Below are 44363 nucleotides of genomic sequence, written 5' to 3'. Positions count from 1 at the left end.
GTGAAACGGCAACAGGCCCTAACTGTGTAAATGCCATTTAGGGTTTACTGGTAATTCATTAGTTGTAAAACTCCAGACCTGATCTGACAGTTACCGATTTTCAGAAGGTGTCTGTCAGGTTCGGTTTAGTTCACAAACTTTTCCTTCCAGATCGATTTCCCATCGACAAGTGTCTGCATGGGAGTTCTACCACAACAACGTTTCCCCTGATGGGTGCGTTCATTATTGTAGTAATTCAGCCAGTCGTCCAGATCCTTTTGCAGCTCCTCAACAGGCTGGTAAATCTTTCTTCGTAATGCCGGACGATAAAACTCATCCAGGATAGTGCGGTGGAAGCGCTCACAGATACCATTGGTTTGCGGATGCCTCGCCTTAGTACGGGTGTGCTCAATATTGTCAATGCCATATAGAGCTGATAATCGTGATGGTCTGCTCTTCCACAATACTCGGTTCCCCGATCTGTCAGAATGCGTAATACAGGTAAGTCTTCCTCACTGTAAAAAGGCAGTACTCTGTCATTTAGCAGGTCAGCTGCAGTAATCGGCGTTTTCGTTGTGTAGAGTTTGCACTGGGCCATGCTTGAGTAGGTGTCTACATAAGTTTGCTGGTAAACACGTCCCACACCTTTAAAGGTGCCAACATAAAAGGTGTCTTGTGACCCCAGATAGCCCGGATGAGCCGTCTCAATCTCTCCACAAGCCTCATCATCATGCTTTTTGCGCTCCAGCGCCTGTACTTGTGATTCGGTTAAAATAATACCATCTTCAGCGACTTTGGCTTCCAGTGCTTTCAGGCGTTGTTTAAAGTTGCCCAGATCATGCCGCAACCAAATACTACGCACACCGTTGGCTGATACAAACACGCCTTATTTACGCAGTTCATTAGAGACACGTGCCTGACCATGAGACGGCTCCGCGATAGCATAATCCAGAACGGCTGACTCAACGTTTGGATCAACACGATTTTCAGATTAGGAATACGACGGGGTTTGTCGAGTAATGCTTCAACACCACCGTCTTCCACCGCTTCTTTGTAACGGTAAAAAGTATCATGGGATAGCCCCATCATCTTGCAGGCTTTCGATACATTCCCTAATTCTTCAGCCAAATTCAGAAGACCGACTTTGTGTTTGATGATTCGTTCGTTACTATTCAACATGAGGGTTACCTCTTAGGTTTGATTTCAGGTTTCGTCACCTTCCATCAAATACGGTAACCCTCCTTGTTTCAAGAGGATGTGTCAGATTAGATCGGGGTTTATACATATGATTTTACCTAGCTAGTACCTTTATCTGTATCTTTGTATAGGCTCACATCCTTGGCAGTTATCCAATAATAGGATGTCATGGGCTGTTATCTTTCATTATTCATAATTCTAAGCGCCGGCTCTTCGTCTTTTGGGAAACTTATATTCGATTAGTCCTGTACTTATTAAGGGTCGCTACTTTCAATTATAGAATGCTTATGATGCGTACCCTTGAAATACGCTTAACTTGTAATCTCCTCAGAAAACAAATCCCAAAACGCAATAACCTCAACCCCATCAGCCACACCCTCAGACTGATTATAGGTCACTAACAACTTCCGACCAGTTTTCAACTTCAGCTTCTCAAGCCCACTAAACTCCCTCGGACGATTCTGCGGCGTAAGCTCATAACAAACCTGTACAGCAAGCAACTGCTCGCCTTTCTTACAGATAAAATCACACTCAAAGTCTTTATTATGAAAGTAGACCTCATAACCACGCTTGTTAAACTCGGTATAAACCAAGTTTTCAAAGGTCTGCCCATAGTTCTGTGAAAACTTAAACGATGTCTGCGACAAGAAGCCATTATCGTTAATGTAGACTTTTTTCTTAGAGCGAATTTGCTCTTTCAGTGAAAATGCGTATTGCTTAATTTCCTGACAGATATAACTATCTTCAAGCACATGAATATACTCCTTCACAGTACCATCATTGACGCCCAGCGCCTTTGAAACCGAGGTGTAAGAATACAAGCTCGCGCTGTTAGTAATCATGAAGTGGGCAACTTCTTTAAAGGTCTTGGCATCTCGTAAATTGTTATTCGCAATGCAGTCCTTAAATACGATCGTATCGTAGTAGCTTAGGATAATGTCACGCTTATGCTCTTGTGCGTCCAGTACTTCAAAGAAAGAACCAAACTCCATCATTTCATCAACAAGTCGAAGTGCTTCCGCTTTACGATCTATCAGCTCGAAACGACTCTTAATGCCACGTACATTCAACACTTCTGAAAATGTTGGAGCATGAATTTCAGTTTCGATATAGCGCCCGCTGAGTAGCTTTGCGTACTCACCTTCAAGAAGTGATGAGTTAGAGCCTGTCACGAAAATCTTTTTCACAACCTCATTGTCGTAGATCGCTTTGACAAACTTCTCCCAAGCGTCGACGTTTTGTACTTCATCCAGAAACAAATACTGGACTGGTATACCCGTCACTTTTTCGCTGAGTTCCAACAAGGAGTAGAGGCTTTTACTACTGTTGTAAAGGTCAGAGAAGTAAGGGTCATCCAAATTCACATACAGAATACTCCTAGGATCAACTGTTTCCGATAAGTGATTTATCAACAGCCTAAATAATGTTGTTTTACCAGAACGACGAATCCCCTTGAGCACCTGAATTTGCTTCAAGGAAATTAAATCAATTAACTTTAAGTACACACTACGCTGGTACAGCCCGTCATATGGTTTCTTCCAGTGTTTGTTATGGGTAATTAATGCTTTTTCCATAGTATGATTCTGAAAATATTGTAATTACCCCAGTGTACTGGCCATTATTACACTAAGCAAATAAGTAATGTCACCTGTACAGGCTACACTTTTAGTTGGCCTTCCATCGGCCAATCACCAACTCACCTGCCTGAGCATAATAATGTGGTGGGATTTTCAAAGTTCGGCTACCACCAATTTGTCTTCCGGTAAGATCAAAGCGATTGCCACTACAAGTATCTTTGAAACTATCACCATCGAAAAATAGTGGGCAATGCCCCGAGTCGCCTTTGTCCATATATACAAAGTAACTCACATCAATGGATCGCCAGGGATGTTGTTCAACGGAGTTAGCACTCGCTGAAGGAGATTTGCTGGTCGCCTGAATCAGCTGCATTTGCTGAGCGCCATCACGCTTAATCACAGCAACTCGTTGGTTATTCCACACCACATTCGTCGGCTCAGTACTCGTCACCATCGCCAATTTCAGACTGATTATTTCATCAGGCATGACTTCCACCTCTTCAGTTTCCAAGCCACTATTAAACGTTGCATTTAAAAACACGAATAGTAGTGCAATAATGCCTGAAACCGCCATCAGCTTTATGATGACGCGGTACAACAATCGTTTATCCGTCATGAGGGTTCTTTGTGCCTGAATTTAAAAAGTTTTTGATATTTGGTGCCGCACTGGCCGCACTGAGTGTCATATTCGGTGCATTTGGTGCGCACAGTCTTGAGAAGCATCTGCAGGATGTAAAACTGCTTGCAACCTTCGAAACCGCCGCACGCTACCAATTCTACCACGCACTCGGGCTAATCTCGGTGTTCCTGCTATCCAAATATGGTTTATCGCTTAAATGGTTAACTATAAGTGGTTGGTCAATGCTACTGGGGACTCTGTTATTTTCCGGCAGTCTGTATTGCTATGTGCTCACAAACATTAAGACCTTCGCAATGATCACCCCCGTGGGTGGTCTATTTATGATATTAGCATGGCTGGCAATGCTAATCGCAGCGGTAAAACAATCATGAAAACAGCCCCTCTGTTTCCCCTTAAGACGACTATTAGTCTATTCGTATTATTGCTTGTCATGTGGCTGTCAGGCGTCAATGAGCCATTGTTTACATTTCTAAACAAAACGCTACAACTACTACCGCAAGGTTTTTGGCAATTTATAACCACACTTGCTGATCCATGGGTAGTACCATTGTTAACGTTTGTTATTTTGTTTAGGCAGGTGAATTTTGTTCGTGCACTGTTAATTTGCTCGGTCATTGCCGTTATTGCTAACTACAGTTTAAAACATGGTTTTGATATCCCACGACCCAATAATGTCCTGCCACCAAAGGATTTCTTTCTGATAGGACCTGATGTTCAATCCCCTAGCTTTCCTTCTGGTCACACCATCACGATTTTTGCCATGATGGGGGTCATTAGTTTTTGGAACCAAGTGAACTTAACCAGCCGTTTGTTATTTACGCTGGCCGCATTCATTGCACTCAGCCGCATTGCTGTGGGTGTGCATTGGCCTATGGATCTCGTGTTTGGTGCGCTAATAGGATGGCTAGTGGCGTGGTTGGCAGTCTCACTCAACAGTCGTCTTGAGTCAAATATGCAGCCGTACGTACAAATGGCACTGTATGGCATCGTTCTGCTCGGTGCCATATGGGCAGTCATCAACAAAACACCCTACCCACAAGCGCAATGGTTGAGCACGGCAATCTCCCTGTTTGCAATCGCCTACAGCTTGAGAAGTTTGACAGAGTTAATGCACCGTCAGAAAGGTTGACGAGGTTTAAGTCTTATTGCCAGAGCGTTTTGCCCGACTGCTTAACAATTGCTTCCATACGCTCATTATGTGCTTGCAGCTCATCTGCATTAGCACTGATGACTCGTAGCGCATCGGTTGGTAATGAAATACTTCCAACCACTTCTGATTCTTCAGTCTCAGTTGTTTTCGCAGCTTTAGTATCCAGGCTCAGCGTGACCTGTCCACCTGTCATCGCCAGATAAACATCACCGAGTATCTCAGAGTCAAGGAGTGCGCCATGCAACTCACGGTGCGAGTTATTAATGTCAAAACGCTTACACAGTGCATCCAGACTATTTCGCTGACTAGGGAACATATCGCGCGCCATCACCAAAGAATCAATTATGGTACAAATATCTTCAATCTTCCCCCAGGAAGCATCCACTAAACTCAGCTCATGATTCAAAAAACCAATATCAAATGGGGCGTTGTGAATAATGAGTTCAGCACCTTTGATGTAGTCAATAAAGTCAGCAACCACCTCATGAAAGCGTGGCTTGTCCGCTAAGAATTCCGTCGTAATTCCGTGGACTTTTAATGCGCCCTCTTCACTGTCACGATCTGCATTGAGATATTGGTGATAGTTATGTCCGGTAAATTTACGATCAATCATCTCAACACAACCGATTTCAATGATCTTATTGCCTGCTTTTATTTCGATACCAGTTGTTTCAGTATCCATAATGATCTGTCTAGCCATGCTCTTTGTCCTTACCGCTTCTCTAAAGAATACCGATTACTCAGCAATTTCCTGACTTTTCGTCCATGGCCTTATTCGCCAACTCATCGACACGCTCATTTTCCGCATGTCCACTGTGCCCCTTCACCCAGTGCCATTCCACGGTGTGTTTTTCGCAGGCGGCATCCAGCCTCTGCCAAAGGTCTTTATTTTTCACCGGCTTCTTTGCCGCTGTTTTCCAACCCTTAGCTTTCCAATTAGTGATCCAGCTGGTAATTCCTTGTCGTACATACTGGGAGTCGGTTGTCAGGCTGACTTTACACGGCGTGTTAAGCGTTTCAAGCCCTGCTATTGCCGCCATTAACTCCATACGATTGTTAGTTGTTTCAGGCTCATAGCCATAGAGCTCTTTTTCGTGCTCACCGAATCGCAGTAGAGCACCCCAGCCGCCCGGACCAGGATTTCCACGGCAGCCGCCGTCCGTAAACAGTTCAACTGTTTTCATTGTTGTCATAGTATTTGAGTGTTCCGTGGGTGTATTAACCCGAGAAGTTTTCTTTCCGTACCCGCTGTGCTGTACGGTTTAATGCGACTTTACCACCTGATAACAGCACCGGCGCTTTCCACACTTTCTTGTAAGGCCTTCTGGCTATCACTTGCTTCTTCGCATGAATAACATATAAGTTACTAAATAAAGGCATCGCAACTTTACCGAAGGACTCCATCCAGGACAATCGCTGGTAGAGTTTTTCATTTTGCAATGCCGGACGAAACCCCAGATATTGAACATCCATCATTTCAAAACCAAGTAAGGCAAACCAGTCACGAACGCGCGACATGACGGGTAAATCACCTTTCTTACGTAACTGTCTACCAGACCTCATGAGAGACCATGGGTTAAAACCAATCAGTATCAGTTGCCCTTCCGGAACCAGAATCCGGTCGATTTCACGAAGCACCTGATGTGGATCATAACTAGACTCCAACACATGACTAGCAAGTACCAAATCAATATTATCCGTTTCGATAGGCAGTTGTTCCGGCGTTGCAATCACATCATTGGTCGCGGGATCCATGCCTAAGGAGGTACTAAAAGCAACACGTGAATGTTCTGCAAAATGGGTGTGGCCACTGAGCGCTCCCATTTCAAGTGCGTAGTAGCCAAAGATTTCTGACATATAACTTGCACAGAGTGCATCCAGCTCCGATAAAGCCTGTTTACCCGCTAAAGACTCGTACCAGTTTTTACATAAGGCCAGATTGGCGTCACTTGTTTGCATAATATTGCTCTCCACACTTTTAAATCCTACTAGAATCCCATCCAAGTGTGTAGGGATTATTTGACCACCTCATCAATGAATAATACCAGACCAAGTGTAATTGTCTGGCTGTTAAGCTTATGCTAAGTCAACCCCACTTAAGATCAGCTCAGAATATCAAAACACAAACCGCAAGAATAATAATAATCCGCCCGGATCAAAGGGGGTGGAAAGGGTATAAAAATGGGCCAGCAAAGAAATTTAGCGTTTGCTATCGCAGCGACTATCTCCATGTCCGCTATCACGGGGTGTAGTGTCGGAACAAACAGAATCAAGTCTATTCCCACTCAGGCTGCAGCGAGTTCACCGACGATTGTACAAGAGGAAGTTGCCTTTCTTAGTGGCACACGGACTCGTAATTATCAGTATCAAAACAGACAACTGACAAGACAAGTCGCTCGTCCGGTCGCTCAAGCTCAAGCACTTAACTTTCCTGCGCCACGTTCAGTGCCACGCCCTGCACCTAAACACAATGATAATGATCTGATTTATGCAGCAAGTATCCTGCTAAACAACTCTGATTACAGCCAGCCACAACAGCCTAGGCAAACAATCGCAGCAAAGCGCTCAGTGTATGTTTCACCTAAATCAGCAGCATCACGCGTTGTTGCACCCAGAGCTGTTCAGAAACAATACCAGCCGGCTCGCGCTAACAGATCACAAGCTTACAAAGTTAGCCATCAGCCTGATTCCATACTGAATAACCCTGCATATGAGCAAGTCCTGCTTGAGTTAGCAGGTATGGCACCTAAAAAACAGCGCGCACCTGCAGTTCAAAGAACTGCAGCTTTCAGACAAGTTTCTGCTCCACCACGTTTTGTACCCGCTGCTGCCGCAAGCAAAAGTAAGGTAGCCAGACAACTACCTCATGCACCGCATGAAGACATGTGGAATCACATTAAAGCGGGTTACCAAATGCCTCACTATGCAAACCATAGTCAGGTAAAAAAGTTTATCCGTGACTACGGTAAGAATCCGGAGCGTTTACAGCGTATTGCAAACCGCGCTAGCGACTATCTGCATATCGTTGTTAATGAGCTAAAACGCCGTCGGATGCCAACTGAGCTTGCACTACTTCCATTTGTTGAGAGTGCCTACGTCAATACTGCTCATTCACATGCTGGTGCAGCGGGTATGTGGCAGTTCATTCCTTCTACCGGAAAACTGTACGGACTGAAGCAGAACCGTGGATTTGATGGTCGAATGGACGCATTAGAATCAACACGAGCTGCACTGGATTACCTACAAAAACTACATCGTCAGTTTAAAGGTGATTGGTTCCTTGCATTGGCAGCATATAACGCCGGTGAAGGTCGCGTTAGCAGAGCGATTCGTTACAACCGTGCTCGTGGTCGTAAAACAGACTACTGGAGTATAAGACTGCCTCGTGAGACGCGTGAGTACGTGCCACGTCTCCTAGCATACAAGCAAATTATTTCGCGTCCTCATGTATTCGGATTCCGCTTACCAAGAACACCAAATATGCCGAAGCTGGTTGAGATTAATGTAAATAAGCCGGTTAACCTTCGCAAAGCTGCAATGCATGCGGGCTTGCCGTCAGACACTTTAACGAGTCTGAATCCGAACTTCCTAAAGGGTGTAACTACCCCAAGAGTCAGCGGACGCATTCTGCTACCAAGAAGTCAGGCAGGTCGCCTGGCGCATGTTATCCACCAACTTCCTGCGGAGCGTCCGGTCAGTATTCGGGCGACTAGTACTCGCTATAAAAAGAAGTACAAGAAAAGCACCAAAAGGAAGTCACGTTACCGCACACATCGCGTGAAGCGTGGTGAGACTTTATATCGCATCGCAATGCGCCACGGCCTTACCGTGAATAAACTGAAGCGTCTTAACCGGATGCGCTCTAATACAATTAGAGTTGGAACACGCCTTCGCTTAATTTAGTCAGTGTCTTGAATAATGAATCACAATTAGTCTCATGGCCTCATTCCGGTTTTGGAATAGAGGCCATTTTTATAGGTGGTATTGTTTTATATCCTGTCGCAAGATAGCGAAAACAAGAGGTAAGCCACCTATGAGTCATCAGTCTGAAATCAGAAAACGTATTCAAACCAAGCGTCAATCACTAACAAAGCAACAACAAACCAATTACTCCGCACAAATCTGTCAGCAAATTGTGAACAGTGGTGTACTCGACAACGCAGGTCACATAGCGTTTTACTTGCCTGTCAGGGGTGAGGCTGACCCTACCCCATTACAACTAATCGATGCATATCAGGACAAGCATTTCTATCTGCCAATTCTATCTGAACATAAAGAAAATCATTTAGCTTTCGCCCGCTATGATGAGAACACACAGATGGTTTTAAACCGGTTTCGGATTCCTGAGCCTGATGTCGCGACAGCATCGCTTCTACATGACCCCAGTCAACTAGATGTCGTTATTGCACCATTAGTTGGTGTCGACTCTCGGGGGAACCGTATAGGCATGGGCGGTGGATTTTATGACAGAACCTTTGCTTTCAAAAAAGATGAAAACAGCTCACCATTACTGATAGGATTTGCTTACGATTTTCAATTAATTGAACCACAAACACCCCAAGACTGGGATGTTGCGGTCGATCAGATTGCCTTACAAAGTCAGTACCTGAGCACAGACGATCTATAAACAATTATTGACTAAATCCGTTGCCCTTCCGGCACTTGCTGAGGTGTAGGCGTTATATCATTAAAAGGAGATTTTTCTAACTCTTTGCGGAGTTCTTCAGTACCCTTTTCCAGCGCCTTGCCAACCTCTTCCATCGTGTCGGAGAGCTGCTTGTCAAAGCCTTTCATTGATTCAGACAACTGCTTATCCAGCCCTTTCAGTCCATCCTGCATTAAATTATTGAGCTGATCAAAAACAGTGCCAACAGTTTCTTTGACCGTACTTCCAATGGTCTCTTTAAGATCAACCCGCCAGCCATGCTCCGTACTAAGCAAGACAGTACGACCCGGTATTTTTACGCTTGCCTGACCTTGTGGCTGGGAATAAAGCATTGTTTCGATGGTAGCGGTGCGATCACCTTTCAACACTTCACCCAATTCATAACGCTCAGGTTTCAGCTGCCCTGAACGAATATATTTTAGGTAATCGACACTATCCCAGCTTGCCAGTGACTTGGCTTGCTCCATGTCTTGATCAATTACTGCCTGCCAAAATTCAGCTGCCACAGATTCCGGCGTTTGAGTTTTGGCGTTACAGCCTGTTAAGAACATCACCATCAAAAATAAACTTAAAAAGGTGAAGCTTCTTTTTGTCATCATTCTACTATTCCTGTCAGAGACTGGTTCTCGGCATTGTATGCACTCAGCCGAGTATCTACGATGCGGTTCTCTAATAAGACCGTATTACTGACAGAAGTTTCAACTTTCATGAAGTTAGGCGTGTAACCAGAATACTTTGCCTTACCGCCTTCTATGCGTTGGCGCTCCCATAAGACAGGTACAGATTGCCCTAGCTGACTGCTAGCAAAGTCCTGCTTCAAACGCTCAGCCAACTGATGCATTTCAAGACTGCGCATTTTTTTGACTGCCTCTTCAACCGAATTACTGAGGCGAGCTGCTTTAGTGCCTTCTCTCGCGGAGTAAGAGAAAATATGCAGATGACCAAAACCTACTGACTCCACATACTCCATGGTTTGTCGCCATTCTTCCTCCGTTTCACCCGGAAATCCAACAATAATGTCACTAGTCACATTAAAACCGGGCACGCTTTGTCTGGCCTGCTCCACGAGGTGCCGGAAGGAGTCTGTTTTACAGCGACGTGACATTCTTCTGAGTACTGTGTCCGACCCACTTTGTAATGGCAGATGCATATGAGGCAGTAAACGATTGTTTTCGAATAATGCAAAAAACTCATCCGGAAGATCCCAAGGCTCAACAGAGGCAAACCGAATGCGTGGGATATCTGTTTCACTTAGAATAGCCTTAACCAGTTCGTATAGTGATGTATCCAAATCACTACCGTAACCACCAACATGCACTCCTGTGAGTACAATCTCTTGAATACCCTGCTCCTGCAGACGCTGCACTTCAGCAATAATATCAGCCAATGTACGGCTTTTCTCTTCGCCGCGTGCCACTGTGACAATGCAAAAAGTACAACGATAACGACAACCATCCTGAATCTTTATAAATGCTCGCTGGCGTCCTCGTGCAAATAAACTGCTCTCACCTGGCTCCATCGCTACTAATGGCATTACATTGCCAGCGAATTTATCCATAACAAGTTCGGGAAGTTTATCTTTTTGCGGGTTTGGCACCACCAAATCGACACCCATGTGTTCAGCGACCTTGTCTGCCTCAAGTGTTGCATAGCAACCACTGACAACAAGTTTTGATTCTGGATTCTCACGATATAAGCGATTCATCAGCTTACGTGATTTTTTACCCGCATCAGCTGTTACTGCACAGGTATTCAGCACCACAATATCAGCATCCTCGTGGTCAGGAACCATCGCGTGTCCCTTTGCACGAAAATCATGCGACCACTGCTCTAATTCTGCTTCATTCAGGCGACAGCCCAAGGCTTTTAGATGAACTTTCATTACTACTCACTTGATACAAAAAAGCCTCCTTAATGCATCGCACTAAAGAGGCCTGATAAGTTTACTTATTAAATCATTCCAATGCAGAAGGATTGATCTCAACCTCTGCTTGTTCACGCATTGCTTTTAACAACGCATCCTGCTCACGACGTGAAATCTCAGACTGGAAACTCGCTAAGCTACCCTTGCTAACCTCAGTATCGCCATCGACTACTTTACTCAGTCCGACGATCACATAGTCTCCGTTTGGCAGTATAGTATTAGAAAAACTAACTTTTCCTTCCTCAGCCGCCTGCATTTTAAAGACTTCCTGAACCACCTGTGGGGTGGTTTTACGGTCGTTTCGCTTCAGCTTATCAAATTGCACAACGTCTTCGGGCACTAACTCAGCAACTGTCTCTAATGCTGACCAATCGTTAGTCTCGTTCATTTTAGCCAGTAAAGCCTCACCAGCTGCAACGGTCAATTTACGAGACTCAGAATCGATATAAGCGTCTGTTACTTCTTTTTCAACTTCTGCAAAAGGTTTAACTGCAGCCTCTTCATGCGTATTTAGTCTAACTACAATTGCACGTGTTGGTGTAATTTCCAGCATATCCGAGTTAAAGCGGTTATTTAAAACTGCCTCAGAAAATGCAGCTTCACGTACTTTTGACGACTCACCGATGCCTTCACCACTAGTACGAGTGATCCAGTCGCTCGTTACGATTTCCGCGCCTAATGCTTCAGCAGCCGGATCAAGACTACCGTCATTCTCAAACGCTTGTGTACGAAGTTGGTCGACCTGTGAGAAGAATACATCTGCAGCTGAAGCATCTCTGTATGCAGAATCAACCCGATCCTTTACAGCATCAAACGTTTCTAACTCTTCTGCTTTGATATCAGTCACTTTGACAATTTCGTAGCCGGATGAGGTCAATACCGGAGCAGAAACTTCACCCACCTTCAAGGCTGAAGCCGCTTTAGCAAATTCAGGATCCATGTCGTTAACATTTAAGTAACCCATGTCACCCGCCTGTTCAGCAGCAAATGTGTCATCAGAAGCGGTCTTAGCAAGCGTCTCAAAGTCACTAGTGCCAGATGTAATCTGTTCATACAATTCGTTGGCACGCTTTTCAGCTGCTTCTTTGTCCTGCTTAGCGAGTGATACCAGAATGTGTGAGACTTTGCGCTGCTCTGGCTTACGGTACATATCCGCGTTTTCGTCGAAATATGCTTTCAACTGCTCTTCATTAACGTCCAAACCCTTAGCGATCTCAGCTTGGTCAACAACCAGGTAATCCAGCTTTACACGTTCATCACTCATGAAACGCGAAGTGTTTGATTCGTAAAATGCTTTCACGCTATCTGCATCTGGTGTCACCTTCGCTTTGTATGCGTCAGCACGAAGTGTGTAAGTCTGGCCGGAACGCTCTTGATTAACCAATGACTGATACAAGGCGGCTTGCTGTTTAGGTACAAACCCCGTGGATGATACGGCAGAAGTAAGCTGCTGTAAGGTGATGTCATCACGAGTCTGTTGTTCAAACGTGCCTCTGGTGAGACGGTTTGCAGTCAGTAGTTGCTCATAGGTAGTCTCATCAAACTGACCATCTTTTTGGAATGTTGGCATTCCACGAATAGCGTCACCGACTTCCTGATCACTGGCGCGATATCCATACTCTGCAACAGATTGCTTTAAAAGCTCTCTGGTCACTAAGTCATCAAGAACTTGTTCTTTGATTGTTTTATCGTCTAACTGAGGTGGCAATGTGCCGTAAATAGACGTCAGACGCTGCTTCTGTTGAAGAGTCGCAGTCGTAACAGCCGAAATATCAATATCTTCACCATTTACAGTTGCTGCAACAACCTTTTCACCACCATCCAGGTATGAACCAATACCGAACAGCATAAAAGGAATACTGATGAAAATAACGATTGCGTATGCAATCCACCCTTTCGCTTTATCATTAATTGTTTGAAGCATGATATCTCTATTTTCGTTGATGTTTTTATCGCTGCTGATGATACCTGATTGCACTAAGGCATACCAATAAAATCAGTACTCTGACGCAAGGTAGCATCAAATTTTAAGCAAAAAAAAAGGATACCTATTAGGTATCCTTTTTCTCTAAAACTGGCGGAGCGGACGGGATTCGAACCCGCGACCCCCTGCGTGACAGGCAGGTATTCTAACCAGCTGAACTACCGCTCCGTGGTGGGTGATAAGAGACTTGAACTCCTGACATCTGCCTTGTAAGGGCAGCGCTCTACCAACTGAGCTAATCACCCGATGTCGAAGAAGGCGTATTATGCCGACTTTTTTTTCTACTGCAAGTGTTTTTTTACACTTTTTTTACTGGCGGAGCGGACGGGATTCGAACCCGCGACCCCCTGCGTGACAGGCAGGTATTCTAACCAGCTGAACTACCGCTCCGAAGTAAAAAATTGGTGGGTGATAAGAGACTTGAACTCCTGACATCTGCCTTGTAAGGGCAGCGCTCTACCAACTGAGCTAATCACCCTCAAGTAGAAAGCGCGCTAGTTTACTGCATCTTTGATAGCTTTACCAGCTTTAAATACAGGATTTTTTGAAGCTTTAATTTGGATCTCTTCGCCAGTGCGTGGGTTGCGTCCAGTACGTGCTGCGCGCTCGCGAACAGTGAATGTACCAAAACCAATTAGAGTAACAGTTTCTTCTTTTTTCAGTGCGCCAGTCACTGTATCTACGAATGCCTGATATGCAGCATCTGCATCAGTTTTACTCAGCCCAGATGCTTCCGCCATTGCTGCGACTAATTCAGTTTTATTCATGATTGTTATCCTTTATTAAATGGTGTGATGATGGTTGTACCCATTTGTTGTATCCCAGCCTGCCCCAAAACTAACAGCCTTATTGGAGATACGCTGATTACGCCGCACAGTTATACCAGTCACTTCACAATTGTTCAACAAAATTAAGGACGCAGAACAACGACACCATTAAATTTGTCATTATTCATGCATCCAATGTAATGAAGCCTGATATTTTGAGGTATTTAGTGGGCGCGAACCTCTCCCTCTGATGAAGAATCTGAAACGCCTGATGAGTCTATTGAATCATCATTATCTTCATACTCTTCTTCACTTAACGCGGTAGGCGCTGACTCTAGTGCAATCTCCAGCACTTCATCAATCCACTTGACCGGCTTAATCGTTAGTCCCTTAGTGACATTCTCAGGCACTTCAGCAAGATCCTTTTCATTATCCTTAGGTATAACAACCGTCGTGATGCCACCTCGATGTGCCGCTAGTAGCTTCTCTTTAAGCCCACCGATCGGTAACACTTCACCACGAAGTGTGATCTCACCTGTCATTGCCACCTCGGCTTTGACCGGAATACCCGTCATTGAAGACACAATTGCGGTGACCATCCCGATACCGGCACTTGGTCCATCTTTTGGTGTAGCACCTTCCGGTACATGAATATGCACATTGTGCGATTTCATAAACTTCTGAGAAATACCCAGCACGCGTGCCCTACTCTTCACGACAGTCTCAGCAGCCTGAATAGACTCCTGCATAACCTTACCCAGGCTACCAGTACTCTTAATGCTACCATTTCCGCTCAACTTCACGCTTTCTATGGTCAGTAATACTCCTCCAACCGATGTCCAAGCAAGCCCCGTAACCTGACCAATTTGATTCTCTTTATCCGCTCTACCGAAGTCAAAACGCTGGACACCGAGATATTTTTCAAGATTTCGCTGGCTAACTGAGGTCTTCGCTTTGTTTTCAAGCAGGTGATCACGCACCACTTTTCTACAAACTTTTGAGATCTCACGTTCAAGATTACGAACACCTGCTTCACGCGTGTAATGACGAACGATGGCTAGTAAAGCAGAGTCACTAAAAGTGATCTCTCCTTTCTTCAATCCATTCGCCTTGATTTGCTTAGGCGCCAGATAGTTTTTTGCGATATTCAGCTTTTCATCTTCGGTGTAACCAGGAATACGTATAATTTCCATACGATCCAATAAAGGACCCGGAATATTCATACTGTTAGAGGTTGCAACGAACATGACATCTGACAAATCAAAATCTACTTCAAGATAATGATCGGCAAATGTGTGATTCTGCTCCGGATCAAGCACCTCAAGCATTGCCGAGGCAGGATCACCTCGGAAATCTGTCGCCATCTTGTCAATTTCATCCAACAAGAACAATGGGTTTCTGGTACCTACACGACTCAGATTCTGCACGATCTTACCCGGCAAAGCACCGATGTAAGTCCGACGATGGCCTCGAATCTCAGCCTCATCTCGCACACCACCCAGCGCCATGCGTGTATACTTACGCCCGGTAGCTCGTGCAATTGAACGTCCTAAAGACGTTTTACCCACACCCGGAGGACCAACTAGGCACATGATCGGTCCTTTTAGCTTTTTAACACGCTGCTGAACCGCCAGATATTCAACGATTCGCTCTTTGACTTTATCAAGACCATAGTGATCTTCGTCCAATGTTGCCTGAGCTTTTGCAAGGTTAGAGACAATGCGAGACTTCTTCTTCCAGGGAAGACCAACCAACCAGTCGATATAGTTACGAACAACGGTCGCTTCGGCTGACATCGGAGACATCATCTTAAGCTTGTTCATTTCAGCAGTGGCTTTCTCCAATGCTTCTTTAGGCATTCCTGCCTTCTCAATCTTTTGCGCCAGCTCGTCATTTTCGTTAGGTGCTTCATCCATATCACCTAACTCTTTTTGAATCGCCTTCATCTGCTCATTCAAATAGTATTCGCGCTGGCTACGCTCCATCTGATGCTTGACGCGACCACGGATACGTTTCTCAACCTGAAGCAGATCAATCTCGCCTTCAACCAATTCAACCAGCTGCTCTAAACGATCTTTAACGCCAACAACTTCTAATATCTCTTGCTTAGCGGCGACTTTTAGTCCTAAGTGAGCTGCAACGGTGTCAGCTAATCGTGCAGGATCATCAATTCCGCTTAGTGAAGACAGTATTTCTGGTGGAATCTTTTTATTGAGTTTGACGTATTTATCAAACAAATTGAGCAACATGCGAGAGAGTAAGTCGACTTTACGCTCATCATAATCATCTGATACCGGAATAACCGTGATATCAGCTGAGAAGTGATTATCGTCTTCGTTGATCTTTTTAATTAACGCACGCTCACCACCTTCAACCAAAACCTTTAAGGTTCCATCAGGGAGTTTCAGTAGTTGCAGAATAGTTGCTAATGTTCCGATTTCGTAAACATCTTCAGCACTTGGGTCATCAACTTCGGCACTGCGCTGTGCGACCAGCAATACCTGCTTGTCACTTTCCATTGCTTCATCAAGTGCAAGAATAGACTTCTCACGACCAACAAATAATGGAATAACCATGTGTGGATAAACGACTACGTCGCGTAGCGTTAGGACAGGTACATTTTTTATCGTTTTAGCTCTTGCCATTTTAACCTCTTTAGCCTAATTGCTTTAGCTGTTAGCATCACATGGATATTGGGATAGTTTTCCGCAATCTCAACGGCTGCTTCTTATTATTGAAAATAAAAAAGCCCCGTGCAGTTAAGCATGGGGCTTGGTTATCTAGCTTAATCCGCTGAAGAAACTTTTCGCTCCGGCTCTGCGTCCTGACTTTCATAAATCAGATAAGGCTTACTGTCACCAATAACCACAGACTCATCCACAACCACTTTTGTGACATCGTCTTCCGATGGTAAGTCATACATTGTATCGAGCAATATTCGCTCTAAGATACTTCTCAAGCCACGTGCGCCGGTCTTACGCTCCATCGCTTTGCGTGCAATTGCGTGCAAGGCGTCATCACGGATATCCAGCTCACTTCCTTCCATATCAAACAATTTGGTGTATTGTTTAGTGAGTGCGTTCTTCGGCTCAGTCAGAATTCGAACCAGCGACTCCTCTTCCAACTCCTGAAGCGTCGCCACAACGGGTAAGCGACCTACGAATTCAGGAATCAAACCATATCGAACCAAATCTTCTGCTTCGATACCCTGAATAACATCACCAAACGTCTTCTTGCCGTCAGCTTCTTTGACCTGTGCCGAGAAACCGATACTGCCTTTTTCGGTACGATCCAGAATGACCTTATCCAATCCGGCGAAAGCACCACCACAGATGAATAGAATATTTTTTGTATCAACCTGAAGGAATTCTTGCTGAGGATGCTTACGTCCACCTTGAGGTGGTACAGAAGCAATTGTACCTTCAATCAATTTCAATAACGCTTGCTGAACACCTTCACCAGACACATCACGAGTGATTGACGGGTTGTCAGACTTACGAGAAATCTTGTCAATCTCATCAATATAGACAATACCCGTTTGAGCCTTCTCTACATCATAATCACATTTTTGCAGCAACTTCTGAATGATATTCTCAACGTCTTCACCCACATAGCCGGCTTCAGTCAACGTTGTTGCATCAGCCATGGTAAATGGCACATTCAACGTACGAGCCAGAGTTTCTGCTAATAATGTTTTACCACTACCAGTCGGACCAACTAACAAAATATTACTTTTCGACAGCTCAATACCGTCATCACCGGCCGAATACTCCATACGCTTGTAATGGTTATAAACGGCAACAGACAGCACTTTTTTCGCAGCATCCTGACCGATTACATAATCGTCCAGGAATTTATTTATTTCGCGAGGAGTAGGCAATGAATCCTGAGTCTCTTCCTCTTTGTCCTGCATTTCTTCACGGATGATGTCATTACACAAATCAACACATTCATCACAAACAAAAACAGACGGCCCGGCGATCAGTTTTCTAACTTCATGCTGGCTCTTGCCGCAAAACGAGCAATACAGCAATTTACCATTATCCTGATCGTCTTTTTTGTCTTTACTCATTACAGAGAATTCCTCATTTCTATATTGAAGCCCATGCCCCAACTTAATCAACTTCTTGATGAAAGTACAGTAATAACAGATAGGCCTAGGGGCTTTCCCCAGCTTTTTGTGCTATCGAGATACTTACACTATGGAGACGCCACTGCTTATATCCAAGCCAAAACATCCACAACAATTATTCGTTTAGACTAAGCATAATCCTCTGAAGCCAAAATCACAAAAGGCCCGTCATTTGACAGGCCCTTAATCTTCAGAAGAATTATAGCAATTAGCGCTCGCTTAATACTTCATCCACCAATCCGTACTTCACTGCTGTTTCAGCATCCATGAAGTTATCACGGTCAGTGTCTTTAGCAATCTGATCTAAACTCTGACCAGTATGGTGAGCCAATACACGATTCAGTTCATCACGAATTTTCAGAATCTCGCGAGCATGAATATCAATATCCGTCGCTTGACCTTGGAAACCACCCAGCGGCTGGTGAATCATCACACGTGAATGAGGTAAAGCGTAACGCTTACCTTTAGCACCACCGGCTAACAATACCGCGCCCATGCTTGCCGCCTGACCAATACAAATTGTACTAACCTCTGGCTTGATGAACTGCATAGTATCGTAGATACCCATGCCTGCGGTCACAACACCACCCGGAGAGTTGATATATAGATGTATATCTTTTTCCGGATTTTCTGACTCAAGAAACAGTAACTGAGCAACGATTAGGTTTGCCATGTGATCTTCAACCGGACCAACCACAAAAATAACGCGCTCCTTCAACAAACGTGAGTAGATGTCGTAAGAACGCTCACCCCGTGAAGTTTGCTCTACTACCATTGGGATTAAACCCAATGCTTTCGTGTCTAATGCATTACTCATCAGCATTGACTCCTTTTATAATTATGCTGCGGCTTGCTGTTGCTGAGGATTCATCAAGTCAGAGAAAGCAACCTCTTCATCAACTACCTTAGCCTGACCCATAACCCACTCAACAATCATCTCTTCCATGACAGCTGCCTGGATAGTTTGCATTGCCTGTGGATTGCCTTTGTAGTATTCGATTAACTGCTGTGGCTCTTCATAAGTAGAGGCCAATGTATTCAGCATTTCATCAACTTTTTCAGGGTCGCTTTGTAGTTCGTTCTTAGTAACAATTTCACCAACAATCAAACCTAACTTAACGCGACGTGATGCTTGCTCAGAAAACAGCTCATCAGGTAGTGAAGACATATCTGCCCCACCTGCATTTTCTGCCATCTCGTTACGAACGTAACCAATTTCCTGAGTCACAAGCGCCTTAGGCAAATCGATTTCGTGTAAGTCTGATAGACCATCCATGACTGACTGCTTAACGCGGTTCTTGATAGCTTGCTCAAGTTCACGCTGCATGTTCTGGCGAATCTCTGCACGGAAAGAATCCATATCACCCGCGTCAACACCAAACTTTTCGATGAATGCTGCATCAACTTCCGGCAATGTCGCTTCCTGTACCTTGTTCACAGTTAATTTAAACTGAGCAGCTTTACCTTTCAGGTTTTCAGCCGGGTAGTCTTCCGGGAAGTTAACCGTAATTTCTTTCTCTTCGCCTTTTGACATGCCCACCAGACCTTCTTCAAAGTCTTTAAGCATTCTGCCAGCGCCTAGCTCTACATTGAAGTCCTGAGCTGATCCACCTTCAAACAATTCACCATCAACAGAACCTTCAAAGTCGATATTAACTGTATCGCCATCAGCACAAGCACGCTCAATATCAGTCCACTCTTTTTGTTGAGTGCGAAGATTCTCGATCATCTTGTCGATATCATCTTCGTTGATTTCAGCAACTGGGCGTTTGATCTCTAAACCTTCCATTGAAGCGATTTCAAATTCAGGATAGATATCAACAGTCGCAACGTAAGTCAGATCTTTACCACGCTCAAGCGCTTCCGGCTCGATCTCTGGCTGACCAGCAACGCGCAAACTTTCTTGTGCAACTGCTTCTGTAAATGTTTTTTGGAATGTTTCGCCAAGAACTTCCTGGTAGACAGAGTCGCCATATTGCTGACTAACTACACTTAATGGCACTTTACCCGGACGGAAACCATCTAGCTTTACACGTCCACGCATGGACTTCAAACGCGATTCAACTTCGCCATCAATATGGTCAGCGGGAACGGTAATCGTCAGTTTGCGTTCGATATTACCAGTGGATTCAACTGAAACTTGCATGCACAAAACCTCATGTACCACCGCTAGCAAGCGGTGAGATGATATATAATCTATAGATCGTAAAATTCCCCAGGACAGGGTTGGATTAAGTCAAATTGGTGCGAGAGGAGAGACTCGAACTCTCACGCCCTAGGACACTGGTACCTAAAACCAGCGCGTCTACCAATTCCGCCACTCTCGCACTTTGACTTACACCACTCTGCCTTGTGAGCTAAGAGCGGGGATTATACATTGCTAATTAGCACTTGTGTATAACCTCTTTAGATAAATTTTGATAAAATCATGATTATGACCTCATCGTGCACTAAGTAATTGGGGTGGATGATGGGGCTCGAACCCACGACCACCGGAATCACAATCCGGGGCTCTACCAACTGAGCTACACCCACCATCATACTTAATGGCTTCCAACCGAACAAATGGCGCGTCCGGCAGGACTCGAACCTGCTACCCTCGGCTTAGAAGGCCGATGCTCTATCCAGATGAGCTACGGACGCATGCTCGAAAAACGTGGTCGGGGTAGAGAGATTCGAACTCCCGACATCCTGCACCCAAAGCAGGCGCGCTACCAGACTGCGCTATACCCCGTTTCCAAGTTACTTCAGATCAGCTAAGTAACGCTGCTGCCCCGAAGAAGCGCGAATAATACGCGCGATATTTAATAGCGTCAAGCATATTTATTCAATTTTCTGCGACTAATTTTCAAGAGCTTTAGCGCAGGTGATATAGCCTTTTGAATTTTAAAGCATTGCCTGTAATATGCCACGATTCAAATAGTTTACGAAGTTGTTTTTATGTCACATTTACAGTTCGATCTACTTAAAAGCAAAGACCAAAGTCGACGTGGTCGACTCACATTTCCTCGCGGCACAATTGAAACGCCCGCATTCATGCCTGTAGGGACTTATGGCACTGTAAAGGCGATGACACCGGAACAGCTCGAAGGCATCGGTGCTGAAATTATTCTGGGCAACACCTTTCACTTAATGTTACGCCCGGGCACCGAAGTTATTAAGACACATGGTGACCTGCATGACTTTATGAACTGGCAAAAACCTATTCTGACTGACTCTGGTGGCTTCCAGGTATTCTCATTGGCACAAATGAGGAAGATCACAGAAGAAGGTGCTCACTTCCAGTCACCAGTCAATGGAGACAAAGTTCTGCTAACACCGGAATATTCCATGCAGATTCAGCGCGACCTTGGCTCGGACATCGTCATGATTTTCGATGAATGCACCCCCTACCCTGCAACAATCGACCAAGCCAGAGACTCTATGTCCCTGTCGCTAAGATGGGCTAAACGAAGCAAGAAGGCCCACGAAGAGAACCCGTCAGCACTCTTCGGAATCGTCCAGGGCGGCATGTATGGTGACCTGAGAAAGACCTCAGCAGAAGGACTAAAAGAAATCGGCTTTGACGGCTATGCAATTGGCGGATTATCCGTTGGCGAGCCCATGGACGAACGCAATGAAGTATTAGAGGCCACCACTCCACATCTGCCTACAGATAAACCACGCTATTTAATGGGTGTTGGTAAACCTGAAGACATTGTGGAGTCAGTAAAACGTGGCGTGGATATGTTTGACTGCGTCATCCCTACCCGTAACGCTCGCAACGGTTTCTTATTTACCCGCTATGGCACTTTGAAGATTCGCAACCAAAAGCATCAGTTCGATACCAGCCCCATCGATGACAAATGCGGCTGCTATACCTGCCAGAACTACTCGCGCTCTTACCTACGCCATCTTGATAAGTGTAAAGAGATTCTGGGCGCACACCTAAACACCATTCACAACCTGTACTACTATCAGGAATTAATGCGTGGCATACGTGAAGCATTGGATGATGATCGCTTTGATGAGTTTTATACTGAGTTTTATGCGCTAAGAGAACAAGGCGACAATCTTTAATCCCGCGGCGTCGTTATACCTCTCCGGCCCCTTTAACAGACCAGCCTTAATTTATTCACACTCTATATCAATATTTTAATCACTGACTCATTAAGATCCATCAGACACAAAAAAGGCCACTCAATGAGTGACCTTTTCGTATCAGATTAAGCAATCAGCTTACATGATACCCATCTTCTCTAGCATCTGAATAGTCAGACCACCTGTTGGCAAGTCATTGTCTTTCTGATACTTCTCAACTGATGCCAATGTACCACGACCGATACTTCCGTCGATTGGACCATTGTAGTAACCAGCATCCTTCAATACTTGCTGAATCTTCTTGTTAGTGTCACGAGTCATGTTTGTTTCACACAAAACACGTCTCCACTCCAAACGCTCACTAGACTTCTTCTCTTCTCTCTCAACAGTATCGAATACTGCAGGAATGATCGTACGCTTTTCTTCAGCTTCTGCAGAAACATTCTTCACCTGAACAGTTTTGTACTCAGCTGGAACCTTCTCTTCTCTTACTGTCGCTGGTGTATCGATCACTTGCTTCTTCACGCTTGTGAATACCGCAGGAATCTCTTTTAGACAGATAGTGTTACCAGTCGCAGTACCTTCACCAGCAACTTCAGCATTTCTCCAGATGAACGCAGCATCAGCAACTTTGTTAGTTACTTCAACTTTACTGAACTCAGCAGGAAGCGTTGTGCGGTCCGCAGTAGAATCACTGACTAAGCGACTAACAGGAACAACAATTGACTCAGCAGGCACTTCAACTTCCTGAATCGCTGCAGCTGATTTCAGAACAGTTTTCTTGATGGTCTTGTATTTAGCAGGAATCTGAACCAAACACATGATATCGCCAGTACTGTTATCGATACGTGTGATCGGACCAGTACCCTTCTTCCAGACTGCCTTAGCAGGCTCTACCATAACCTGCTCTTCGATGACTTCATACTCAGCTTCTGTCAGAACTTTATCCTTAGTAGAAGCTTTAACCATGACAGTTTCTTCTGTCTGTTCATACTGAGCTTCTGCTACAGTGATCTGCTCAGCTTCTTCTTTAACGAGTACTTCTTTCTCAGTAGTCTCGAACTTTGCAGGAATGTAAAACTCACTGAAACATTGATTTGGCTGTGCAACGTCAAGATCAACACCGTTGGTCTTCGCTGCTGCTAATAGCGCAGGACTTGCCGGAATACCGCGGCGATCCAGACGGGTCACCCACTCGTTACGAGCTGGTGATACTTCAACTTCTTCTGTTTCTGTACGGTAAACCGCAGGTACAGCAACTAATTTTGTGTATGCTTCTTTAACAAGTACTTCTTTTTCCTGAACATCGAACGTTGCAGGAATGATTTCAACAGTACTTGTCTCAGGCTTAACCAGAACTTCTTCCGTTACTGTCTCAAACACTGCAGGTACGATTACTTTTGAGTAGCACTCACCCGGCTTAGCATCTGGTAATGTGTCAGTAGCGTCAACACGATCAGTATCTGCTGCTTGCGACACAGGTATTAGCAAAGAAAGAATGGCGGCTGAGGCATAGCTCTTGTTCAGCATTTGGAACTCCTAAAATAGACTACTTAATTTTGATTTGTAGTGACTGAGTGGGCACTTCTATGGAGCAAGGCTCCTGTGATTATTTTCTGTATTCACGACCGTCTTGGTCGCGACACCCCTTTATATATTTGCCGATAAAGCATAATCGATACCCATCCAATGGGCAACCTTCTTTACAAGGCAAAATATAAGCGAATAAGCATAATTAATTATTGTTTAGGCCTATCACTCATTAAAATCGGCTTTTAAATGAAATAAAGCATTTTTGAGACAAAACAAAGCCCGGAGAACCGGGCGTCGTTAATATGGTGCCGATGGCCGGAGTCGAACCGGCACAGCCTAGGGCCACCACCCCCTCAAGATGGCGTGTCTACCAATTCCACCACATCGGCAAAATTCATTCTTACTGCTGAGGTGCAGCTGGAACGTCAGACTGATCATTCTGTGGCGTAGTGCCGACAGGGACCGGTACATCTGAGGGCGCAGATGGTACCGCTTTCTCGTCAGTTTGACTAGTACTAGTCACAACTGATTCAACAACACTTCTTGACTCACCTTCAGGATGAGCAACCAGCCAAGCCAAAACCAGAGAGTTGACAAAAAATATAGTTGCCAGTATCGCAGTCGTACGACTCAAAAAGTTACCAGAACCTTTAGATCCAAATACTGAGCCTGAAGCACCGCCACCAAAAGCAGCGCCTGCATCCGCACCTTTACCGTGCTGCATTAGCACAAGACCAATGATTCCCAGAGATGCGATTAATTGTACAATCAATAAAATGTTATAAAGCATAGTAATATTTTTTTAAGTTAAGCGGCCTGACAAATTGCCAGGAAGTCATCTGCTTTTAATGAGGCGCCACCAATCAGACCACCATCAATATCCGGCATTGCAAGCAATGCAGAAGCGTTTGCCGGATTCATACTACCACCGTAGAGAATTTGAGTTGTCTCCGCGATAGTCTTGTCAAAACTTTCAAGCAATACCCTAATAGACGCATGAACCTCTTGTGCCTGATCCGGTGTCGCCGTTCTTCCGGTACCAATTGCCCATACTGGCTCGTAGGCAATCACTGCATTTTCTAACGCACTGATACCGTGGGCATCTATCACAGCCAGAATCTGCTGCTTAACAACATCTTCTGTAACACCTTGGTCGCGCTCTTCAAGACTTTCACCTACGCATAATACAGGTGTGATACCTTGATCTTTCAGCATCTTAAATTTAGTTGCTACCTCTGCATCAGTCTCGATGTGCAAACTACGACGCTCAGAATGACCGACCAAGCAGTACTCACAAGAGAACTCAGCCAGCATTGAAGCACTAACCTCGCCCGTGTATGCGCCTGATGTGTGAGCAGATACATCCTGCGCGCCCAAACTGATATCGCTATCCTTAAGAGCGGTCTCAACCAGCGGTACGTATATATAAGGTGCGCAAACCGCAACTGACGCATTCATACTATTATTGAGACCCGCAGAAATACCGGCCAGCAACTCTATAATAGATTGCTTCGTACCATTAAGCTTCCAGTTGCCCGCTATCAGTGTTTGACGCATTTAGCTTCTCCGTTCAATGCCACGTTTCATACAATCGCGGAAGATTAAACCGACTGACTCGATAAATCAAACTATAATGACTTATTGGCGTCAAAAAAAAATTACGAATAAAATTGAAAAAAACACTTTACCTCCAAGGGCAATATGAGTAATCTACCGCCCTTCACGAAATCTAGCACGGAGAAGTGGCCGAGTGGCTGAAGGCGCTCCCCTGCTAAGGGAGTATACGGTTTATCCCGTATCGAGGGTTCGAATCCCTCTTTCTCCGCCATCGTTAGAGTCGTGTCTAGTAGGATTTAAGAAGTGCGCTGGTAGCTCAGTTGGATAGAGTATCTGGCTACGAACCAGAGGGTCGGGAGTTCGAATCTTCCCCAGCGCGCCACTTCCTTAATATCATTCCTACATCTTCATAAGTTAGTAAAATACGCGCTGGTAGCTCAGTTGGATAGAGTATCTGGCTACGAACCAGAGGGTCGGGAGTTCGAATCTTCCCCAGCGCGCCATTTTATTTACACTTATCGGTTCTAATCTTTACAGATCAAACAGACTAAACGGTATGAACTCTAGTTCATCACCTTTTGACAGCTTCACTCCTTCGCGCACTACCGCCAGCCCATCCGCCCAACTCGCAGACGTCAACACACCTGAGCTTTGATTGGGATAAGACTCAAGAACTGCTTTTCCATTTTCTGCAACAACCAAGCGCACCCGCAGATACTCCTGTCGACGCACGGTGTACGCTAAATCAAAATTCGCCGTTACATTAAACCCTTTGACCGACTCAAACTCACCACCTTGCATTGCCAATATAAACGGTCTGGCTAACACGCAAGTGGTAGCAAACACTGAGACAGGATTGCCCGGTAAGCCCAGAAACGGAACACCATTAACTTCACCAAAGGCTAGTGGCTTACCAGGCTTAATACTGATTCGCCACAGGTCCAGCGTTCCAAGTGAGTCAACCGCTGATTTGACATGATCCTCTTCACCAACCGATACCCCCCCGCTAGTCATCACCAAATCAGCTTGTGATGATGCATCGTTCAGTGCATCAATTGTTGAGGCCAAATCATCCTGAATGATACCTAGGTTAACCACCTCACATCCCATTCTCTGCAGCATGCCAACTAAGGTGTATCGATTGGAGTTATAGATTTGCCCTTCTGCGAGCACCTCCCCTGGTTCGCGCAACTCATCACCTGTAAAAAAGACCGCGACACGCAGCCTCTTATAGACACGAATGCGACAAACTCCTACTGACGCCAATAAACCAAGATCTTGCGCACGTAGTTTGTGATGAGCAGACAATACCAATTCACCTTGTTTGATATCCTCACCTGCAGCACGAATATTTTCACCTTTATCAATAGAGGCGGAGATAGTGACGCCATCTGCACCCACCTCGCATAACTCTTGCATCACGACCGCATCAGCACCTTCCGGAACAGGTGCGCCAGTAAAGATTCTGGCAATTGTGCCTTCAAGCAACGTTGAGCCTACTGAACCTGCCGGAATACGTTGGCTGACTGGTAATTGAATACCCTCATGTATCTCATCTGCCCTAACCGCATACCCGTCCATAGAGCTATTCGCTAGTGGAGGAACATTTAGCGGCGATGTGATCGCTTCAGCCAACACACGCCCCAAGCCATCACTTAAAGCAATCTCTTCAGTCTCACTAACAGGCACTACGCATTTACTCAATCGCTGCAAGGCTTCATCAACCGGCATCAGTTTTACACCTAATATTGGACTATCACAGCTTACTTGAGCCATTGCTTACCTCGTAAAATGTAGTATTTTGATACCCCGTATACTACACCAGTCCAGACTCACGCCGCACTCACCAGCAGAAATTAATGCATGATGGATTGATTCCTGTAAACTTGCTCGCTTTGTGATTTCGATAGCCATAAGTAATGAGTAAAGCAACCATAACCGAACTTGCCCCAGCTGCCAGTAAGAGTATGCAAACACTGGATGACTTGCTGATACGATCAAAAAATCCATCCTCAATTACCCATCTTAGGCCGCTCGCACGCTCATTACTATTTGCAGAGCTATCCATGATTGCCTATCTGCCAGAACCAGAGGTTATCAAAGCAGCTCACATATTAGGCTTTGACAATGTCATTTATTATGACCGTGATGGTTCACAGGCCTACTCCTTTATTAACGAAACAGACCACGTGATTGCTTGTCGCGGCACAGAACCGAATGAATGGAATGATGTCAGAGCTGACTTAGATGCTGCCACTGCAGTTGCTGAAACCATCGGGCGGGTTCACCGCGGATTTAAACGTGAAGTGGATGATATATGGCCTATTTTAGAACAAAGCCTTAAGAGTAATGACAAAACACTGTGGTTTACCGGACACTCTTTAGGTGGTGCAATGGCGACTATATGTGCGGGGCGCTGTATGTTGTCCCACATCAAATCCAACCCAACTCAGATCTATACCTTTGGTAGCCCCCGTGTTGGTGATAAGCGTTATATCAACTTTGTTAAAGTCGACCATGTTCGCTGGGTGCATAACAATGACATTGTCCCCAAAGTACCTCCCGCATGGCTAGGTTATCGTCATACCGGTGATGAGCATTATCTGGATTCTGAAGGAAAACTCCGCAAGCTCAACCTTATCCAACGTCGAAAGGATGCCTGGAAGGGGTTTGTGAGTGGTATCAAAAACCGCAGCATTGATCACTTTGAAGATCATATTATTGATCGTTATGTTGACCACATTTATTTCGAAGCGTTGAGTTCTGGCGATTTAGACCCAAAATAAGCTGATGGACTCACTTAATCAAAACGATCAGACATCACCCCACGACTATCTGAAAAATAATAAAAAACCCTTACTAATGGCTCATCGTGGGAGCCGGATTTTAGGTCCGGAAAACACCTTTGATGCATTTGATATTGCCCACCAGTCACAGGCAGACGTGTTGGAGGTCGACATTCGGTTAAGTCGGGACAAAGCAATTCTGGTCTTTCATGATGAAACACTTGAACGCGTCACTAACGGCTTTGGCAAGATCACGAACCACACCCTTATCCAACTTAAACACTTTGATGCTGCTTATCATTTTAAAACGGAGGATGGTGAGGCATTCAGAGGCCGATACATAAGACTCCCAACCCTTGGAGAGTTGTTTGAAGCGTATCCGGATATTCGCATCAATATCGACATCAAAGATAAAAACCCAGTTGCCGCAGAGCTGCTGGTGGACTCGATAAGCAAGGCAAGTGCCGAAAACCGGGTATTAGTTGGTAGCTTTCATCAAACGGTAATCGATCATTTCAGAAACATTGCTCCGGAAATCCCGACCGCCGCCTCACCAAAGGAAGTGAGTCAGTTTTATGCACTCAGCAAGATACCCATTAAGGCCAGTGATGCAAAATGTGCTGCCCTACAAATACCACCTCAGTTTGGTTGGCTAAACCTTAGCTCAAAGCGTTTTGTTAATTTCGCAGCAAGATCCAGCTTACCTATCCACTACTGGACGATCAATACATCTGATGACATTAAACGACTACTTGAGGCCGGTGCCGATGGCATCGTGACGGATCGCGTAGACATTGCATTGACCGTGTTTCAGGAAATGGGCTTCAAATAAGTCCTGCCAACTCAATACACCAACTGTGAGCCATTTGCACTAATATCTATGACGCACTGCAACATTTAATAAAACTTAACTATGTTTTTAGCAAAACTCAACTGCGATCCTAGCGTAAGAATAAATAATAAAACTAATAACCCTATATTAACGAATTATAACTTGAAATTGATTATTTTTTTCGAATTAATCGTTGCCGGATTAGGTAAAGGGAACTAGAATTTACACCACTGTAGAGATATACGCTCTGCAAACCGAATCATGAGGAGATGAGGAAGCGCCAAAGTAGATGCCTAACTAAGTGGCTTGGTTTTGTATCTTACGGTTGAGGATTAGGAAACTATCTTACGCGCAAAAAGATAACCCAATTATTGTTTCGCAGTAGTTGGGTTTTCTGTTTCTGGCCCACTACACTATAACTACTCAATCCCTACCGCTACCCATTTCAGCTCAATACCTCCCTCTACCAGCACAAGAAAAAACCAGAGGGGGCTTGTAGACTAACATACCGTCTACATACCCCATGGTCGAGGAGGAGGAGAAATCACTTACATGAGATCGAGAGTAGCAATCTTAGACTGGTCAGACTTACAGAGCTGTACTGCTAGTTAACTCTATCTGAATGTCCGCACAAGGCTTGTCTTTGACTGATACTCTGTGGCTAATAATACAGGATCATGATTAATGCCCACTTAATAGACAATATTATTTTGTGAAAATATTCAGAAAGGGCGTATTCGGGTGATATACTCAGAAAATAGTAAGAAGTCCAAGAGCAGTGCCTGACTCTAACTGGTAGGTCTTGCACCACTCTTGGTAAAGGAGGAGGAAATCATCTTACGACTCTAAGATAGCCCCCAGACCTTACAGACTCAATAGACAAAAACTCAATGCCAGTACCATAAATCGTTAACATCACGCTAAATCATATATTATTCAGTTACTTAGAATAGATTAGCACCACAACATCTTACACGTCTTCAGATTGTTAACAGACGCAAAAAACATAATAGTTGTCTCTTTATGACTTACAAAAGTAAAGCACCACTACCACCGCTAAACGCATTAAAAGCATTCGAAGTTGCTGCACGCCACTTAAATCTTACCAAAGCAGCCGCTGAATTATTTGTTACCCCCGCCGCAGTAAGTCGGCATATCAAAGTACTGGAAGAGTACTTAGACGTGACCCTATTCATTAGGGGAAACCAAGGGCTGGAACTGACAGAAGTCGCCTTACACTGCTACCCGAAGTTAAGTCAGGGATTCTCAACACTGGCGGATGCTGTTGCAGAAATACGCCAACGTACCAACCGTCGCCAATTAACGGTCGGCATGGCTCCCTCATTTGCATCTAAGTGGTTTATTCCCAGAATGAATCAGTTTACCGAGATGTTTCCGGACATAGACCTTCGCATTCTGGCAAGTTCGGATTATCTGGAATCCTACAAGGGAGCTAAACACGGACGTGATGGTACAGATGTGTCTATCCGTTTTGGTAAAGGGAATTACCCGGATTGTGATGCCACCAAACTATTCGATGTTGGTGTCAAACCGCTGTGTAGCCCAACACTGTTAAATGGTGAATTTCCTTTAAACAATCCGGACAATCTGCGTCATTACACATTGATTCATGATGACACCTTACACGGCGGTCAGCAGGACTGGGATTCCTGGTTATCGGCTGCAGGGGTGACTGAAGTAGATACAACACGTGGCTCTCGGTTTAATCATGTGTCACTAGCATTAGAGGCAGCAGTTGCCGGGCACGGTGTTGTACTAACCATCGACCAACTGGCATCTAAAGACATTGATGATGGACGATTAATCGCACCCTTTGACTTAGAGCTTCCACTGGATTACAGCTACCATCTAGTGATGGATAAGCATAAGCACGGGCACAACATTGAAACCACCGAAACGTTTGTGGAATGGATTATGGGTGAAGCAGGACACTAATCGCCTCACCCACAACTAATAACTGACCATGCCGCTGCAAATCTGAAAGCACTGACAGCGGCATATCTTTTAAGATTAAATCTGACTCGTTCTAGCGGCCCCCTCAATAGACAGCCATTACCTCATTCACCTTCAGGAATGATTTTCCTGCACAGTTGATTTGCACAGAACTTCCTACTGACCCCGGAAAATCATCCAGCTTGATGTTCACATCTGTCTCGGTAATCACTTGAGCAACAATCCCATCGGGTCTGCTAACGATAAGATCCAACACAACCTGCTCAGGAAAACTCTCCTTCACCTGATCAACCTCTAGAGCGAATTGGTAACCCGGTGTCGGCGTCGTAACCGTAAACGTTACCCGTAAAGGGGCACGACCCGATGAATCCGGACTTGGCATCGAGTTAATCCACATATGAGCATTCTTAGGCTGGCTAGCCAAGCATTGCTTAGCTGAGGCTCCAGAGTCTTGCGCACCCTTATCATTTATAGACGTACCAGCACAGCCATAAGCCGACATCAGCATCACTGACATGAGTAAGTTTCTAATCATCATTTCAGTATCTCCCAAACAAAATTACTATAGAGCGCACATTATCGCGCAATCCACCCGCCATCAATCGACTGCATGGACCCGGTAACGCCACTTGCGTCATCTGTACAAAGAAATGTGGTAAACGCGGCAACTTGCTCAATGGATACAAACTGCTTCGTGGGCTGACCGGCTAGCATCACATCATTAATCACCTGCTCTTCCGTCATGCCACGTGCCTTAGCGGTATCAGGGATTTGCTTTTCAACCAGTGGCGTCCACACATAGCCCGGACAAATAGCATTAACCGTTACACCCTCTTCTGCCGCTTCCAGCGCAACTGTTTTAGTCAGGCCCGCTATACCATGTTTGGCCGCGACATAGGCTGATTTATAAGGAGAGGCTACCAAGGCGTGTGCCGAGGCAATATTCACAATACGGCCCCACTTATTTTTCTTCATCGCAGGAAGGGCTAACCGAATAGTGTGGAATGAAGCGGTAAGATTCAGCGCAATAATCATATCCCAGCGCGCTACGGGAAAATCTTCAATGGGAGAGACAAACTGCATACCAGCATTATTGACCAGAATGTCAATCGGACCAGTTTCATCAGGGATAGACGACATCATTGCTTCAATTTGAGCAACATCGGTAAGGTCAGCACCATAATATTTAACGGTTACACCATGCTCAGACTCCAACGCACTGCGTTGTGCCTCAATCTGTTCTGCATCACCAAAACCATTCAAGGCGATATTCGCGCCCTGTGATGCTAGCTCTTTAGCAATACCCAGACCGATACCACTCGTCGAGCCGGTGACTAGTGCTGTTTTTCCTGAAAATTTACTCATGATTATGCTTCCGTTAACCGTTGAATGATCGTCGTATGACAAGGAATATTATTTGTCACAGAGTCTACCAACAGCACTCAATAAAGCAAAAGCAAATAAACGGAAAGCTTAGACACAACAATCTCCGTAAACGAATAATGAGAATGTCGTGCCTGAGCGTTACTTAGGGCAAATTTCAGTTAAGCGGTGCAATCGACAACAACACGACCACGCACTTTCCCCGCTAATAAGTCTGTCGCCACTTCCACACAGTCATTCAGTGTGATTTCACGTGTGTTTTCTGCCAGTTTATCCATATCCAGTAAGTTAGCTAACTGAGTCCAGGCTTCAATACGCTTTTCCAGCGGTGCATTAACACTGTCGATGCCAATCAGGCGCACACCACGTAAAATAAATGGAGCAACCGTTGCTGGGAAATCCATGCCCTGCGCCAGACCACAAGCAGTGACTACGCCACCATAACGGGTTGAAGCACACACATTCGCGAGCGTGTGACTACCAACACTATCAACAGCACCTGCCCAACGCTCACGAGCCAGAGGCTTACCAGGTGATGAGAACTCATCACGATGAATCACCTCAGTCGCACCTAAAGACTTCAGGTAATCAGTCTCCTCCAGGCGACCAGTTGAGGCCACCACGGTATAGCCTAACTTGGACAACAACAACGTGGCGATACTGCCCACCCCACCGTTAGCACCAGTAACAATAATCTCTCCGTCTTCTGGCTTCACACCTTGGTCTTGTAGACCCATCACACACAACATTGCAGTATATCCGGCAGTACCGATAGACATGGCTTGCTTTGCTGACACAGACTCAGGCAAGGCGACTAACCAATCACCATTGACTCTGGCCTGCTCTGCCAAACCACCCCAATGAGACTCACCAACACCCCAACCATTCAAAATTACTTTATCGCCAACAGACCAAGCCTGGTGATTACTCTCAACAACCTCAGCCGCAAAATCAATTCCCGGCACCATCGGAAACTTTCGCACTACCGGTGCTTTACCGGTAATTGCCAGGCCATCTTTGTAGTTCAGCGTGGAGTACAGTACTTTAACCCGTACATCACCTTCTGGTAGTTGAGACTCTTCAATTTCATTAAGTCCAACCTGTAATCCATCATCATTTTTGTCGATCAGTAACGCTTTAAACATGGGAAACCCTCTCATTGTGTATCAATAATTTAGACCAATCGTCTATAAATAAACGCGTGTTTTGGTCGCATTGAATGTGTTGCTTAGCGACAAAGTCGCATGAAATACTGGATAAATAATCGTATCGGTTGCTCTGAAATTTCCAGCTTTGATTTCAGAATAGCTCCTTCCCAACCGATCCAGAAAAAAGCGGACAACGCTTTCGTGTCTTCGTCTTTTGATAACTCACCTGCTTCCTGAGCGGCTTGCAGGAGCAGCCCTAAACGCATTTGCCAATTCAGAAAAACAGAGTCCAGCTGCACACGATATGCAGGCGGTAATGAACCTAGCTCTTGGCCAAGATTACCAATCAGACAGCCACGTTTAAATTTATGTTTTTGCATACCGTGGCATGCTTCGTCAACAAAGGACTGTAGTCGCTGCATTGGGGACAGCTGTTCGTTATTGAAATTTCGATCGAGTTTATTCGCAAAATACTGGGCATATTCAGTAATGACAGCTTCTCCGAATGCTTCTTTACTTTGGAAGTAATGATAGAAAGAGCCTTTCGGCACTTTCTCCTGACGCAAAATCTCATCCAAGCCTGAACTGCTAAACCCCTTCTCCGTAAACACTTCGATACCCTGACGTATCAAACGTTGCCGTGTTTCTTCCGGTGAATAACCGTTTTTCGGAGGTCGCCCCCTGCGTACTGGATTAGTCTGTTTCTGAGTCATCTTTTATTTATAGACCGATCGTCTACAATTGTCAACCTATCATTACTTTACGTCTGTGTATGACAGGACTACACTGCCAATTTAAACCAACCCGAGCGTAGTCTTCTGTGACTCTCAATATACTTCCTTCAACACATTGGCGTTCAACGTTGGGCGGTTGGTTGATCCTGCTGTTTGCGATAATCGCACTAACGCTAATTACTCATCATCAAGCCTTGTCATACACCGGACTCATGGCAGCCGTTGCTGTTATTTTGTTACCAACAACACTCAGTAAAACGCTACTCTGGCAGTGCGGGCTCATGCTAGGTATTGGGTTTTCACTGCTGATCTGGATGCATTTTTTAGGTGACGATGTGCCCTGGTTAGACGCCTTAAATAGCAATATTCCGTTGCTAATACTCTTTACCTCCGTCAGCTTTCTAAGAGTACTCCCGGTCACACCTGCAGCACAAAAACAACGCACTGGCCCAGCCGCTTTTGTTCAAACACTGCTCGGCACACACCTGTTAGCGGCGATCATCAATATGAGTGCCAGTATTGTAGTAGCAGACTACTTAAATAAAGACAGCAGCCTAAGTAAAACACTGGCGATTTTAACCATGCGAGCCGTTTGTATCGCCGCATACTGGTCACCATTCTTTGGCGCTATGGCAACCGTCCTGCACTACCTGCCAGACATCGATATTTTGTCATTATGGATTTACAGCATACCGCTGACTCTCATTGCCTTGACCATCAGTTTCTTTGAAGCCAAACATACCGACCCGGAGCATCTGACAACGTTTAAAGGCTACCCCATTGGAATCGGACCACTGCTGCTTCCTCTGAGTCTCTTAATCAGCGCATTAGTAGCTCGCCTAATCTGGCCAGATGTGGCGATGGTTTTACTGGTCTCTATCTCTGCCTTACTCATTCCTTGCCTGTTTCTGATTAAGCGACAGGGAGTAATTCAAAGCACCAGAAGTATTACCAGACACGTCAGTGTTGGTTTAGGGAATTTACGGGGGGAGTTTTTATTGTTTATCAGTGCGGGCGTACTGGGTTACGGAGGCACCGCACTCCTTAAGCATTACCCGCCGCTATTGCCTTTCGAAACATTTGATGCCGGAGTTGCCAGCTTATTATTGCTACTGCTATTGGCCGTAGCGATGCTGGGGGCGCATGTTTTGGTGGGGATTTCCGTGACCGCGCCGGTTATTTTAAGTACTGATCCTGACACGACGTTATTAGCACTTTGTTATCTGTCAGCGTGGTCTATTGCCGCCGTCATGAGTCCATTTTCCGGATTGTCATTATTTTTCAAAGGGCATTACCAGTTAAGTCTGGCGAAGATGTTTAGCTATCACTGGCGCTTTGGACTTATTATGACTCTGGCAGCAATGATAGCGTTTTACATGGTGTAACCGTTTAATGAACCATGGAGTAGCAGCGCCTTAACCGCGCTACTCCACTGAATATTGACGTTCTGTCATCGCTCAACGAAGGCCCGCTCAATCACGTAGTCACCCTGCACACCGATTTTTGGACTAATCTCAAAACCAAGCTCATTCAACATATCGCAGGTATCCTGAAGCATGGCAGGACTTCCGCAGACCATGGCGCGATCTGTTTCCGGATTCAGCTGTGGCAGGCCTAAGTCTTTACACAACTTTCCGGACTTCACCAAATCAGTCAAACGACCCTGATTACGGAATGGCTCTCTGGTCACCGCGGGGTAATAGCACAGTTTATCGCTGATCAGCTCGCCCAGATATTCATGGTTTTTCAGGCCTTCCGACAACCAGTCATAATAACCAAGCTCACTTAAGAATCGCACACCGTGAAATACCACGACCTTCTCAAATCGCTCATACACTTCCGGGTCTTTGATAATACTGAGAAACGGCGCCAAACCGGTTCCCGTGGCAAACAGGAATAAATGCTTACCCGGCCTTAAGTCATCAGGCACTAGCGTACCGGTCGGTTTAGAGCCTATTAAAACATCATCACCTATTTTTAAGTGTTGTAAACGGGATGTCAGCGCACCATTCGGCGCTTTGATGCTGTAAAACTCCAGATACTCATCAAAATTGGAACTGGCAATACTGTACGCACGCATCAACGGACGCGGCTCGTCTTCCAGACCAATCATGATGAACTCACCATTGCGGAAGCGCAAACCGTCATCTCTGGTGGTCTTAAAACTAAACAGCGTGTCATTCCAATGCTTTACTTCGGTTACCGTTTCCGTGGCGTACTTAGCCATTCTTATTCCTAGTGTGTGATTGTGTGTGTGCAGTGACTATGGCGACAAAAGCGCGCTATTTCAAGAATCCATAGCTAACCGTAGACTATTCGCAGACCTTACGTCTGGCCTGGCTAAACATTGATTTAAACGCAGCGGAGCGTTCAGCATCATTGGCATATTGATCTGGCAGTGGTTTTAGTAAGTAGACGTAATCACCTTTATCATAGGGAATGTTCTTGGACTTATCTGCATTCAATCTCACTGGGCTAATCACCTTGATCTTTATATCCGGCAAACGCTGCTTTAGTAAGGCTACCGTACCTAAATGATTATCGCTGTGAAAAGCGCCATTCATATGAATAAGCTGATGATCCGGGTTCTGTTTTAGCGCCTTCACAATGGATTCTGCCATCGTATTATCACGACTCAACTGCGCTAAATAACTATTACTCAAGGCAGACTGGGCTTTACTGGTCGCGCCTGAGGGTGCATGCATTACTTTTTGAAACGCAGCCTGATAATCCACATCATTTAAAAAAGCCTGCTTTGCTAACTGCTGGCGACGCTCCAGCTTAATCTTGCTTAGGTAAGACTCCCCTTGCCTGCCAATGCAGCGAACAATGTCAGCAGGTGCATTCGCAGCAATCACGGGAGAGTTATGTTGCTTGGCAAACTCAACCAGAGGACGATAAGACGCCTTGTAATTCGGCCAGGCACTGGCAGTCTTTATCAATGCAACCTCACCAATCTCTCCCTTCAGATACTGATTCAATTCAGCTTGCTTATCCGTGCTAAATTGCTCAAGCGACAGTATTTGTTTTGGCTGCGAGGTATGTAGTGCCGCCTGTAACTGAGCCTGCAACCAGTGAGACGCATGGTTACCGTGATATTCACCAATAAAAACAACATCCGCATCACGTAAAGCTTTTGCTGTTTGCTGCAGAGAAACCCGCTTCTTTGAGGAACTCTCGTAAATCGCCACATCATACAACGTGGCAAGCCTTACTGAATTCATTGGCTGCGTAGCGCTCTTTTTAGTGGCAGGCATCAGTGTACAAGCAGTCATAAAGGCACTACTCAGGATTAATAAAAGCCGTACTTTCATCATAAGGAAAGGTCCAATTTCGCAAGATTTCAGAGTACTATAACCCTCTATGTTCTTGCATGCATCACGCTGCCACAACAACAAAATTTTATGAGGAAGTCATGAGCGATAAAAACGTTACCATTTTTGAGATGGGGCCACGAGATGGTTTGCAAAATGAAAAAGTAATGATCCCGACGGCTCAAAAAATCGAATTGATCAATCGCTTGTCAGAAACAGGCCTAACAAAAATTGAAGCAGCCAGCTTTGTATCTCCCAAATGGGTACCGCAAATGGCAGATGGAGCCGATGTTCTGGCGGGCATTCATCGCAATAGCAAGATCACTTACTCAGCACTAACCCCTAACCTTAAAGGCTATGAGCGAGCCAAGGCAGCTAACGCTGATGAAATCGCGATCTTTGCCTCTGCCTCAGAAGGCTTCAGCCAACACAACATAAACTGTAGCATCGAAGAGAGTATTCAACGCTTTGAGCCGATTATGGAGCTGGCTAAACAAGACGGAATACCCGTTCGCGGCTATGTGTCTTGCATCGTAGAGTGTCCTTACGACGGCGCAGTCGATCCCGCCAGCGTCGCCAGTACCACCGCTCGTTTAATAGCACTAGGTTGCTATGAAGTGTCACTCGGCGACACCATCGGCAGAGCAAAACCCGATGAAATAACACGCATGCTGGAAGCAGTCCTCACCCGTGTTGCGGCAGACCAACTAGCCGGTCACTACCATGACACCAGCAACCTTGCGCTAGATAATATCCAGGCGAGTTTAGATCTAGGTATTCGAACCTTTGACTCAGCTGTCGGTGGGTTGGGTGGTTGCCCCTATGCACCTGGCGCTAAAGGCAATGTCTCAACCGATGCAGTGGTGCAACTACTGCACAAACTAGGCTATCACACCGGAATAGATACAGAAAAACTAGCCTCAGTCAGCCAGTACATCCTATCCATCAAACAGCAGATACAGGCATCGCAGCAATAATTTTTTATAAAATTGATATGTATCAAGGAAGCGATTCCCAGCTCACGATAAGCTGACTCCATCACTTAATTAACGATGGAGTCACACTCATGGACTTTTTATTCAGTCAAACCGGAATTCTTAGCATTGTCACATTGGCCGCTATTTTTGGTGGTATGGGATGGTTCATCTACAAGATGTATACGCTTTCAGCTAAGCCTGCTGTTCCATTACAAGACCAGAGCAAACACGCTCACTAACATCAAAACGGCAGTGTACCAGTAGTACCAGCGCATTTTGTCGGTGGTTATTCACCCGATGTTATCGGCAAAATGAGCTGGTCTTTATTCGCGCGTGAGGGAGTGAATCACTTCAGCATGTTGCGGATAAGACTGCAGCAGCACCTCACGTTTTGGTGCATCAAAATCTACAAACTCAAAGCCCGGTGAAACCGAACAAGCAACCAGAGAAAATGAATCCCTTGCGGACTCAATAACATTGGAAGCAAACAAGTGGCCACGTGGAATGGTCAGCTGGAAACGCTCCCCAGCATCAAAATCTCTTCCCAAACGGTGTGCCGTGTAATTTCCCGCCAAATCAATTTCATGAACGATCAGTGGGCTACCTTCATAAAAGTGCCAGATCTCTTCCTGTTGAATGCGATGAAATGCCGAGAACTCATCACTTTTTAGCAAATAATAAATTGAAGTTGCGAAGCATCGTTCGCCAGCGAATCTTGCAGGCAGTGCCGCTCGCTTGATAGTTTCATCGGACCGGTACACCTCATTATACCAACCACCCTCTTCTGGCAATGGCACTAACTTCAGCGCTTCGATCCACTGTTCAGCGGTTTTGGTACTCAAGACTCCAGTGATTCCATGGCGCGTCTGGCATGATCACGCTCTTCCGGCAGAATCTCACCGTCTTCAGTGCCATCCAACTTAAAACGCACACCACCACGCGCTACATTCTGTAAGTAACTTTTGTGATGTGTATGACGGTGCAGTAGTTTTTTTACCGCGCGCTTACTAATCTCAACGCCCTGGGTTTCTATAAAGGCAGCAATCTGCTCATCAATACCACGCGCCAATGGTCGGCGGCGACGCCATACTGAAAATGTCTCAGCAAGCAAACGCTTGAGCTCACGTGACTGACGCTCAGACGGAGATAATTTACTGTCTTTAATCGCCTTTTTCTGTGCCGCAGACTGCATTTTTATCACGCGCTTGCGACCTCTGACTGACTCTGTCACGTCATCATTAATCTCTTCGGAATGACTCGCTTCAGCGGCCTTAGCCTTTGGTTTTCTTTTTAGTGTGAGCGTTTTTCTTGGCTTATCTTCGGTCATTGTAAACAACCCTGAATCCTTGATTCCATTCGTGAATATTGATTATATCAAACTTTGAATTAAGATCTTCTTACAAATCATACAATAATGCCACTTCATACGTGAAAATCACTGTTTTATCGATTTTGAGCATCAGCAAACGAGAACTTTATGAGCGGACCACTGAAAAATCTAAAAGTGATAGAAATGACAGGTCTCGGCCCATGCCCACTGGCAGGGCAACTACTGGCAGACTTGGGCGCCGAGGTCATAGTGATTGATCGTAACAGTGCCGCTGCCGACCCTACAGATATTAATCGGCGCAATAAACGATCCATTGCCCTGAATCTAAAGTCTGCCCAAGGCCTAAAAATTGCCAAACAGCTCATCGCTACCGCAGACATCCTCATTGAAGGTTTCCGACCTGGAGTAATGGAAAAGCTTGGTCTTAGCCCTGAGATACTTCACAAGCAAAATCAGGGACTTATTTACGGTCGAATGACGGGCTGGGGGCAAACTGGTCCACTGGCACAAACAGCTGGCCATGACATTAACTACCTCTCAATCACTGGCGCGCTCAATGCCATTGGTAAAGATAAACAAGCCCCGATCCCACCTTTAAATTTAGTAGCAGACTATGGCGGTGGGACTATGTTTTTGTTGTTCGGCGTGCTGTCCGCAGTGTTTGAACGCAGTCAATCCAGCAAAGGTCAGGTAGTTGATGCCGCTATGGTCGATGGCGTTCCTGCCATGATGGGATTGATCCATAGTTGGTTCGCCCAGCAGTCATGGACGACTCAGCGAGAGAGTAATTTATTGGATGGTGCTGCGCCGTTTTATCGCTGCTATGAAACGGCTGATGAGAAATTTATTTCCGTTGGGCCACTGGAGCCACACTTTTTTACTGAATTGGTGAAATTAAGTGGATTGGATGAAGCAGAGATCGCCACGCAATATCAGCAGGAAAAATGGCCGGATAAACGAGAGACTTATCAAACGATATTTAAAACTAAAACACGCGAACAGTGGATGCAGATTTTTGACAGTACTGATGCCTGCGTTGCCCCGGTGCTTGATTTTGATGAAGTGGAGACGCATCCACATAATGCTGAGCGTGGGAATTTTATTCGGGTGGGTGGCGTGTTGCAGGCAGCGCCAGCGCCTAGGTTTGGTCGTACGGCAACCGTCACACCGAAGAGTCCTAAAGCGCCAGGAGCGGATGGACAGAATATTTTACGGGAATTGGGCTATCAGCCAGATGATATTGATACTCTCAAGAATGATGGCGCAATTACTTAATAATACTCCCTGATATACCCATAAGCCCGATCAAACAACACCTGATCCTTGTGCAGCTTATACTTCAACAGCGCCTTACGCAGTGACTTCTGCACCTCGCGCTCACCCGCTGTCGAGTTCTGCCAACCCGGAAAGCGCACCACCCGAACAATCGCATCAATATCCGTCACTATGCGCTCCACAACCACTGGTGTTTGATCCGTCTTCATCTCTAAAAACAAATCGGTCAGTGCAGATTTTGGCGTTTTCTCCTGAAGTTCAGCTGCGAGTGCTTTTTCTGCTTGTACCGTTTCTTTAGCAATTTTACAAAGCTCTTTAACAAAGTCGATTGACGCGATCAGGCCCAACTCCGCTTTATTTCGTAGCTCCTCTAGGCGCTCACTCAAAGACTTAAACTTAGGATCACCCGTATGTTTCTTAAAGCGTTCTAGCAACACTTTTTCAAGCTGCTTAGCTTGCTTAGAGTTTGGGTTACTTGCGATCTCCTCAATCACATCCGCATCTAGTACAAACTCATCTAAAGTATGCACCTCACCCACATGCACATTTTCATGAATCAACTGCGTCGTCTGAGCACCCAGTGTCATCCAAAGCAGCTTACCGATATTATCCGAAGCTGGTTTTACCGACTCAAAGACTTGCGCTAACCACCGATAATCCTGCGTGTATTCATCCAAAATACGATCAGGCGATAAAGACTCCCACAGCTTAGACAAATACTTAAAGTCAGCAGCAAACGCATCTTTCTTATCATCACCCTTAATCGCATTCTGCGCCGCTTCTAAACCTTCAAAGCCTTCCAGCGTTCTATCGACACCTGCGAAGTGAGATAGAGCATCTAGCATCGCTTGAGGTAATTTATCACGTAGCTCAGATAGATTGGTCACTACCTGCTTGACGCTTTCCTCGTCAAACTCCAACGCCTTCGCCGCATCATCAAAAATACCAAAGTAATCCACGATGCGACCGAAGTTCTTATTGGGATACAGTCGGTTAGTACGACAAATTGCTTGCAGCAAAGTATGATCTTTTAAGGACTTATCTAAATACAAGGTCTGCAAAATCGGTGCATCAAAGCCCGTTAGCAATTTCGCCGTCACGATAATAAATTTAAGCGCAGAGTCCTTATCGTTAAACTCATCAACAATTGCTTCTTGCTGCGTTTTATCAACCGCCCACTTCTGCTTAAACTCAGGCGCATCATTCGCTGTGGTTGAGATAACCACACGACTCGCATCCTCGGGGAAATACTTATCTAACTCCTCTTTATACTGCACACAGGCATAACGGTCTGGCGTGACAATCATGCCCTTAAAGCCATGCGGCGCGACCTTCTCGTTAAAGTGCGATGCAATGTCTTTAACAATCTTCTCTATACGCTCTGGAGACTTGAGAAATGCCGCCATTTTTGCAGATTTTTGGTTAAGCGCATCCGCTTCTTCATCGGTCAATGCGGCTGAGGCTTTAAACTCAGCAAACGCTTTATCCAAGGCCTCTTTATCCACATGCACATCAATCAAGCGTGGTTCAAAGTGCAAGCGTAGTGTCGCTTCATCGCGTATCGAATCCTGAAAGGTGTAACGCGACATATACCCGCCAGGGTCATCTTCACCACCAAAGGCCCAGAAAGTATTTTTGTCCGCTTTATTCACTGGCGTACCTGTGAGTCCAAACAAAAATGCATTCGGTAAGGCTGCGCGCATTTGTCGTCCTAAATCACCTTCTTGGGTTCGGTGTGCCTCATCCACCATGACGATAATGTTTTCCCGCGTATTCATATCCGGCGGCGCATCACGGAATTTGTGAATGGTCGAGATAATAATTTTACGGGTGTCACGCTCCAACAAAGTGTGGAGGTCTCTCATGCTGTCGGTGGTTTCAACATTAGCAATATCGGCCGCGTTAAAGGTGCCGCTAATTTGCGTATCAAGGTCGGTTCTATCCACCAAGACAATGACGGTTGGACTTTTCAGCGCTGGTGCGCGGCGTAGCTTTTGTGCGGCAAACACCATCAATAAAGACTTACCTGAACCCTGAAAGTGCCAGATAAGCCCTTTTTTAACCTTGCCCTCAGTGACACGGTCAACAATCTTATTCGCGCCTTCGTACTGCTGAAAACGCGGAATAATCTTAATACGCTGCTTTTTCTTACTGGTCGTAAACAAGGAGAAGTTACGCATAATATCCAACAAGCGCGACGGTTTTAGCAAGTCGTTTAACTCTTTCCCAACCTCCCCTAAACCAAGGCTTTTTGCTATCTGCTCTTCGTCATTTTCTAAACGCCACGGCGCCCAAAATTCGAGTGGGCAACGTACCGCACCGTAAAACAGCTCTTTGCCTTCAGTCGCGAACGATAAAATATTCGGTACAAACAACTGCGGCACTGCGTTTTCGTAAATATCGTGTATCTCATGCGCGCCATCTAACCAACTCACCGAGGGGCGTATCGGTGTTTTTGCTTCTCCCACAACCACGGGAATACCGTTAATGAGCAACACCACATCTGGGATTTTGGTTTCGCGGTGATGAATGCGGAACTGCTGAGTCACCACATATTGGTTATTAGTGAAGTTATCGAAGTCCAATAAACACACCGGCACATGGCGGTTGTTCTCGCCAAATGGCATGGTCTTTTCACCCGTTAACCACTTGAAAAACTCTTCGTTGGCTTTGACTAAACCAATCTGATTGACTGAAATAAGAATCGCACGGAGCTTGTAAATCACCTCATCTGCCAAGTCAGGATTGGCCGCGATTTCTGGGTTTAGGCGAACCAGTGCTTGCTTTACATGTGACTCAACCAGCACTTCATTAATACCGCGACCGAGTTGGTCGGCGGTTTGGAATTGCCACTGTCCGCTGTAGGGAAGTAACTCGCTTTCACTGACTGTAGTGTCGTTGAGGTTTACACCCGTTAGTTGGTGGATGATGTAATGCTCAACGGCGTTTAGTTCAGTGAAAGCCATGTTAGAACACCTGATTGATTAGAGATTGTTTAAGCAGTCTTGAAGCGGCCACAGAAGCTATAAACTCATCTTTGATCTTACGATGTGAATTAATCAATTCAACAAATTTTTTCTGTGTTCCTAGAGACGGTTTAGGGACTGGTGTGCTATACAATTCGTCACTAGCTAATCTTTTAGTACCATGAGTAGTAGTAGTAACCTTGCTAAGAATTTTTCCCTTTATGTATTGCAGGTAAAACAGTAAATACTCAGGCAGAAAATCCTTAGAAACTTTTAGAGCTCGCATATCTTGATTGAAAGCAACAGGGACAGTGTTGATAGCAACAGGGACAGTGTTGATAGCAACAGGAAAGGAGTGAGCCAATATCATGCCCCGAACTAAGTACCTACCTAAAAGTTATGCAGTACTTTTCACCAACACCTTCCAAAATAGCTGACAGTTCACCCTTTAACACGTC

General features: G+C 45.3%; 39 protein-coding genes, 12 tRNA genes and 1 pseudogene. 15 read left to right on the top strand and 37 right to left on the bottom strand.

Going from position 1 to position 44363, the window contains the following annotated elements:
• Positions 1–125: 125 nt before the first annotated feature.
• The 3 genes and pseudogenes from DKW60_RS06190 to DKW60_RS06180 form a co-directional block, all read right to left on the bottom strand.
• Positions 126–1158 (bottom strand): annotated as a pseudogene (locus tag DKW60_RS06190) (IS481 family transposase).
• 329 nt (positions 1159–1487) lie between these two features.
• A complete protein-coding gene (locus DKW60_RS06185) occupies positions 1488–2750 on the bottom strand; it encodes an ATP-binding protein (protein ID WP_109836793.1) in 1263 nt (420 codons plus the stop codon).
• A 91-nt stretch (positions 2751–2841) separates the two neighbouring features.
• Complete coding sequence (locus tag DKW60_RS06180; protein WP_109836792.1) at positions 2842–3369, bottom strand: Rieske (2Fe-2S) protein; 528 nt, start codon at positions 3367–3369, stop codon at positions 2842–2844.
• Between the two features lie 11 nt (positions 3370–3380).
• On the opposite strand from DKW60_RS06180, the gene DKW60_RS06175 reads away from it, so the two are divergent.
• The gene (locus DKW60_RS06175) at positions 3381–3764 is read left to right on the top strand and encodes a DUF423 domain-containing protein (protein ID WP_109836791.1); all 384 of its coding nucleotides are present in this window, start codon (positions 3381–3383) and stop codon (positions 3762–3764) included.
• Positions 3761–4522, top strand: a complete 762-nt coding sequence (locus tag DKW60_RS06170) for a phosphatase PAP2 family protein (protein WP_181389599.1) — start codon at positions 3761–3763, stop codon at positions 4520–4522. Before DKW60_RS06175 ends, DKW60_RS06170 begins: the two co-directional genes overlap by 4 nt.
• 13 nt (positions 4523–4535) lie before the next feature.
• Here the strand turns inward: DKW60_RS06170 and dnaQ are convergent, their stop codons facing one another.
• From dnaQ to DKW60_RS06155, 3 genes are read right to left on the bottom strand one after another with little or no spacing between them, the layout of a single operon-like run.
• Positions 4536–5243: a DNA polymerase III subunit epsilon gene (gene dnaQ / locus DKW60_RS06165; RefSeq protein WP_109836789.1), complete on the bottom strand. Its 708-nt coding sequence runs from the start codon at positions 5241–5243 to the stop codon at positions 4536–4538.
• Between the two features lie 40 nt (positions 5244–5283).
• The gene (gene rnhA, locus DKW60_RS06160; RefSeq protein ID WP_109836794.1) at positions 5284–5727 is read right to left on the bottom strand and encodes a ribonuclease HI; all 444 of its coding nucleotides are present in this window, start codon (positions 5725–5727) and stop codon (positions 5284–5286) included.
• Between the two features lie 34 nt (positions 5728–5761).
• Positions 5762–6502: a class I SAM-dependent methyltransferase gene (locus DKW60_RS06155; RefSeq protein WP_109836788.1), complete on the bottom strand. Its 741-nt coding sequence runs from the start codon at positions 6500–6502 to the stop codon at positions 5762–5764.
• A 222-nt stretch (positions 6503–6724) separates the two neighbouring features.
• Between DKW60_RS06155 and DKW60_RS06150 the strand changes: the two genes are divergently transcribed.
• Positions 6725–8446 carry a transglycosylase SLT domain-containing protein gene (locus DKW60_RS06150; protein WP_109836787.1) on the top strand — a complete coding sequence of 574 codons (1722 nt, stop codon included), beginning with the start codon at positions 6725–6727 and terminating at the stop codon, positions 8444–8446.
• 130 nt (positions 8447–8576) lie between these two features.
• The gene (locus tag DKW60_RS06145) at positions 8577–9170 is read left to right on the top strand and encodes a 5-formyltetrahydrofolate cyclo-ligase (RefSeq protein ID WP_181389598.1); all 594 of its coding nucleotides are present in this window, start codon (positions 8577–8579) and stop codon (positions 9168–9170) included.
• An 11-nt stretch (positions 9171–9181) separates the two neighbouring features.
• Here the strand turns inward: DKW60_RS06145 and DKW60_RS06140 are convergent, their stop codons facing one another.
• The 16 genes from DKW60_RS06140 to DKW60_RS06065 all read right to left on the bottom strand — a co-directional run bounded on the left by DKW60_RS06140 (position 9182) and on the right by DKW60_RS06065 (position 20750).
• Positions 9182–9808 (bottom strand): YggN family protein, encoded by a 627-nt coding sequence (locus tag DKW60_RS06140; protein WP_109836785.1) that lies wholly within the window; start codon positions 9806–9808, stop codon positions 9182–9184.
• On the bottom strand, positions 9805–11091 hold the full coding sequence (gene mtaB, locus DKW60_RS06135; protein WP_109836784.1) for a tRNA (N(6)-L-threonylcarbamoyladenosine(37)-C(2))-methylthiotransferase MtaB: 1287 nt from the start codon (positions 11089–11091) through the stop codon (positions 9805–9807). Before mtaB ends, DKW60_RS06140 begins: the two co-directional genes overlap by 4 nt.
• A 73-nt stretch (positions 11092–11164) precedes the next feature.
• A complete protein-coding gene (locus tag DKW60_RS06130; protein WP_146203438.1) occupies positions 11165–13057 on the bottom strand; it encodes a SurA N-terminal domain-containing protein in 1893 nt (630 codons plus the stop codon).
• A gap of 151 nt (positions 13058–13208) precedes the next feature.
• Positions 13209–13285, bottom strand: a tRNA-Asp gene (locus DKW60_RS06125).
• 1 nt (position 13286) lies between these two features.
• Positions 13287–13362 (bottom strand) — tRNA-Val (locus tag DKW60_RS06120).
• 68 nt (positions 13363–13430) lie between these two features.
• Positions 13431–13507 (bottom strand) — tRNA-Asp (locus DKW60_RS06115).
• 12 nt (positions 13508–13519) lie between these two features.
• Positions 13520–13595: transfer RNA gene (locus DKW60_RS06110), tRNA-Val, on the bottom strand.
• Positions 13596–13611: 16 nt separating this feature from the next.
• The gene (locus DKW60_RS06105; RefSeq protein WP_109836782.1) at positions 13612–13884 is read right to left on the bottom strand and encodes an HU family DNA-binding protein; all 273 of its coding nucleotides are present in this window, start codon (positions 13882–13884) and stop codon (positions 13612–13614) included.
• Positions 13885–14108: 224 nt separating this feature from the next.
• Entirely contained in the window at positions 14109–16529 is a 2421-nt protein-coding gene (lon, locus tag DKW60_RS06100; RefSeq protein WP_109836781.1) for an endopeptidase La, read from the bottom strand.
• Positions 16530–16669: 140 nt separating this feature from the next.
• Positions 16670–17956 (bottom strand): ATP-dependent Clp protease ATP-binding subunit ClpX, encoded by a 1287-nt coding sequence (clpX, locus tag DKW60_RS06095; protein WP_109836780.1) that lies wholly within the window; start codon positions 17954–17956, stop codon positions 16670–16672.
• A 268-nt stretch (positions 17957–18224) separates the two neighbouring features.
• Positions 18225–18833 (bottom strand): ATP-dependent Clp endopeptidase proteolytic subunit ClpP, encoded by a 609-nt coding sequence (clpP, locus tag DKW60_RS06090; RefSeq protein ID WP_109836779.1) that lies wholly within the window; start codon positions 18831–18833, stop codon positions 18225–18227.
• A gap of 21 nt (positions 18834–18854) precedes the next feature.
• A complete protein-coding gene (tig, locus tag DKW60_RS06085) occupies positions 18855–20162 on the bottom strand; it encodes a trigger factor (RefSeq protein WP_109836778.1) in 1308 nt (435 codons plus the stop codon).
• A 96-nt stretch (positions 20163–20258) separates the two neighbouring features.
• Positions 20259–20343, bottom strand: a tRNA-Leu gene (locus DKW60_RS06080).
• Between the two features lie 132 nt (positions 20344–20475).
• A tRNA-His gene (locus DKW60_RS06075) sits at positions 20476–20551 on the bottom strand.
• A gap of 31 nt (positions 20552–20582) precedes the next feature.
• Positions 20583–20659 (bottom strand) — tRNA-Arg (locus tag DKW60_RS06070).
• 14 nt (positions 20660–20673) lie between these two features.
• Positions 20674–20750, bottom strand: a tRNA-Pro gene (locus DKW60_RS06065).
• Positions 20751–20956: 206 nt separating this feature from the next.
• On the opposite strand from DKW60_RS06065, the gene tgt reads away from it, so the two are divergent.
• Positions 20957–22075, top strand: coding sequence for a tRNA guanosine(34) transglycosylase Tgt (gene tgt, locus DKW60_RS06060; RefSeq protein ID WP_109836777.1), 1119 nt, complete (start codon positions 20957–20959; stop codon positions 22073–22075).
• A gap of 159 nt (positions 22076–22234) precedes the next feature.
• Here tgt and DKW60_RS06055 read toward each other — a convergent pair whose 3' ends face one another.
• The 4 genes from DKW60_RS06055 to tpiA form a co-directional block, all read right to left on the bottom strand.
• Positions 22235–23626, bottom strand: a complete 1392-nt coding sequence (locus tag DKW60_RS06055) for a peptidoglycan-binding domain-containing protein (protein ID WP_109836776.1) — start codon at positions 23624–23626, stop codon at positions 22235–22237.
• A gap of 306 nt (positions 23627–23932) precedes the next feature.
• Positions 23933–24018: transfer RNA gene (locus DKW60_RS06050), tRNA-Leu, on the bottom strand.
• An 11-nt stretch (positions 24019–24029) separates the two neighbouring features.
• On the bottom strand, positions 24030–24419 hold the full coding sequence (gene secG, locus DKW60_RS24585; protein WP_109836775.1) for a preprotein translocase subunit SecG: 390 nt from the start codon (positions 24417–24419) through the stop codon (positions 24030–24032).
• Positions 24420–24436: 17 nt separating this feature from the next.
• Positions 24437–25186: a triose-phosphate isomerase gene (tpiA, locus tag DKW60_RS06040; protein WP_109836774.1), complete on the bottom strand. Its 750-nt coding sequence runs from the start codon at positions 25184–25186 to the stop codon at positions 24437–24439.
• A gap of 179 nt (positions 25187–25365) precedes the next feature.
• On the opposite strand from tpiA, the gene DKW60_RS06035 reads away from it, so the two are divergent.
• From DKW60_RS06035 to DKW60_RS06025, 3 genes are all read left to right on the top strand, one after another.
• A tRNA-Ser gene (locus tag DKW60_RS06035) sits at positions 25366–25457 on the top strand.
• Between the two features lie 34 nt (positions 25458–25491).
• A tRNA-Arg gene (locus DKW60_RS06030) sits at positions 25492–25568 on the top strand.
• A 44-nt stretch (positions 25569–25612) separates the two neighbouring features.
• Positions 25613–25689: transfer RNA gene (locus DKW60_RS06025), tRNA-Arg, on the top strand.
• 28 nt (positions 25690–25717) lie between these two features.
• Here the strand turns inward: DKW60_RS06025 and DKW60_RS06020 are convergent.
• Positions 25718–26962 (bottom strand): molybdopterin molybdotransferase MoeA, encoded by a 1245-nt coding sequence (locus tag DKW60_RS06020; RefSeq protein WP_219988653.1) that lies wholly within the window; start codon positions 26960–26962, stop codon positions 25718–25720.
• 143 nt (positions 26963–27105) lie between these two features.
• Between DKW60_RS06020 and DKW60_RS06015 the strand changes: the two genes are divergently transcribed.
• The 3 genes from DKW60_RS06015 (at position 27106) to gcvA (ending at position 30760) form a co-directional block, all read left to right on the top strand.
• On the top strand, positions 27106–27972 hold the full coding sequence (locus DKW60_RS06015; protein WP_109836772.1) for a lipase family protein: 867 nt from the start codon (positions 27106–27108) through the stop codon (positions 27970–27972).
• Between the two features lie 4 nt (positions 27973–27976).
• On the top strand, positions 27977–28804 hold the full coding sequence (locus tag DKW60_RS06010; RefSeq protein ID WP_109836771.1) for a glycerophosphodiester phosphodiesterase family protein: 828 nt from the start codon (positions 27977–27979) through the stop codon (positions 28802–28804).
• 1023 nt (positions 28805–29827) lie between these two features.
• Positions 29828–30760, top strand: coding sequence for a transcriptional regulator GcvA (gene gcvA / locus DKW60_RS06005; protein WP_109836770.1), 933 nt, complete (start codon positions 29828–29830; stop codon positions 30758–30760).
• Between the two features lie 103 nt (positions 30761–30863).
• Here gcvA and DKW60_RS06000 read toward each other — a convergent pair whose 3' ends face one another.
• The 4 genes from DKW60_RS06000 to acuR all read right to left on the bottom strand — a co-directional run bounded on the left by DKW60_RS06000 (position 30864) and on the right by acuR (position 34022).
• Positions 30864–31316, bottom strand: a complete 453-nt coding sequence (locus DKW60_RS06000; RefSeq protein WP_109836769.1) for a hypothetical protein — start codon at positions 31314–31316, stop codon at positions 30864–30866.
• A gap of 38 nt (positions 31317–31354) precedes the next feature.
• Entirely contained in the window at positions 31355–32143 is a 789-nt protein-coding gene (locus tag DKW60_RS05995) for a 3-hydroxybutyrate dehydrogenase (RefSeq protein ID WP_109836768.1), read from the bottom strand.
• A 179-nt stretch (positions 32144–32322) separates the two neighbouring features.
• Positions 32323–33306 carry an acrylyl-CoA reductase (NADPH) gene (acuI, locus tag DKW60_RS05990; protein ID WP_109836767.1) on the bottom strand — a complete coding sequence of 328 codons (984 nt, stop codon included), beginning with the start codon at positions 33304–33306 and terminating at the stop codon, positions 32323–32325.
• 83 nt (positions 33307–33389) lie between these two features.
• Positions 33390–34022, bottom strand: coding sequence for an acrylate utilization transcriptional regulator AcuR (acuR, locus tag DKW60_RS05985; protein ID WP_109836766.1), 633 nt, complete (start codon positions 34020–34022; stop codon positions 33390–33392).
• 107 nt (positions 34023–34129) lie between these two features.
• On the opposite strand from acuR, the gene DKW60_RS05980 reads away from it, so the two are divergent.
• Positions 34130–35428: a hypothetical protein gene (locus DKW60_RS05980; RefSeq protein ID WP_146203437.1), complete on the top strand. Its 1299-nt coding sequence runs from the start codon at positions 34130–34132 to the stop codon at positions 35426–35428.
• Between the two features lie 65 nt (positions 35429–35493).
• On the opposite strand, the gene DKW60_RS05975 is transcribed toward DKW60_RS05980, so the two are convergent.
• Together DKW60_RS05975 and DKW60_RS05970 are read right to left on the bottom strand one after the other, a co-directional pair.
• Positions 35494–36270 carry a ferredoxin--NADP reductase gene (locus DKW60_RS05975; RefSeq protein WP_109836764.1) on the bottom strand — a complete coding sequence of 259 codons (777 nt, stop codon included), beginning with the start codon at positions 36268–36270 and terminating at the stop codon, positions 35494–35496.
• A gap of 85 nt (positions 36271–36355) precedes the next feature.
• A complete protein-coding gene (locus DKW60_RS05970) occupies positions 36356–37318 on the bottom strand; it encodes a ChaN family lipoprotein (RefSeq protein WP_181389597.1) in 963 nt (320 codons plus the stop codon).
• Positions 37319–37458: 140 nt separating this feature from the next.
• On the opposite strand from DKW60_RS05970, the gene DKW60_RS05965 reads away from it, so the two are divergent.
• Both DKW60_RS05965 and DKW60_RS23615 read left to right on the top strand, forming a co-directional pair.
• Positions 37459–38334, top strand: a complete 876-nt coding sequence (locus DKW60_RS05965) for a hydroxymethylglutaryl-CoA lyase (RefSeq protein WP_109836762.1) — start codon at positions 37459–37461, stop codon at positions 38332–38334.
• Positions 38335–38423: 89 nt separating this feature from the next.
• The gene (locus DKW60_RS23615) at positions 38424–38573 is read left to right on the top strand and encodes a hypothetical protein (RefSeq protein WP_181389596.1); all 150 of its coding nucleotides are present in this window, start codon (positions 38424–38426) and stop codon (positions 38571–38573) included.
• Between the two features lie 84 nt (positions 38574–38657).
• Here DKW60_RS23615 and DKW60_RS05960 read toward each other — a convergent pair whose 3' ends face one another.
• Positions 38658–39176, bottom strand: a complete 519-nt coding sequence (locus DKW60_RS05960; RefSeq protein ID WP_109836761.1) for a cupin domain-containing protein — start codon at positions 39174–39176, stop codon at positions 38658–38660.
• On the bottom strand, positions 39173–39661 hold the full coding sequence (locus DKW60_RS05955) for a ProQ/FINO family protein (RefSeq protein ID WP_109836760.1): 489 nt from the start codon (positions 39659–39661) through the stop codon (positions 39173–39175). Before DKW60_RS05955 ends, DKW60_RS05960 begins: the two co-directional genes overlap by 4 nt.
• Before the next feature lie 150 nt (positions 39662–39811).
• Here DKW60_RS05955 and DKW60_RS05950 point away from each other — a divergent pair, with 150 nt between their 5' ends.
• Entirely contained in the window at positions 39812–40939 is a 1128-nt protein-coding gene (locus DKW60_RS05950) for a CaiB/BaiF CoA transferase family protein (protein ID WP_109836759.1), read from the top strand.
• Here the strand turns inward: DKW60_RS05950 and DKW60_RS05945 are convergent.
• Both DKW60_RS05945 and DKW60_RS05940 read right to left on the bottom strand, forming a co-directional pair.
• Positions 40936–43905 carry a type I restriction endonuclease subunit R gene (locus DKW60_RS05945; RefSeq protein ID WP_109836758.1) on the bottom strand — a complete coding sequence of 990 codons (2970 nt, stop codon included), beginning with the start codon at positions 43903–43905 and terminating at the stop codon, positions 40936–40938. The genes DKW60_RS05950 and DKW60_RS05945 overlap by 4 nt on opposite strands.
• 1 nt (position 43906) lies before the next feature.
• Entirely contained in the window at positions 43907–44275 is a 369-nt protein-coding gene (locus DKW60_RS05940) for a restriction endonuclease subunit S (RefSeq protein ID WP_109836757.1), read from the bottom strand.
• Positions 44276–44363: the final 88 nt, after the last annotated feature.

This window comes from Leucothrix pacifica, assembly GCF_003172875.1.
In the GTDB taxonomy this organism is placed as follows: Bacteria; Pseudomonadota; Gammaproteobacteria; order Thiotrichales; family Thiotrichaceae; genus Leucothrix; species Leucothrix pacifica.
This window is presented reverse-complemented; position numbering and strand designations above follow the sequence as displayed.

Coding starts and splice junctions, on each gene's coding strand:
- DKW60_RS05945 (WP_109836758.1), bottom strand. CDS start 43,905: ATGGCTTTCACTGAACTAAACGCCGTTGAGCATTACATCATCCACCAA.
- DKW60_RS05955 (WP_109836760.1), bottom strand. CDS start 39,661: ATGACCGAAGATAAGCCAAGAAAAACGCTCACACTAAAAAGAAAACCA.
- DKW60_RS05970 (WP_181389597.1), bottom strand. CDS start 37,318: ATGACTGCTTGTACACTGATGCCTGCCACTAAAAAGAGCGCTACGCAG.
- DKW60_RS05940 (WP_109836757.1), bottom strand. CDS start 44,275: ATGATATTGGCTCACTCCTTTCCTGTTGCTATCAACACTGTCCCTGTT.
- DKW60_RS06150 (WP_109836787.1), top strand. CDS start 6,725: ATGGGCCAGCAAAGAAATTTAGCGTTTGCTATCGCAGCGACTATCTCC.
- mtaB (WP_109836784.1), bottom strand. CDS start 11,091: ATGAAAGTTCATCTAAAAGCCTTGGGCTGTCGCCTGAATGAAGCAGAA.
- DKW60_RS23615 (WP_181389596.1), top strand. CDS start 38,424: ATGGACTTTTTATTCAGTCAAACCGGAATTCTTAGCATTGTCACATTG.
- DKW60_RS06170 (WP_181389599.1), top strand. CDS start 3,761: ATGAAAACAGCCCCTCTGTTTCCCCTTAAGACGACTATTAGTCTATTC.
- DKW60_RS06015 (WP_109836772.1), top strand. CDS start 27,106: ATGAGTAAAGCAACCATAACCGAACTTGCCCCAGCTGCCAGTAAGAGT.
- lon (WP_109836781.1), bottom strand. CDS start 16,529: ATGGCAAGAGCTAAAACGATAAAAAATGTACCTGTCCTAACGCTACGC.
- tig (WP_109836778.1), bottom strand. CDS start 20,162: ATGCAAGTTTCAGTTGAATCCACTGGTAATATCGAACGCAAACTGACG.
- dnaQ (WP_109836789.1), bottom strand. CDS start 5,243: ATGGCTAGACAGATCATTATGGATACTGAAACAACTGGTATCGAAATA.
- rnhA (WP_109836794.1), bottom strand. CDS start 5,727: ATGAAAACAGTTGAACTGTTTACGGACGGCGGCTGCCGTGGAAATCCT.
- DKW60_RS05995 (WP_109836768.1), bottom strand. CDS start 32,143: ATGAGTAAATTTTCAGGAAAAACAGCACTAGTCACCGGCTCGACGAGT.
- DKW60_RS06180 (WP_109836792.1), bottom strand. CDS start 3,369: ATGACGGATAAACGATTGTTGTACCGCGTCATCATAAAGCTGATGGCG.
- DKW60_RS06145 (WP_181389598.1), top strand. CDS start 8,577: ATGAGTCATCAGTCTGAAATCAGAAAACGTATTCAAACCAAGCGTCAA.
- secG (WP_109836775.1), bottom strand. CDS start 24,419: ATGCTTTATAACATTTTATTGATTGTACAATTAATCGCATCTCTGGGA.
- DKW60_RS06105 (WP_109836782.1), bottom strand. CDS start 13,884: ATGAATAAAACTGAATTAGTCGCAGCAATGGCGGAAGCATCTGGGCTG.
- DKW60_RS06000 (WP_109836769.1), bottom strand. CDS start 31,316: ATGATGATTAGAAACTTACTCATGTCAGTGATGCTGATGTCGGCTTAT.
- DKW60_RS05975 (WP_109836764.1), bottom strand. CDS start 36,270: ATGGCTAAGTACGCCACGGAAACGGTAACCGAAGTAAAGCATTGGAAT.
- tgt (WP_109836777.1), top strand. CDS start 20,957: ATGTCACATTTACAGTTCGATCTACTTAAAAGCAAAGACCAAAGTCGA.
- gcvA (WP_109836770.1), top strand. CDS start 29,828: ATGACTTACAAAAGTAAAGCACCACTACCACCGCTAAACGCATTAAAA.
- tpiA (WP_109836774.1), bottom strand. CDS start 25,186: ATGCGTCAAACACTGATAGCGGGCAACTGGAAGCTTAATGGTACGAAG.
- DKW60_RS05950 (WP_109836759.1), top strand. CDS start 39,812: ATGAGCGGACCACTGAAAAATCTAAAAGTGATAGAAATGACAGGTCTC.
- DKW60_RS06130 (WP_146203438.1), bottom strand. CDS start 13,057: ATGCTTCAAACAATTAATGATAAAGCGAAAGGGTGGATTGCATACGCA.
- acuI (WP_109836767.1), bottom strand. CDS start 33,306: ATGTTTAAAGCGTTACTGATCGACAAAAATGATGATGGATTACAGGTT.
- DKW60_RS06055 (WP_109836776.1), bottom strand. CDS start 23,626: ATGCTGAACAAGAGCTATGCCTCAGCCGCCATTCTTTCTTTGCTAATA.
- clpP (WP_109836779.1), bottom strand. CDS start 18,833: ATGAGTAATGCATTAGACACGAAAGCATTGGGTTTAATCCCAATGGTA.
- DKW60_RS06140 (WP_109836785.1), bottom strand. CDS start 9,808: ATGATGACAAAAAGAAGCTTCACCTTTTTAAGTTTATTTTTGATGGTG.
- DKW60_RS06020 (WP_219988653.1), bottom strand. CDS start 26,962: ATGGCTCAAGTAAGCTGTGATAGTCCAATATTAGGTGTAAAACTGATG.
- DKW60_RS06155 (WP_109836788.1), bottom strand. CDS start 6,502: ATGCAAACAAGTGACGCCAATCTGGCCTTATGTAAAAACTGGTACGAG.
- clpX (WP_109836780.1), bottom strand. CDS start 17,956: ATGAGTAAAGACAAAAAAGACGATCAGGATAATGGTAAATTGCTGTAT.
- DKW60_RS06185 (WP_109836793.1), bottom strand. CDS start 2,750: ATGGAAAAAGCATTAATTACCCATAACAAACACTGGAAGAAACCATAT.
- DKW60_RS06010 (WP_109836771.1), top strand. CDS start 27,977: ATGGACTCACTTAATCAAAACGATCAGACATCACCCCACGACTATCTG.
- acuR (WP_109836766.1), bottom strand. CDS start 34,022: ATGACTCAGAAACAGACTAATCCAGTACGCAGGGGGCGACCTCCGAAA.
- DKW60_RS05965 (WP_109836762.1), top strand. CDS start 37,459: ATGAGCGATAAAAACGTTACCATTTTTGAGATGGGGCCACGAGATGGT.